The following is a 54519-nucleotide window of genomic DNA, read 5'->3' as shown; positions in this document are numbered from 1 at the left end:
GGAAGTACGGGCCGGCGATGATCAGGGCGTCCAGCAGGTAGGCGCCGACGCGGTGACCCCAGTGGGCCAGCGGCGGCATGCCGCCCATGCCCGGCATCCCCATCGGGGGCATGCCCTGCTGCGGGTACGCGCCGTAGGGCTGGACCGGCGGGGCCTGCGGGTAGCCGTAGCCGGGCTGCTGGCCCTGCTGGGGGACCTGGGGGTAGCCGGGCTGCTGCTGCGGCGGCTGGCCGGGCTGGGCTCCGTAACCGGGCTGCTGGGCGTACGGGTTGTTCGGGTCGCCGTAACTCATGGCGGATTTCCTCCGTTGAAAATGGGGACGACGCGGTACGAGCGGAGGAACTGCTACGTACTACCCCGTTTCGCCCCCCGGCGCTGCCCGCGGCACTGCGCAGCTCATCGTGGTATCCCCGTCGATCACTTGTCCAGTCGGGGATCGTGGAAGTTGTGCAAGTGCAACGACGATGTTGCTCCATGGACGGAATTGGAATCCGGGCGGGTCCATCCGGGAAGATGGGGTCATGACTGCCCAGATTCTCGATGGCAAGGCCACCGCAGCCGCGATCAAGTCCGATCTGACCGTCCGCGTGGCGGCCCTCAAGGAGCGGGGCATCACCCCCGGCCTCGGGACCCTGCTCGTCGGTGACGACCCGGGCAGCCGCTGGTACGTCAACGGCAAGCACCGCGACTGCGCGCAGGTCGGTATCGCCTCCATCCAGCGTGAGCTGCCGGACACCGCGACGCAGGAGGAGATCGAGGCGGTCGTACGGGAGCTCAACGAGAACCCCGAGTGCACCGGCTACATCGTCCAACTCCCGCTTCCCAAGGGCATCGACGCAAACCGTGTGCTCGAGCTCATGGACCCCGCCAAGGACGCGGACGGCCTGCACCCGATGAGTCTCGGCCGCCTGGTGCTCGGCATCGAGGGCCCGCTGCCGTGCACCCCCTACGGCATCGTCCAGCTCCTTCGCCACCACGACGTCGAGATCAAGGGCGCGAACGTGGTCGTGGTCGGCCGCGGCATCACCATCGGGCGGCCGATGCCGCTGGTGCTGACCCGCAAGTCGGAGAACGCGACGGTGACCCAGTGCCACACGGGCACGCGCGATCTGTCGGCCCACCTGAAGCAGGCGGACATCATCGTCGCTGCCGCCGGTGTCCCGCACCTGATCAAGCCGGAGGACGTCAAGCCCGGCGCGGCCGTCCTGGACGTCGGCGTCAGCCGTGACGAGCACGGCAAGATCGTGGGCGACGTGCACCCCGGTGTCACCGAGGTGGCCGGCTGGGTCGCCCCCAACCCCGGGGGCGTGGGCCCGATGACGCGGGCGCAACTGCTGGTCAACGTGGTCGAGGCCGCCGAGCGCGCTGCGTCGGCCAAGGCCGAGGGCTGACGGGGAAGGCGGCCCTGATGGGCGTACGCACGAACGACGTCCCCGGCGGGGACGGTTCCGCGGAGGCGGCGGACGCCGCGACCGGGGCCGACGGAGCCCTGTCGCCGGGCGAGCCCGGTGCCGCGGCGGAGGGCGCGACCGTCTCGGCCGGGTCGGCGGGCGCGGAGCCGGCGCCCGCCGAGGACGCCTCCGCGTCCGGCACGGCGGGCGGAACCGACGAGCCGGCGGCCGCCGCCGGTGACGAGACGGGCGGCGACGCCAGGAAGGCGTCGCGGCGGCCTCCCGCCGTCACCCTCGACACCGCCCGGCCCGAGGGCGGCGGACGTGCCGCGCCCAAGGACGCGCCCGCTCCCGCGCGCCAGTGGCCGCTGCTCACCGTGCTCGGGACGACCGCGATCGGTGTGCTCATCGTGGGTACGGACGCCTTCGCCGACGCCTTCCGGGTCGGCGCGCTCCTCATGGGAGTGGCGCTCCTCGCCGGAGCCGTCATGCGGCGCTTCCTGCCCTCCGTCGGCATGCTCGCCGTGCGCTCGCGCTTCACCGACATGATCACGTACGGCGTGCTCGGCACGGCGATCGTGCTGCTCGCGCTGGTGACCCAGCCGGAGCCCTGGCTCGACATCCCGTTCCTCGAGGACGCCGTCCACTTCACCGTGCGATAGACCCGCGGGATCGCTCGGGCTCGCCCCGACTCACCGGCGCGGACGCCGTGTTCGCGCAGGTGGCGCAGAATGCCGACAGCGCCCGTCCTCTCCCCCGAGGGAGGACGGGCGCCGTCGTGTTTCAAGAGTCATGGACGCGCCAATCGGCTTCAAGGGACGGCTGTTCCCTGTGGCACGGAGGTGACCATTCCGCCACGGTGTGATCGTTGCGCTACGGATGCGAGACTGGGGCCTGCATCCGGGGCGCGCGCCGGACTGCGGGGGGTACAACAAGCACGACGCGGGACAAGGGGGAAGTCAATGCCTCGCTGGAAGGAATTGCCCGAGGGCCTGAGCCCGGAGGTACGGGAGTTCACTGTTCAGCTGCGCGGGCTCGTCGACCGCAGCGCACTGAGCATCGCCGCGGTGTCGGACCGCACCGGCTACAGCAAGACGTCCTGGGAGCGTTATCTCAACGGGCGGCTCCTCGCTCCGAGGGGTGCGGCCGTCGCGCTCGCCGAGGTGACCGGCACCGACACCATCCATGTGACCACCATGTGGGAGCTCGCCGAACGCGCCTGGAGCCGTTCGGAGATGCGTCACGACATGACGATGGAAGCGATTCGCATATCCCAGGCCCGGGAGGCTCTCGGCGGCCAGGGCGGCGCCCAGGGCGGCATTCCCGCGGGCCCGGCCGGTCCGGTCGGCGCGACCGGACCACGCAGCGGCGGCCCGGTTCTGCGGCGCACCACGCACCCCGCCCCCGGCGCGTATCCCCCCTACTCCGGCAACGCCCCCGACCAGGGTCCACGGCCCGCCGCCCGCCCTGCCCCGCCTGCACCGCCCGCCAAGCGCGGCAAGGGCCTGGCCGTCGGCGCCGTGCTCGCCGCCGCGCTCCTCGTCGTCGCGGGCGCGGCGTACATGGCTCTCGCCGGCGGTGACGGCGAGAAGGGCGAGCAGGCCACGAAGTCGCCGTCCCCGACGCCGACGACCAGCGCCCCCGAACTGCCCGCCGGGGTGAAGTGCAGCGGCGCCGAATGCGCGGGCGAGGACCCCGAGATCATGGGCTGCGGCGGCGAGTACGCACAGACGGTCGCGACGACGACCGTCGGCACGGCCGTCGTCGAGGTCCGCTACAGCAAGACGTGCGGCGCCGCCTGGGGCCGCATCACCAAGGCGGCCGTCGGCGACACGGTGCAGATCACCGTGGCCGGCAAGGGCGCGCAGAACGGTCTGGTCAACGCCGACAAGGACGCGTACACCCCCATGACGGCAGCTGCCGACCCGGCGGACGCCAAGGCGTGCGCCACGCTCAAGGCCGGTTCGACGGGCTGCACATCGGCGCCGTAGCCGATGCGGGTGGCGTGGCCAGGTGAGCCGCGCCACAAGGGGGCGGGGATTGGTGGGGGCACGGGTCGGATAGCCTGACCGCTGGAAATCTCTTCACGTCAAGATTCAGGTCGGGGCGTGACGGGACGACCCGCACGAGGGGCAGCGCTGCCCCCACCGCCAGCTGTCTAACGGAGATCGCCATGACCCGCACTCCCGTCAACGTCACCGTGACCGGCGCGGCCGGCCAGATCGGCTACGCGCTGCTCTTCCGCATCGCCTCCGGCCACCTGCTCGGCGCGGATGTGCCGGTCAAGCTGCGCCTGCTCGAGATCCCGCAGGGCCTCAAGGCCGCCGAGGGCACGGCGATGGAGCTCGACGACTGCGCCTTCCCGCTGCTCAAGGGCATCGATATCACCGACGACCCGAACGTCGGCTTCGACGGCGCGAACGTCGCCCTCCTCGTCGGCGCCCGCCCCCGCACCAAGGGCATGGAGCGCGGCGACCTGCTCTCCGCCAACGGCGGCATCTTCAAGCCGCAGGGCAAGGCCATCAACGACAACGCCGCGGACGACATCAAGGTCCTCGTCGTCGGCAACCCGGCCAACACCAACGCGCTCATCGCGCAGGCCGCGGCTCCGGACGTACCGGCCGAGCGCTTCACCGCGATGACCCGCCTGGACCACAACCGCGCCATCTCGCAGCTGGCCGCGAAGACCGGCGCCGCCGTGTCCGACATCCAGCGCCTCACCATCTGGGGCAACCACTCGGCGACCCAGTACCCCGACATCTTCCACGCGTCGGTGGCCGGCAAGAACGCCGCCGAGGTCGTGGGCGACGAGAAGTGGCTGGCCGAGGAGTTCATCCCGACGGTCGCCAAGCGCGGCGCGGCGATCATCGAGGCCCGCGGCGCGTCCTCGGCCGCCTCGGCCGCGAACGCGGCGATCGACCACGTGCACACCTGGGTCAACGGCACCGCCGAGGGCGACTGGACCTCGATGGGCATCCCGTCGGACGGCTCCTACGGCGTCCCGGAGGGCCTGATCTCCTCCTTCCCGGTCACCACGAAGGACGGCAAGTACGAGATCGTCCAGGGCCTGGACATCAACGACTTCTCGCGTGCGCGCATCGACGCGTCCGTGCAGGAGCTCGTCGAGGAGCGCGAGGCGGTCCGCGAGCTCGGCCTCATCTGACGCGGCAGCACTGACGAAGCCGCCCCCGGTCCGCCGGGGGCGGCTTCGTCGTCACGGTCTGCGGAACGCCCGCAACCAGGTCCGCGCCGCGGCCCCGGCGCCGCGGTCGGCGTCGGGAGACTTGATCGCTTCGGTGTAGTGCAACCCCATGCCGAGCGCTCGCACGCCCGCGTTCCGGATCCGGTAGAACGCGTGGCCGACCGCCACTGCGCTCAGAACGGTCAGCAGTACACCGGCGTTCGCCGCGTCGGACGTGCCGGTGGCGACGGCGGTGCCGCCGGCCAGGACGGCCGTGAGGGCCCCGAAGGTGAACCCCAGCTGACGGAAGGTGCGTTGCTTCTGTTGCGTCAGCGCGGCGCTGCGCACGCGCAGGACGACGCGCTTTCCGCAGTCGGGGCAGTGGACGTCGGTCTGCTCGAAGCCTGCCGCAGGCAGCCGGACGCGCACCGTGGACTTCACTTCGGTCCTGCCGTTGTGCACGAGATACAGCTCAAGGTCCGAGGGAACAGGCTCCAAGAATGTTCCCCCTCCCGGCGTCCCGGCGTATGGACACACAGCAGTCCCCGGTGGTCTGCGCCGATTTCCGTACGCCTCGGTCGTCGCCGAGCGCAGGTCTCTCGTGCAGGCCGCCGGGGGCCTGGCCAGAGCCGTGGGAAGGGTCACGCGGGTCGGTGGACGTCTCCGCCGACGGGTGCGGCTCTCTCCGGTTGTCCGGTGTAAAGCCCAGTGTCCTCCCGATATGTCCGAAGTCAAGGGTCGGCCGGCACATTCCCGGCTCCGGACGGCGGCCGCGCCGCCCTCGGTCCGCACTGTCGGGCTTTCGCCGCGGTCAGGCGTTCGATGGCGCAAGATGATCCGCATGCATTCGACCCTCGCGGCTTCCGGCGGCGTGCAGTTGGCCACCGACACCGGGCAGAACGGCATGGTCGCCCTGGGGACCGTCCTCCTGGGGCTGCTCGCCCTGATCACGATCTGTGCGTATCTGTTCCCGGCGTTCGTCGCCCGCGGTGGCTTTCGCGCCCCGACGCTCGCCGGGACGCTCCGCGACGTCGCCGTGGTGTGCGTGACGATCGCGCTCGCGGTCTACCTGTTCGGGGTCATGTGCTATCTCCGGATGGAGAACGAGTGGTACACCTGCGGGCCGCAGCGCCTCGGGTACACCTCGGCCCAGGGAGGCCCCGACCTGCTGCTGATGGACGAGAGTCTCTTCCCCGTCCGCTCGGTCTGCCGCTGGTCGGACGGCTACACCTACGACTTCGTGCCGGGCTTCGTGAACCCGGTGGTCTTCGGGCTGCTGGTACTTGCGGTCGTCGCGGCGGGTGCAGCCCTCGGGATCGCAGGGGCTAAGCGCGACCTCGCCCGGCGGGGGTGACGTCCGCCGTCGCCTCGTCCAGCCGCTCCCGCAGCGCCCCCGCGAACTCCTCCGCCCGGGCCAGCTGCGTGCGCAGCTTGTCGACCTGGTCCGTCGCCGACCGCTCGTAGTCGCGGATCCGGTCGAGCAGCGCCGCCCGCTCCTCTGCGGGCAGGTCGCCGGCCGCGTCGAGGCGGTCCGTGGCGTCCAGCAGGTCCCGCATCCGGTCGAGCGTGAAGCCCAGCGGCTTCATCCGGCGGATGACCATCAGGCGGGCGACGTCCGTCTCCGTGTAGAGGCGGAAGCCACCCTGGGAGCGGGCCGAGGGGGTGACCAGGCCGGTCTCCTCGTAATGGCGGATCGTGCGCAGCGAAAGCCCGGTCCGTGCGGCGACCTCGCCGATCTGCATGTGCTGCTCACTGCGCATCCGCATGGCCTCCTGGCCGCCCGCCGAAACAACCCTACTCTTACGTCAGGGTAGAGTTTAGGGGCTGTGCCCGGGTCGACGACGCCCCCGGCGATGTCCCCGACGCCCGCCCGCCGGTGCGGTGTGCCCCCCGAACGCGACAGGTCCCCTTTGCCTTCCTCCGCATTGCCCCCGGCCGCGAAGCGGCGCGGCGGCCGGCCGTCGTGGCTGCCCCCGGTGTCTCCGAAGGTCCTCCGTACCGAGGTGCTGGCGGGTCTGGTCGTCGGACTCGCGCTGATCCCCGAGGCGATCTCGTTCTCGATCATCGCCGGGGTCGATCCGGCCGTCGGTCTGTTCGCCTCGTTCACGATGGCAGTGGTGATCTCGGTCGTCGGTGGTCGCCGGGCCATGATCTCCGCCGCGACCGGGGCTGTCGCCCTCGTCATCGCACCGCTCAACCGTGAACACGGCTTCGGCCATCTCGTTGCCGCCGTCATCCTCGCGGGTGTCTTCCAGATCGTGCTCGGTGCGCTCGGGGTCGCCCGGCTGATGCGGTTCATCCCGCGGTCGGTGATGGTCGGTTTCGTCAACTCCCTTGCCCTCCTGGTCTTCCTCGCACAGGTGCCTGAGCTGCGGGACGTGCCGTGGGCCGTGTATCCCCTGCTCGCCGGTGGCCTGGCGATGCTGGTGTTCTTCCCGAGGATCACGACCGTCGTCCCGGCGCCCCTCGTCTCCATCGCCGTGCTGACCGTGATCACGGTCGGGGCGTCGATCGCCGTGCCGACCGTGGGCGACAAGGGCGAGTTGCCGTCCTCGCTGCCCGTGCCGGGCCTGCCGGACGTGCCGTTCTCCCTGGACACCCTCACCACGATCGCGCCCTACGCCTTCGCCATGGCGCTCGTCGGTCTGATGGAGTCGCTGATGACGGCCAAGCTCGTCGACGACATCACCGACACCCGCTCCGACAAGACCCGCGAGTCCATCGGTCAGGGCATCGCCAACATCGTCACGGGCTTCTTCGGCGGCATGGGCGGCTGCGCGATGATCGGCCAGACGATGATCAACGTGAAGGTGTCCGGGGCCCGTACGCGTCTGTCGACGTTTTTCGCGGGCGCGTTCCTGATGGTGCTGTGCATCGTCTTCGGGCCGGTCGTCTCCGAGATCCCGATGGCGGCGCTGGTCGCCGTCATGGTCATGGTGTCGTTCGCGACCTTCGACTGGCACTCGGTCGCGCCCGCGACGCTGAAGCGCATGCCGGCAGGCGAGACGGCCGTCATGGTGGTCACGGTCGTGTGCGTGGTCGTCACGCACAACCTGGCGATCGGTGTCGTCGTCGGTACGGTGACCGCGACGGTCGTCTTCGCCAGGCGTGTCGCGCACCTCGCGGACGTCACGGCGGTCACCGACCCCGACGGCGGTGAGGTGGTGTACGCCGTGACCGGCGAGCTGTTCTTCGCCTCGTCGAACGACCTGGTCACCCGCTTCGACTACGCGGGCGATCCCGACAAGGTCGTCATCGACCTCTCGTCCACCCACATCTGGGACGCGTCGTCGGTCGCGGCGCTCGACGCCGTCGAGCAGCGCTACGCGCAGCGCGGCAAGACGGTCGAGATCCTCGGGCTGAACGAGCCCAGCGCCCGGATGCACAGGACGCTGAGCGGGGAACTCGCCGGTCACTGACCGGTGGACGCGTTCAGACCGACGCCGGCTCGCCCGTGTTGATGTGGACCGACGCGATGCGGTCGGCGTCGTCGAAGACGACGTCGACCGTGCCCCCGTTGGCGAGCCCCGCGCTCATCCGGTCCGCGGTCACGCGCTGCGGGAGATCGTGGTGGGCGAAGTACCCGGCGACGACGTCGCGGGCCGCGCCGCCCAGCAGGCCCGCGCCGGTGAGCAGGACGCGCGGGAGCGTGATCGCGTTCGGCTCGGCGCGTGGGACCTGCGGGTCGTCCGGGACCATGTAGGCACGGGCGGAGGGGTTCGCCTGGACACCGATGTACCCGTCGGCGCCGAGCACGCCCATCGCAGTGAACGCGAGGGTCTCGGCGGCTCGGCGCGGGTCCTCGTGGCCGGCGAGGTGGATCAGCTCCGTGGTGAGTTCGGGCAGGTCGTGCCTCCGTCCGTACTCGCGCAGCGTCTCGGCGGCGCGCGCAGCAGCCGAGCCTTCGAACCCGGGGTTCGCCCACGCCCACAGCCACGACCGCTCGTCCGTGTCGAACGTGCCCAGCAGGGATATCCGCAGCTCCCGACCCGACTGCCGGTACAGGCACTGCCCGAGGTCGGCGCTCCACTCGCCCACGGGCATGAACTCGTTGAAGACATCGAGCTGTTCGGCACCCCACGCGGAGTGCTGTGCGGTGAGCCGGAGGAACGGCTCGCTGAAGTTCGTGGTCATGCCGATGACCCTAGAAGACCGCCGCCGCAGCGCTCCACGCGCTAGCGTGGTGCGCGCTGATGATTCGTCACACGTTACGCGGGGGTGCTCGGTGCCGGACGAGGTGTGGGTGGGTCTGGCGGAGGCCGTGCGTGGTGTGCGCGCCGAACTGCAGGCGGCAATGGCGGCCGGGCAGGGCGAGCCGTTGCAGTTCGAAGTGGGCCCGGTGGAGCTGGAGTTCGCCGTCGACGTGCGCAAGGAGAAGGCGGGGGACGCGACGGCGAAGGTGTTCGTCCTGTCGCTCGGCGGGAAGACGAGCAGGGCCACGGCGGACTCCCACCGGTTGAAGATCACTCTGCAGCCGACCGATGCCCAGGGCAATCCGGCCAGGGTCAGCAGTCAGGTCGATGAGCTGCCCTCCGAGTAGCGGCCGTGGTGGGCGCATGGGTCGACCGTCGCCGTCTCGCCGAGGTGTGGGCGGCCCGTCCGGCGGGTGAGCGCGGAGCGTCGTTCGGCACGGGGACCCTGATCGCCGGGCGCCTGGTGCTGACCGCCTGGCACGTCCTCACCGATGAACGGGGCCGTCCGTACGAGCGGGTGCTGGTCCGGCTCGTCGGCGGAGCGCTGTGCGACGCGCAGGTCGTCTGGGCGGATGCGGCGGTGGACGCAGCCCTGATCGAGGTCCCGGACGCGGGGGAGCCGGACGGCCGGCTGATGCCGGAGGGCATGGCGCCGGTCCGGTTCGGCCGTCTCGTAGGCCAAGGAGTACGGGTCGCCTGCCAGGCGACCGGATTCCCCGACAGCCTCACGCCGACGGGCAGCGACCGCGAGATCGACCAGGTCGACGGGCACATCAATCCGACCGCCGGGTCGCGGACGGAGCAGTACCTGATCACGGTCGGGCACCGGCCCGACCACAGCAGGCCGGCACCCGGCGCGCGGCGTGCGGGCTGGCACGGCATCTCGGGGGCGGCCGTCACCTGCGGATCCCTCGTCACGGGTGTGGTCACGGAGGACACCCCCGGCTTCGATTCCCGTCGTCTGACCGCGACGCCGATCCATGTGCTGGCCCGGCGACCGGACTTCCGCCGCGTGATCGAGAACGCCGCGGGCCGGAGCCTGGTGCTCGAACCGGCCGAGATGCAGGACGTCTTCACCCCCTGGTACCCGGCCCTCGCACCCGCGTCCCCCGCATCCCTGCTGCGGCCGGAGTACGAGATCGTCTCGTTCCGTCCCCGCGCCGAACTCGGCACGCTGCTGGAGTGGTGTCGCAGCCGCCACCTGCTGTCCGGACTGCTGATGACCGGACCCGGCGGCCAGGGCAAGACCCGCCTCGCCCGTGAAGTGGCGTCGCGGCTGGGGGCCGAGGAGTGGGCGGTGGGGCATCTGGCGCAGGCGGAACAGCTGGCGGCCGAGCATCTCCGGGTGCTTGCGTCGGCCGCCCAGCCCCTGCTGCTGATCGTCGACTACGCCGAGACGCGTACCGCCTTCGCCACGGCACTGGTCAACCACCTGGCCAACCACCCCAGCGGCCATCCCGTCAGGGTGCTGATGATCGGGCGGACGGACGGCGACTGGTGGCAGCAGGTGCGCCGGGACGCCGCGCCGGGGGCGCTCGCCGCCCGGCCGCTGGAACTTCCGCTGCTCGAAGCGGCGGACGGCGCTTTGCTGACGGACGCCCGTGAGCAGGCACGGCAGCAGCTCGCCGCAGCCCTCGCGCGGATTCCCGGGTACGGCGTCACGGGCGGCCAGGACGGACCGGGCGGCAAGGACGGACCGGCCGGCCGCGGGCCCGCCGGGCCGGGCAGCGGAGAGGCACCGGCCCCTGGCGCCGGCCACGCGCTGACCCTGCACATGTCCGCGCTCGCCGATCTGCTCACCGGGGACGGCGCCGCGCAGGACAGCCCCGAGGACGTCATCCTCAGCCATGAGCACTCCTACTGGAGCCGTACCGCCCACCACCACGGGCTCGGTTCCGAGCAGCAGCGGCTGACAGCACTGACCACCGCTCTGCTCACGGGAGCGGATTCGCGGCCCCGGGCCGTGGACACGCTCGCCCTCGTCCCCGGGCTCCGCGACACGTCCGAGGACACCCGGCTGCGTCTCGCGACCTGGATCCACGACCTCTATCCACCCGACACCCCGCGTGCGTACTGGGGAAGCGTCCACCCGGACAGGCTGGCCGAGCACCATCTGGCACGCGAGCTCACCAAGCATCCCGAACTTCTCGACGCGGTCCTGCCGCACATCACCCACCAGCAGGCACTGCACGCACTGACGGTCCTCACCCGGGCCCTCGCGCTCCCGCTGAGCACCGACGCACTCGGTGAGCGGCTGCGGAGCCTGATCGGCGACCATCCCGCGACGCTCGCGCTGCCCGCGGTCACCATCGCCCCGCAGGCCCAGACACCTGGGCCGCTGCTCGACGCGTTGCAGCCGATCTGCTCTTCGACACAGCTGTCGGACGAGCTGCGCGACCGGTTGTACGCCGCGATTCCCGACCAGACGCAGCGGCTGGCCGACCACGCGCTGACGCTCGTCGGCCGCCAGGTCGATCAGCACGCGCAATCCGTCGCGTCCGCCGGGTGGTGGCGGACGCTGCGGCGCCGGCGGGACACCAGCGGCATCGAGAAGCTCGCCGGGGCGCTGGACAACCTGTCGATCCGGCTGGCCGAGCTGGGGCGGTGGGAGGAGGCGCAGACGGCGAGCACACGCGCGGTGGAACTCCGGGAGAAGCTGGCGGCGGCCCGTCCCGAGGAGTTCCTGCCGGACCTGGCGGTGTCGTTGAACAATCTGTCGGCGGATCTTGCCGGGGTGGGGCGGTGGGAGGAGGCGTTGGCGGCGAGTACGCGTGCGGTGGAGATCCGTGAGGAGCTGGCGGCGGCCCGCCCGGAGGTCTTTCTGCCCGATTTCGCGGTGTCGTTGAACAACTTGTCGGCGGATCTTGCCGGGGTGGGGCGGTGGGAGGAGGCGTTGGCGGCGAGTACGCGTGCGGTGGAGATCCGTGAGGAGCTGACAGCCGCCCGCCCGGAGGTCTTCCTGCCCTACCTCGCGGTGTCGCTCAACAACCACTCCAACCGGCTGGCGCAGCTGGGGCGGCAGAAAGAGGCACTGGAGGCGATCATGCGCGCGGTGGTGATCCGGGAACGACTGGCGCGGGCGAATCCGGACGCCTTTCTGCCCGACCTGGCGGTGTCACTGAGCAACTGCGCGGTCCGCCTGGACGAGTCCGGGAACCGCCCGGAAGCGTTGTCCTCGGTGAACATGGCCATCGGTCTTCTCGAAACGCTGGCGTCGGGGCGACCCGCGGTCTTCAACGAACTCCTGACCCAGTGCAGGGCGCAGCAGGCGGCGCTGAGCGGCCCTCCTGCCATCCCCGAGCAGCAGGAGAGCGTGGACGCAAGGTGGGTCGGCGGGCGACCGGCCGAGCGCTGAGAGCGCGCACGGCAGGCCGCAGGAATCACCTCAGCGCGGAGTCCGGCCATCCCGGCCGGGCTCCGCCCGCATCCAGTGGCCGTCGGTGGCCCAGCCGACGAAGCGTCGTGCCCCGCCCCCGTCCGCCGTGCCGTCCGCGGCGAACATCCCGCCCGCGGCGACCAGTCGCAGGCCGGCCAGGGCCGGAGCGAGCCGGGCTGCGACGTGGGCGGGGTGGCGCTTCGCCTCCCCGGACAGCCGCGCGAGCACCCCGGTCCGCTGCTCCTCCGTGCAGAGGGACAGGTGGAAGAGCATCTGCCGCCAGGCGTACGCGGCGTCCTTGATCGTGCCCAGCGGACGCGGGTTGCCCTGCAGGCGGGCGGTCAGCCGGCACACCGTGTCGAAGCAGCGGACGGCCAGGTCGTCCCAGCCGGGCTCCGGTGCGGTGCCCGCCCGGTGGACGAGCGTGGCGAGGTTGTGCGTCGTGAGGATCTGCGCCTGCTCGATGACTTTGCCGTTCGCCGCGACCGACGTGAACGGGTCGGTCCCGGCCCGCTCGATGCACAGCTGCGCGAAACCGGGAGACGTCCGGGCACCGTACGAGCGGCCCGCCGCCTCGCTCGCCTCGGTGATCGCCAGATTGCGGATCGCGGCGTAGTCGATCCCGTAGTACCGCTCGTACAGCGTGCCGCGCAGAAGCTCGGCGGCGATCCGCGCCGCCGCGAGGAACTTGGGGCCGAACGTGCCCATGAAGATGTCCGCTGCCAGCTCCTCGACCAGCGGCGCGCCCAGGTCGGCCTGACGGGCGAGCACGGCGAGTTCACGGACGAGGGGGTTCGGCAGGATCGTGCCCGGGAAGCCCTGCACGGCCAGCTCGCCGAGCTCCCGCAGAGCGGTGTGCGCGGGTTCCTCGGCCGCGGCGCCGTTTCCGCGGTGCGCGGACACCGCCCGCACCCACGGCAGTTCCTCGATCCGTACCTGCCGCTCGAGGTTGAGCAGAAGCAGGGAACGGCGGTTGCGGAACGCCCGGTAGTTCGCCGCCATCAGCGTGCGCAGCGACTCCTCCTCGTACGCCTGGGCCGTGGTGGCGGCGACCAGCTGCGGCACGAGCTCGGCCAGCACCTCGGCCGACGGAACCACACCGCGCTCCACGAGCGTGCCGATCGGCGCGCTCAGCGCGGCCTCGACGACGTGGCGGACCGACGGCGGGACAGCGGCCCCGGCAGGCAGCCCGGTGTCCTTGTGCTCCTGTTCGGTCACGGGCGCGACGAGCGGTGCGACATCGGCCGCGCCCACGTCCTGGGGCAGTCCGGACAGCCGGCGCACCACGAGCCGGGCCAGCGCATGGTGTGACGGGAGTGCGGCCTGCGCCGCCTGCTCCCGGCGCAGCGAGGTGTGGCGGCGGGAACCGGGCAGGCCGCGCTTGGCGGCCATGGACATGACGGCGTGCTTCAGCAGTCCGAGCCGCCGCGCGTCCAGCGGACGTCCGGCGACGGCCTCCTCCAGCGCCCCGCGCAGGATGGCCAGATTCTCCTTGGGGCGGCGGTGCTTGGTGCAAAGGGTGTGTTCCTCGGCCAGCAGCCGGTAGCGGCGCAGCAGTTCCGCGCCGCGCTCCTCCCAGCCGGGGCCGGCCGTCCCGACGTCACCCGGCCCCGCCGTCTCCAGCCAGTGCGCGAGCAGCTCGTCCGCGAACGGCTGCCAGACGGCCAGTGCTTCCCGCTGCGCCTCCACGGCGGTGTTGGGGCCGCGCCGGGCCAGGTTCGCGCCGGCGTCGGCGACGGTACGCCGGTGCACGGCGCGGACGTCCGGTGTGGGCGCCTGTGCCTGCCGGGGTGCGAACCGCAGCTGGTCCGCGAACGGCTCCAGCACCTCGACGAGTTCCACGGCGCTCGCGATCTCCCCGGCGCGCACCAGCCACGCCACCGTGAGCAGGGCGGCCTCCTCTGGCACGGACACCTCGTAGTGGCCGCCGTCCAGCAGGTCCCACAGGTGGGCGAGACCGGGCTCGGTCAGGAGGTGGACGAACAGTGCGCGCCGGTCCTCCGGCACACCGGCCCGGCGGGCGGCCGTGCTCTCGTACTGCTGCAGCGGCCCGCCCGCGGCGGCAGTACCGGTGGCGAAGCCGCCCCGCACCACTTCCGGGGTCGCCCAGGCGGGAAGCCCGGTCACGGGCGTACGCGAACCGATCCGCAGCCGCCCGTCGGCCATTCCGGCGATCACGGCATGCCAGCGGCGGCCCCGGTCCTCGGCCCGGAGGCGGGTCGCGGGGTCGTCGTGCGTCAGCGCGGTGGTGAAGGCCCTGACCAGCTGGGTCCGGGCGTAGGACGGCCCGGCGGTGAGTGGCTGCTGCTCAGCGTGCTCGTTCATAAGCCGACGTGGCGGGTCCTGCCCCCGCGTCCTCCGGGTCTGGAGCCCGGTGCTCTGGCTGCTGAGCTACACGTCGATGGGAGGTGACGCTAGACGGCGAACGGGGCGCGGTACAACGGGGTTTCGGGGCTCGAGCCGTGGCCCCGGGCCGGGCGGGCCATGTCCGGTGCGCTAACCTCCCTGCACAGCAAGCCTTCCGGCCCGGATCACGTATCCGAGCACCGGGAGGCTTTTTCGCGTTCCGAGCACCGTCCTCACCGCGAGAAGGATTCCCATGACCGACATCACCGTGCGCGGCGCCGATGCCGCCGAGCGTCCCGTACTGCTGCGTCTGTGGCAGCTGTTCCGACACGACCTGTCCGCGTTCCAGGGCGGGCAGCTCCCGAACCCTGACGGGACCTACGGCAGTGAGCGCCTGGAGGAGGCGTTCGGCAACCCCGACCGGGCGCTGTACCTGATCGTGAGCGGTGAGCGGCCCGTCGGGTTTGCCCTCGTGCGGGGGCTGGAAGGGCCGGTGAATGTACTGAGCGGGTTCTTCGTGGTGCGGGGCGCGCGCCGGGGCGGGGTCGGGATGCGGGCCGTGCTGGATGTCGTCGGCCGGCATCCGGGGCCCTGGGAGATCGCCTTCCAGGACGCGAACACGGCCGCGGTGCGGTTCTGGCGGCGGGTCGCCGGCCGGATCGCCGGTGAGGAATGGACCGAGGAGCGCCGGTCCGTGCCGGGCAAGCCCGATGTGTCGCCGGACACATGGATCTCCTTTTCTGCCGACAGGGAGGGGTGAGACCGACAACGAAACGTGAGGCAGAACACTTTCCGTGAACCGTTGCGCATGGTTCCTCGCTGGCGGGGCAGGGGGCCAGATCGCCGGGGTGGGTAACCGGTGCGGTACAAAACGGGAACGAAAGGCCAAACAGGAACGTGTCGGCAGCAGAACAGACCATCCACGTGGGCGGAGAGTGGCGCTCCGCCGTCTCCGGCGCCACGCGCGACATCATCGACCCCGTCGACGGGAGCGTCTTCGCCGTCGTGTCGGAGGGCGGCACCGCCGACACCGATGATGCCGTCGCCGCCGCGCGCGCCGCCTTCGACGACGGCACCTGGCCGCGCACACCCGCCGCCGAGCGGGCCGCCCTGCTGCGACGCGTCGCAGCCCTGCTGGAGCGGGACCGGGAGAAGATCGGCGCCCTGGAGAGCCGGGACGCGGGCAAGACCCTCGAAGAGGGGCGGGTCGACGTCGACTGCGTGCGCGACGCCTTCGCCTACTTCGCCGACCTCATCGTGAACGAGAGCGGCGGCCGGGTCGTCGACGCGGGATCGGACGAGATCCACAGCGTGGTCGTGCACGAGCCCGTCGGCGTCTGCGCGCTGATCACACCGTGGAACTACCCCCTGCTCCAGGCCAGCTGGAAGGTCGCTCCGGCGCTCGCCGCCGGCAACACCGTCGTGATCAAGCCGAGCGAGATCACCCCGCTCACCACCGTCGTGCTCATCGAACTCCTGATGGAGGCCGGGCTGCCGCCGGGCGCCGCGAACATCGTCACCGGCCCCGGCCACTCCGTCGGCTCCCGGCTCGCCGAGCACCCCGACGTGGACCTCGTCTCCTTCACCGGCGGCCTCGCCAGCGGCACCAAGGTCGCGAAGGCCGCCGCCGACACCGTCAAGAAGGTCGCCCTCGAACTCGGCGGCAAGAACCCGAACGTCGTGTTCGCCGACGCCTGCGCCACGCCCGAGGGCTTCGACACCGCGGTCGACCAGGCGCTCAACGCCGCGTTCATTCACAGCGGCCAGGTCTGCTCCGCCGGGTCCCGGCTCATCGTCGAGGAGTCGCTGCGCGAACGCTTCGTCGCCGAACTCGCCCGCAGGGCCGAGAAGATCCGCCTCGGCCGCGGCACCGACGACGGCGTCGAATGCGGCCCGCTCGTCTCCGAGCAGCAGCTTGCCAAGACCGAGGACTTCGTCGCCTCGGCACTCAAGGAGGGCGCGGTGCTCAGGGCCGGCGGCGAAAGGCCGGACGGGCCCGGCTATTTCTACCGGCCCACCGTCCTCGACAGGTGCAACCGCCGGATGCGCGTCGTGCGCGAGGAGATCTTCGGACCGGTCCTCACCGTGGAGACCTTCCGCACCGAGGACGAGGCCGTCGCCCTCGCCAACGACACCGAGTACGGACTCGCCGGCGCCGTGTGGACCTCCGACGCGGGCCGTGCCCGGCGCGTCGCCGGCCTGCTGCGCCACGGCACCGTCTGGATCAACGACTTCCACCCCTACCTGCCGCAGGCGGAATGGGGCGGCTTCGGCAAGTCGGGCACCGGCCGGGAGCTGGGCCCGACCGGTCTCGCGGAGTACCGCGAGGCCAAGCACATCTACCAGAACCTCGCTCCGCGCCCCGTGCGCTGGTTCGCGGGCTGAGCGGAGGACGACCACATGACCGACAACCGCGTCTACGACTACGTCGTCGTCGGCGGCGGCACCGCCGGATCGGTGATCGCCTCCCGTCTCACCGAGAACCCGGATGTCACCGTCGCCGTCATCGAGGGCGGTCCCAGTGACGTCGGCCGCGACGACGTGCTGACCCTGCGCCGCTGGATGGGCCTGCTCGGCGGAGAACTCGACTACGACTACCCGACCACCGAGCAGCCCCGTGGCAATTCGCACATCCGCCACAGCCGCGCCCGCGTGCTCGGCGGCTGCTCCTCCCACAACACCCTCATCGCCTTCAAACCGCTGCCGTCCGACTGGGACGAGTGGGCCGCGGCCGGCGCCGAGGGCTGGGACGCGGCCGCCATGGACCCGTACTTCGCGAAGCTGCGCAACAACATCGTCCCCGTCGACGAGGCCGACCGGAACGCCATCGCCCGCGACTTCGTCGACGCCGCGCGGACCGCACTCGAAGTCCCGCGCGTCGAGGGCTTCAACCGGAAGCCCTTCCATGAGGGAGTCGGCTTCTTCGACCTCGCGTACCACCCCGAGAACAACAAGCGGTCCTCCGCCTCGGTCGCGTATCTGCACCCGTTCCTGGACCGGCCGAACCTGCACATCGCCCTGGAGACCTGGGCGTTCGGTCTCGAGCTCGACGGCACGCGGGCGACCGGCGTGCGCGTACGGACCAAGGACGGCGAGGAGCACGTCGTACAGGCGCGGCGCGAAGTCCTGGTGTGCGCGGGCGCCGTGGACACCCCGCGGCTGCTGATGCACTCGGGCATCGGGCCGCGCGCCGACCTGGAGAAGCTCGGCATCCCCGTCGTGCACGACCTGCCGGGCGTCGGCGAGAACCTGCTCGACCACCCTGAGTCGGTCATCGTCTGGGAGACGCACGGGCCGATCCCGGAGAACTCCGCCATGGACTCCGACGCGGGACTCTTCGTCCGCCGGGACCCGGACAGCGCGGGGCCCGACCTGATGTTCCACTTCTACCAGATCCCGTTCACCGACAACCCGGAGCGCCTGGGCTACGAACGGCCCCCGCACGGCGTGTCGATGACACCGAACATCCCCAAGCCCAAGAGCCGCGGCCGGCTGTATCTGACCAGCGCGGACCCCGAGGTCAAACCGGCGCTCGACTTCCGCTACTTCACCGACGAGGACGACTACGACGGCCGCACGCTGGTCGACGGCATCCGGATCGCGCGGCGGATCGCGGCGCAGGAGCCGCTCGCCGGCTGGCTCAAGCGGGAGGTCTGCCCGGGGCCCGAGGTCACCTCGGACGAGGAACTCGGCGAGTACGCGCGCAAGGTTGCGCACACGGTCTACCACCCGGCCGGAACGTGCCGGATGGGTGCTGCCGACGACGCCCTGGCCGTCGTCGCACCCGACCTGAGGATCCGGGGCCTGGACGGCATCCGGATCGCCGACGCGTCCGTCTTCCCGACGATGACGGCCGTCAACCCGATGATCGGCGTGCTGATGGTCGGCGAGAAGTGCGCCCAACTGCTCGTAGAGGAAGCCGACACGAGAGGCGTGACCCGATGAAGTCCGAATCCCCTGCTGGATCCGCCTCCGAGGCGACACCCGCACCCGAGAGCGTGCCCCTGACGAAGGCCGCGGAGGCCGGCGAACAGCCGCCCGTCTTCTCCGTGCGCAACCTGTGGAAGGTTTTCGGCCCGAAGGCCGACCGCGTTCCCGTGAACCCCGAACTCGCCGCGCTCACCCCCACCGAGCTGCGCGACCGCACCGGCTGCACCGCCGCCGTGCGCGACGTCTCGTTCGATGTCCGCAAGGGTGAGGTCTTCGTCGTCATGGGCCTGTCCGGGTCCGGCAAGTCGACGCTCGTCCGCTGTCTCACCCGGCTGATCGAGCCGACGTCCGGAGCGATCGCCATCGACGGCGAGGAGGTGCTCTCCATGGACACCGCCCGCCTGCGCGAACTGCGCCGTCACCGCGCCTCCATGGTCTTCCAGCACTTCGGCCTGCTGCCGCACCGCTCGGTGCTCGACAACGTCGCCTACGGCCTGGAGATCCAGGGCATGGGGAAGGCCGCGCGCCGCTCCCGCGCCGCCGAGGTCGTCGCGAAGGTGGGCCTCGAGGGCCTCGAGCACCGCCGCCCCGGACAGCTCTCCGGCGGACAGCAGCAGCGGGTCGGACTGGCGCGAGCGCTGGCCGTCGACCCCGAAGTGCTGCTGTTCGACGAGCCGTTCAGCGCGCTCGACCCGCTGATCCGGCGCGACATGCAGGAGGAGGTCGTACGGCTGCACCGCGAGGAGGGCCGCACGATGCTCTTCATCACGCACGACCTGAGCGAGGCGCTCAAGCTCGGCGACCGCATCGCGCTGATGCGGGACGGCCGGATCGTGCAGCTGGGCACCCCCGAGGAGATCGTGGGCTCGCCCGCCGACGACTACGTACGGGACTTCGTCCGGGACGTGCCGCGCGAACAGGTCATGACCGTGCGGACGGCCATGCGCCCCGCGGAGGCGGCCGAGACGGAGGCCGGCCCCGCGCTCGCCCCCCACGCGACCGTCTTCGAGGCGATCGAGGCCGTCGCCCGTACCGGCCAGACGGCGCGCGTCGTCGAGGACGGCCGCTGCATCGGCGTCGTCGACCACGCGAGCCTGCTCGGTGTCGTCGCCGGTGTGACCGCCGCCGAGGGGGTGGCGGCGTGATACCGCATCCGTGTCCTCACCTCGCCCCGGACGGGCGGTGGTCGCGATGACCGCCACCGTCACGGCGCCCGCCCCGAAGAAGGCGGACCAGACGGACGGGACACCCGCCCGGCGGTCCCTCCCCGACCTGCTGCGCCACCCCGTCAAGGGCAAGCTGCTCGGGCTCGCCCTGCTCGCGGCCGTGCTCGTGCCGACGTCGATCGGCCTGTGGGGCAGCGGCAGCTGGCCCGCCGCCCTGAGCGTCGACATCTCCGCACCGCTCGACGACGCCAACCAGTGGGTGATCGACAACCGCGACACCCACCCCCTCTTCCTCTACTTCCTGCTCCATCTGGCCAACACCGCCACCGACGCGGTGAGCGGCGTGTACAACCTGTTGGACTCCATGGGCTGGACCGGTGTGCTCGCCGCCGGCGTGCTGTTCGCCTGGCGTGCCGCCGGGCTCGGACGATCCGGCGTCAAGGTCGCGGCGACCGCCTTCGGCGCGTTCGCGGTGTGCGGGCTGCTGGGCATGTGGGACGCCACGATGCTCACCCTCGCGCTCATGGTGGTGGCGGTCGCCCTCGCGGCGCTGATCGGTGTGCTCATCGGCCTGCTCGCCGGGCTGTCCGACCGCGTCGACCGTGCGCTGCGGCCACTGCTCGACACCATGCAGGTGCTGCCGGCCTTCGCGTATCTGCTGCCGTTCGTGCTCGTCTTCGGCACCGGCACGCCGGCCGCGTTGTTCTGCACCGTCATCTACGCGGCCCCGCCCATGGCCCGTCTGACCGCGCTCGGTCTGCGCGGCGCGGACCCGTCCGTGCTGGAGGCGTCGGCGTCGCTCGGCGCAAGCCCCTGGCAGCGGCTGCGCACCGCCCGGCTGCCGCTGGCCCGCCGGCAGATGCTCCTCGGCCTCAACCAGACGATCATGATGGCGCTGTCGATGGTCGTCATCGCGGCGCTCGTCGGCGCCGGCGGTCTCGGCGAAGAGGTCTACTCGGCGCTGTCCACGGTGGACGTGGGCAAGGCGCTCGCCGCCGGTGTTCCGATCGTGCTGATCGCCGTCTGGCTCGATCGTACGACCGCGGCGGCAGGCGACCGGATCGGCCGCAGCACGCCGGGCGGCGGACCGCTGCACGGCCGTTCCGGCTGGGCACTGGTGGTCGTGGGAGTCGTCGCGGCCGTGCTCGCCCGGTTCGCGGTCGGCAAGGCATGGCCGGAAGCCTGGACGTTCGCCATCTCGACGCCCGTCAACAAGGCCCAGGGCTGGATCACCGACAACCTCGCCTCGGGCATCCCCGTGCTCGGCGGCACCGAGGTCTGGTCCGAGCAGTTCACCCTCTGGGTCCTCAACCCGCTGCGGGACGGCCTGCTGTGGCTGCCGTGGTGGGCGGTGCTGCTGCTCGTCGCCGCCGTGGCCTGGCTCGTCGGCACCTGGGCGACCGCGCTGACCGCGACGCTCGCGATGGCGGCGATCGGCGTGCTCGGGGTGTGGACCAAGTCCCTGGACACGCTCTCCCAGGTGCTCGCGGCGCTCGTCGTCACCCTCGTGGTGGGCGTGCTCGCCGGCATCCTGTGCGCCCGCGCCGGACGGCTCGAACGCTGGCTGCGGCCCGTACTCGACGCCATGCAGACGATGCCGCAGTTCGTCTACCTCATCCCGGTCGTCGCACTCTTCGGCGTCACCCGCGCCTCGGCGATCATCGCCGCCGTCGTGTACGCGCTGCCCGCCGTCGTCCGCATCACCACCCAGGGGCTGCGCGAGGTCGACCCCGCCGCGCTGGAGGCCGCACGCTCCCTGGGCGCGTCGACCAGGCAGCAGCTCCTCCAGGTCCAGCTGCCGCTCGCCCGCCCGGCGCTCCAGCTGGCCGTCAACCAGGGCGTCGTCCTGGTCCTGGCCGTGGTCGTCGTCGGCGGTCTCGTCGGCGGAGGCGCGCTCGGCTACGACGTCGTCAAGGGCCTGTCTCGCGGCGAGATGGGCATCGGCATGACCGCCGGCCTGGCGATCGTCTGCCTGGGCCTTGTACTCGACCGGGTGACCCAGCCCGCCCGCAGGCGCGGCTGAGCGGCCGTGCGCCACCGCAACCGGACCGGGGCCACCGGCCCCGCCACCACACTCCCTTCCGTCCCCGTCACACACAGCAGGAGCACCGCCATGCGAAACCGGACCAGAATCCTCCGCGCCACTGCCGCCGCCACCGCAGCCCTGGGTGTGCTCTCGCTCAGCGCGTGCAGCGCTGCCGACACCGGCAAGAGCCAGCAGGCCGGCGGGGAGAAGACCGTGCGGCTGACCGTCCCCTCGTGGGTCGGCGCCCAGGCCAACACCGCCGTCGCCGCCTACCTCCTGAAGAACGAGCTCGGCTACGAGGTCAAGCAGCAGCAGATGGGCGAAGTGCTCGCCTGGGACGCACTGTCCAAGGGCGACATCGACGCGATCATGGAGGACTGGGGGCACCCCAAGGAGGAGAAGCAGTACGTCGAGCAGAAGAAGACCGTCGTCAAGGGCGGTGACCTCGGCGTCGAGGGCCACATCGGCTGGTTCGTGCCGAAGTACTTCGCCGACGCGCACCCCGACGTGACGGACTGGAAGAACCTCAACAAGTACGCCAAGGACTTCAAGACCGCGGAGAGCGGTGACAAGGGCGAGATCCTCGAAGGCTCGCCCGACTACGTCACCAACGACGACGCGATCATCAAGAACCTCAAGCTGGACCTGAAGACCAACTACTCGGGCTCCGAGGCGGCGCAGATCACGGCGATCAAGAAGTACGCGAAGGAGAAGAAGCCCTTCCTCACGTACTGGTGGACGCCGCAGTGGCTCAACGCGCAGGTCGACATGGTCGAGGTCAAGCTGCCGGAGTACAAGGAGGGCTGCGACGCCGACCCGAAGAAGGTCGCCTGCGCCTACCCGAACACGCCGCTGCAGAAGTTCCTGAACGCCGACTTCGCCAAGAACGGCGGGGAGGCGGCCGAGTTCCTCAAGAACTTCACCTGGACGACCGAGCAGCAGAACGAGGTCGCGCTGATGATCGCGGGCGAGAAGATGTCGCCCGAGGCCGCGGCCGAGAAGTGGGTCAAGGCGAACGAGTCGACGTGGAAGGCGTGGCTTCCGAAGAAGTGACGCCCCCGCTGCAGTGACGCCGACGCCTCCGGGGCCCGGCCCGGCCAGACGGCCGGGCCGGGCCCCGGAGGGGCGTTGTGGTGCGGGTCCGGCCCTCAAGCCCGCGCCCTGCCCCGTCCGTGGCGCAGGGGCGCCCCGGCGGGGCGTTGCCGTGCCGGGAGGAGCCGGATCGCCCCCGAGGCCCGGCTATGCGGTGCGGCGTGCCGTCTCGGCGGACTCCGCCGACCTCGCCAGGTCCACCGCCGCCTTCAGGCTCAGGCCGGGCGCCGCGTCCCGCAGCGCCTTGATCGCCGGGATGGAGTCCGCCGGCCCCTGCACACCGGCCGCGTCGAGGCGCTGCCGCACCCAGCGGGCACGCACGTCGTCGTGCGTCGACGCCGCCTCGTCGGCCACGATCGCCAGCGCACGCTCCAGGCCCGCGCGTTCCTCCGGCCCGGCGCTGCCCAGCGCCGCGCGGAGGGCGTCCTCGATGGCGTCGGCGTCGCGCAGTACGACGACCGTCAATTCCTGCTTCGTGAGTCCGAACATGTCATGATCATCGTTTTGAAGAGGGCGCTGTTTCAACGGAGTTGAGCGACTTCAGAGGTTGCGGCCGCGCAATTCGCGGGCGAAGCCCGCCACGGCCGCCTGGGTGCGCCGCTGCAGACCCGGGCCGAAGGTGATGCGCGTGGCGCCCAGCCGGCCGAGCTCGGCGAGCGGCGGGTCGACCGCCGCGGCCCCGACGTTGATCGGGGCGTCCGTCGCGGCCCGCAGCAGCGGCAGTTGCTCGGGTGGTGCGCCGATCGGGTAGACGCAGTCCGCCCCCGCTCCGACGTACAGCCCGATACGGGCGACGGCCGCCTCCACCGGATCGTCCGCCCCGCGCAGGAACGTGTCGACGCGGGCGTTGACGAACAGCGCGTCACCCGCCTCCGCCCGTACCTCGGCCAGCCAGTCCGCGTGGCGGCGCGGGTCTTTGAGAGTCCCCGTCGCGGAGTCGGTGTCCTCCAAATTGCAACCGACCGCGCCCGCATCCAGGAGACGCCCCACCAGCTCCTTGGGCGGCAGACCGTAGCCGCCCTCCACATCCGCCGTGACCGGTACGTCGACCGCCCGCACGATCCGGGCGACGGCCGCGAACATCTCCTCCGCGGGAGTCGCCCCGTCCTCGTACCCGAGCGAGGCGGCGACCCCGGCGCTCGGCGTGGCGAGCGCCGGGAAGCCCGCGTCCGCGAACGCACGGGCGCTGGCCGCGTCCCACGGACCGGGCAGCACCAGCGGATCCTCGGTGTCCCTGCCGTGGTGCAGGGCGCGGAACGTCTCCACCTGAGCTGTCATCGAGTGATCCTCCGTCAGTGCTTCAGCGAGCCGGGCGTGTAGTGACCGGGGACGAGCCGACCGGTCACACCGAAGCGGTTCCACGCGTTGATCACGGTGATCGCCGCGATGAGATGGGCGAGTTCGGTCTCGTCGAAGTGCCGGGCCGCCTTCTCGTAGACCTCGTCCGGGACGAAGCCGTCGGTCAGCACGGTCACCGCCTCGGTGAGCTCGATCGCCGCGATCTCCTTCTCCGTGTAGAAGTGCTGCGACTCCTCCCAGGCGCTGAGCTGCACGATCCGCTCCACGGACTCGCCGGCCGCCAGCGCGTCCTTGCTGTGCATGTCGAGGCAGAAGGCACAGTGGTTGATCTGCGAGGCGCGGATCTTGACCAGCTCCAGCAGGGCGGGATCGAGGTTCTGCCGGGCAGCGCCGTCCAGCTTGACCATGGCCTTGTAGACGTCGGGGGCGAGCTCCGCGACGCTGATACGGGGCTTGTGTTCGGCTGCGTAGGTGTCGTTCGTCGTCATGGGTACGACCGTACGGGCCATGTGGCACAGCAGTATGGTCCATTTCCATGACGGATTCCTGGGCCACTTTCGGTGCCGACCTCCATCTGGAACTGCGCGGCTCCCGCCTCCGTACAGGCCTGATGGACGCGTTGCGGGAGGCCGCGCGCACGGGCAGGCTGGCGCCCGGCACCCGGCTGCCGTCGTCCCGCTCCCTCGCCGCCGACCTGGGCATCGCCCGCAACACCGTCGCCGACGCCTACGCGGAGCTGGTCGCCGAGGGCTGGCTGACCGCCCGGCAGGGTTCGGGCACCCGTGTCGCCCAGCGCTCCGCACCGCGGAAACCCTCCGCCGGGCCCGGCCGGGTGCGTGCGCGGCCCGTGCGCGGCCGGCCCACGTACAACCTGATGCCCGGCAGCCCCGACCTCGCGTCCTTCCCGCGTACGGAATGGCTCAAGGCCGCCAGAAGGGCATTGACGGCCGCGCCCCACGAGGCGTTCGGCTACGGCGACCCGCGCGGGCGCGTCGAATTGCGGACCGTGCTGGCGGACTATCTCGCCCGCGCCCGAGGGCTCCACGTCTCGCCCGAACGCATCGTCGTCTGCTCCGGCTTCGTGCACGGACTGGCCCTGATGGGCAAGGTCCTGAAACGGCGCCGGGTGCGGGACGTGGCCGTCGAGTCGTACGGGCTCGACATCCACTGGAACCAGTTGACCGATGCGGGCCTCGGGACGCCCGCGTTGGCCTTCGACCGCATCGGCACCCGCACCGAGGGGTTGGGCGGGATGCGGGGTACGGGGGCCGTGCTGATGACGCCCGCGCACCAGTTCCCTCTGGGTGTCGCGCTGCATCCCGACCGGCGGGCGGCGGCCGTCGACTGGGCGCGCCGCACGGGGAGTCTGATCCTGGAGGACGACTACGACGGGGAGTTCCGCTACGACCGCCAGCCCATCGGCGCACTCCAGGGGCTCGACCCGGAGCGTGTCGTGTACCTGGGCACCGCGAGCAAGTCACTGGCGCCCGGACTGCGGCTCGGCTGGATCGTGCTCCCGGAGAACCTGATCGGCGAGGTGCTGGAGGCGAAGGGCCGGGAGGAGTGGATGTCGAGCGCGACGGACCAGCTGACGCTGGCGGAGTTCATCGCGTCGGGCGCATACGACCGGCATGTACGCGGAATGCGGCTGCGCTACCGGCGGCGCCGCGACCAGCTCGTACGGACACTGGCGGAGCGCGCGCCGTCGATCCGGGTGAGCGGGATCGCGGCCGGGCTGCACGCGGTGCTCGAACTGCCGCCGGGCACCGAGGGGTCGGCGCTGCGCTCGGCGGCCTGGCACGGACTGGCGGTCGAGGGCGTGACCCGCTTCCGCCACCCGGACGCCGAACCGGGCGGCCCCGAGGGGCTCGTGGTGGGATACGCGACGCCGCCGGACAGCGCGTGGGCGGGTGCGCTGGACGCGCTGTGCAGATCGCTGGAGTAGGGGAGCGGGAAGCCCACGGGGCGCGGCCGGCGGTCAGGCGGTGCCGTCCGAGGCGGCCTCCGGCGGGGCCGGCGGCTCGCCGAAGCGCGCCAGCGCCAGCGCGCCCGCCACCGCCACCACGAAACCCGTCACCGCGAGCCAGGCCAGGCCCTCGCGGGTGCTGTCGCCCAGGAAGGCGACGCCGATCAGCGCCGGACCCACCGTCTCGCCGATGACCATGCCGGCCGTGGCCGTGGTCACCGAACCACGTTGCAGGGCCGAGGTGAGCAGCAGGAACGCCGCCCCGCCCCCGACCAGGAGCGCGTACAGGGCTGGGTTCGCGAGCACCCCCGGCAGGGCAACCGAGTCGATCAGCCGGACCGACACCTCGACCACACCGAAACCGATGCCCGAGCCGAGCCCCAGCACCAGCGCGCGCGAACGGCCCGGCAGTCGGCCCGCGACCGCGCCGACCAGCAGGACGCCCACGCCCACGCCGAGCATCGACCAGCGCAGCGCGTCGGAACCGGCCCGGTCGCCCTCCGGGCCCGAGGCCAGCCCCAGCATCGCCAGACCCGCGCAGACCACAGCGACCGCCGTCCACTCGGTGCGGCTCAGCCGGATGTGCATCAGCCGGGCCGCGACGACGGCGGTGACCGCGAGGCTCGCGGCGAGCGCGGCGCCCACCGCGTAGATCGGCAGCGACCGGAGGGCGACGATCTGGAGCACGAAGCCCAGCCCGTCGAGCGAGAGGCCCACGAGGTAGCGCCACTGGCGCAGCGCCCGCAGCAGCAGCGCCGCATCGACGCCGGAGCCGGTGCCCGGTTCGGCGTTGCGGGCGGCGATCGCCTGCAGGACGGAGGCCGTGCCGTAGCAGACGGCGGAAGCGAGCGCGCAGAGCATCCCAAAGAGCACAAAAGGACTCTATGCGCGCGCGGTTGGCGGACCGGGTTACCCGTGCGGCGAGCGGCCCTCTAGTCTGTGCGGCGGCCCGGCTCGTCTCCGTGGCCGAATTTCGCACAAGAGTTTCGTACGGGAGGCCGCTCATGGCGCGACGCAGGTTGAGGTCGGGCACCGTGGTGCTCGGCGGCATGGGAGTTCTTGCCGCGACGCTGACGTCCTGCGGTTCGGAGCCGGACGAGCGGTGCATCGACCCGGTGACCTACGAGGTGCTGCCGGACTACGAGTGCGACGACGACGGGAGCGGCAGTCACAGCTCCACCGGCCGGTACTACTACGGCGGCAGCGTCAGCGGCGGCCGGGTCGAGGGCGGCAGCTTCGACCGCGCCGCCGTGGACACCGGCGGCTTCGGCAAGTCCGGCTCCAGCGGCGGCTGACACCGCCCGCGCACGGACGCACGAACGGAACTCATGAAGCGCCACACCATCGACCCCCGCCCCGGCTGGCAGCAGATCGTCGAGGAGCAGGGCTGCATCTACCCCCTCACCCGCTATCCCGACGACTCCCTTCGCCCCTACTGGGACGAGAGCGCGTACTACGAGTTCTCCCTCCCCGAGGTCGAGGCACTGGAGGAGGTCGTCGAGGAACTGCACGCCATGTCGCTCGCCGCGGCCGCGCACATCGTCGAGCAGGACCGCTTCGCCGACCTCGGCATCACCGACCGGCGTCTCGCCCGGCGGATCGCCGAATCCTGGCGACGACGGGACGAACTCCCCTCCGTCTACGGGCGCTTCGACCTGCGCTACGACGGCACCGGCCCGGCCAAGATGCTGGAGTACAACGCCGACACCCCCACCTCACTGGTGGAAGCGGCCGGCCCGCAGTGGTTCTGGATGGAGGACCGCTTCCCCGGCGCCGACCAGTGGAACTCCCTCCACGAACGCCTCGTCGCCGCCTGGAAACGCCAGGCCCCGCTGCTCCCGCCCGGTCCGCTGCACTTCGTCCACTCCGACGGCGACGAGCTCGGCGAGGACCTGATGACCGTCGCGTATCTGCGCGAGACGGCGCAGCAGGCCGGCATCGCCACCGAGGCGCTGTCCGTCGAACGCATCGGCTGGGACCGCATCAGCGGCCGCTTCGTCGACGACCGGCTGCGCTTCATCCGCAGCTGCTTCAAGCTCTACCCGTGGGAGTGGCTGACCACGGACCGCTTCGGCCCCCATGTGCTCGACACCCTCGACAACGGCGGTGGCACCGGCACCACCTGCTGGATCGAACCCGCCTGGAAGATGCTGCTCTCCAACAAGGCGCTGCTGGCGATCCTGTGGGAACTCCACCCGGGCCACCCGAATCTGCTCCCCGCCTATCTCGACGGCCCCCGCGAACTCACCGACGGCCCCGGCTACGTGGCCAAGCCGCTGCTCGGCCGCGAGGGCGCGGGCGTCACCGTCCACGAGGCCGGGCAGGCCCCCGTGGTGCGCGACGAGCCCTGCTGCTACCAGGAACTGGCCCCACTGCCCGATTTCGACGGGAACCATGTGGTGCTCGGCGCGTGGGTGGTGGAGGACGAGGCCGCCGGGCTCGGCATCCGGGAGTCGGCGGGGCTGGTCACGGACGAGTACGCCCGCTTCCTGCCCCACGTCATCCTCTGACGTCCCCGGCCGCCGAGCCGGGACGACGGCTTACGGGCGGGGACGGGCTCAGCCCGCGAGCACGGCCCTGAGCTGGTCCAGCCCCCAGTCCAGGTCCTCCTTGCTGATCACCAGCGGCGGTGCGATCCGGATCGTCGATCCGTGGGTGTCCTTGACCAGAACGCCCCGGTCCATGAGCTTCTCGGAGATCTCCCGGCCCGTGCCGAGCGCCGGTGCGATGTCCACACCCGCCCACAGGCCCCGCCCCCGCACCTCGTCCACCGCGCCGCCGACCAGCAGGCCCAGCTCGTGGTGCAGGTGCTCGCCCAGTTCGGCTGCCCGCTGCTGGAACTCGCCGCCGCGCAGCATCGCGATCACCTCCAGCGCCACCGCGCACGCCAGCGGATTGCCGCCGAACGTCGAGCCGTGCTCACCCGGCCGGAACACCCCCAGCACCTCGGCGGACGACACCACCGCCGAGACGGGCACGACACCGCCGCCGAGCGCCTTGCCCAGCACATACATGTCGGGCACGACCCCCTCGTGCTCGCACGCGAAGGTCTTCCCCGTCCGGCCCAGCCCCGACTGGATCTCGTCCGCGATGAACAGCACGTTGCGCTCCCGGGTGAGCCTGCGGACCCCTGCCAGATAGCCCGCCGGCGGGACCAGCACCCCGGCCTCGCCCTGGATCGGCTCCAGCAGCACCGCCACCGTGTTCGCGGACATGGCCGCCTCGAGCGCGGTCAGATCGCCGTACGGAACGATCTCGAAGCCCGGTGTGTAGGGGCCGTAGTCCGTACGGGCCTCCGGGTCCGTGGAGAAGCTGATCAGCGTCGTCGTCCGGCCGTGGAAGTTGTTCGCAGCGACGACGATCTTCGCCTGGCCCTGCGGGACGCCCTTGATCCGGTAGCCCCACTTCCGGGCGGTCTTCACCGCCGTTTCCACCGCCTCCGCGCCGGTGTTCATCGGCAGCACCGTCTCCATGCCGCACAGGTCGGCCAGCTGGGCGCAGAAGTCCCCGAACCGGTCGTGGTGGAACGCCCGGGACGTGAGCGTGACCCGATCCAGCTGCGCCTTGGCCGCGTCGATCAAACGGCGGTTGCCGTGGCCGAAGTTCAGCGCCGAGTAGCCGGCGAGCAGATCGAGGAACCGGCGGCCCTCGACATCGGTCATCCAGGCGCCGTCGGCCGTGGCGACGACAACCGGGAGAGGGTGGTAGTTGTGCGCGCTGTGCGCCTCCGCGGAGGCGAGGGCAGATGACGTGGTCGACACGGGTTCTCCGATCGTCGGAAGACGGACCATCCGGCGTGGGGCGGGGTGGTGCCCCGTTTCTATCGTCGCTCGCAGTGTGGACGAGGAACCCCGGGCAGTCGGCGTGCCCGCTAATCTGGGCGGTACGTGCGGCGACTGGCGTACGGGGAAGTGACCCCGGGGAAGCCGTACGGGGGAAATTACGCGTGGTGTCGGCCGCCTGGGCACCCCGGGACCACGACCGATCACCACGGACCGTCCCGGAGGACACCATGGCGCTCCCCCTTTCCCACCCCGCCCTTTCGGCCGCCGACCCCGAATTGGCCGCCCTCGTCGGCGCCGAGGAGCAGCTCCAGGCCGACACGCTGCGGCTGATTCCCAGCGAGAACTACGTCTCCCAGGCGGTGCTGGAAGCCTCCGGCACAGTGCTGCAGAACAAGTACAGCGAGGGCTACGCGGGCCGCCGCTACTACGAGGGCCAGCAGAACATCGACCAGGTCGAACGCCTCGCCGTCGCCCGCGCCAAGTCCCTCTTCGGCGTCGACCACGCCAACGTCCAGCCCTACTCCGGCTCCCCGGCCAACCTCGCCGTCTATCTCGCCTTCGCCGAGCCGGGCGACACGGTGATGGGCATGGCGCTGCCGATGGGCGGCCACCTCACCCACGGCTGGGGCGTCTCGGCCACGGGCAAGTGGTTCCGTGGCGTCCAGTACGGCGTACGCCAAGACACCGGCCTGATCGACTTCGACGAGGTGCGCGAACTCGCCCTCAAGGAACGCCCCAAGGTCATCTTCTGCGGCGGCACCGCGCTGCCGCGCACCATCGACTTCGCCGCCTTCGCCGAGATCGCCCGCGAGGCAGGCGCGGTGCTCGTCGCCGATGTCGCCCACATCGCCGGCCTCATCGCCGGCGGAGCCCACCCCTCTCCCGTGCCTCACGTCGACGTCGTGTCCACCACCACCCACAAGACCCTGCGCGGGCCGCGCGGCGCGATGCTGATGTCCCGCGAGGAGCACGCCAAGGCCCTCGACAAGGCGGTCTTCCCGGGCCTCCAGGGCGGCCCGCACAACCAGACCACGGCGGCGATCGCCGTCGCCCTCCATGAGGCCGCCCAGCCCTCCTTCCGCGACTACGCCCGGTCGGTCGTCGCCAACGCCCAGGCCCTCGCGGCCGAACTGCTCGCCCGCGGCTTCGACCTGGTCTCCGGCGGGACGGACAACCATCTGATCCTGATCGACCTCACCTCCAAGGAAGTCCCCGGCAAGATCGCGGCCAAGGCCCTCGACCGGGCCGGGATCGTCGTCAACTACAACACCGTCCCCTACGACCCGCGGAAGCCCTTCGACCCCTCGGGCATCCGCATCGGCACCCCCTCCCTCACCTCGCGCGGCCTGACCACGGAGCACATGGCCGCCGTCGCCGAGTGGATCGACCGCGGGGTCGCGGCAGCGGCCAAGGGTGACGAGGCGACGCTGGCGACGATCCGCGCGGAGGTCGCGGACCTCATGTCCATGCACCCGGCCCCGGGCCTTTCTGCCTGACGCCCGGCGCCGTGGGCGGTTCCTTCAGCCGTCCAGCAGTTGTCCCCGCGGGCCCGGTTCGCGCGGTCCGCGGGGGAAGGCCAGGCGTGCGGTCAGGGGGCGCAGGCCCCAGCCGAGGGCGGTGCCCGCCGCCAGGGCCGGGAGCGCCCACCACCATCCGGCAGCCGTGTCCGCCGCGGCCTTCGGCTCCGGTGCCGCGGGGGCGGAGGCTGCGGCCGCCGCGGACGGTGCCTCCGCCTGCCAGGGCGGCGGGTAGCCCGCGCCACCGCTGCCGCCGCCCGCGGACTTCTTGCCCATCAGGCCCAGCCCGCGCAGGAGGTCCGTCAGCTCCGCGGGCTGCCGTGCCGTGTGCCAGACGCCCTGCTGCGTCTGTGTGTCCTTCGACGTGTGTATCCACACCACGCCGTCACTCGCGCCCGGATAGACCCGGTCCACCCGCCATGGCTGCACATCGTGGATCATCCACGTCACGGTGATCAGTCGCGTCCCGAGCGCCATGTCCTGTGGCGGGGGCTTCTCCCCCCGGCCCGTCGGCCCCTGCCCCAGCAGGGACGTCAGCCTCCCGTACTCCTCGTCCGAGTAGTAGAGCGAGGCCGTCTGCTCGCTCTCCGGAGAGGTGAGCAGAGCGCTCGTCGGCCCGCCCGCCCGTGCCGCCGGTGCCAGGATCCAGGTCAGCGCGAGCACGGCTGCCAGAGCCGCTAATCGTCGTAGCAGTCGCATGTCGTCCCCCAGCCGACGCGTACGGACCGTCCGCACCGCGTCACCTCTGGTACACCGCCCACCCGCCGCAGGTTCCCCCTCGGGCCGGCATTTCTCCGCGAGATTTCGCCGCGAAGTTTCTCCGCGCGGCTTCTCCGCGCGGTCTCTCCGCGCAGTCTCCTCAGCCCGTCGACTCGGCGATCTTCTTTGCGCGCTGCACGTCCGCCACGCCCTCCAGACGCAGCGTCGTGCCCTCGTCCGGGGTCATCCACAGCAGCGTCGGGCCGGCCGTGCGCTCGGAGCGCATCCAGGTCTCGCCCCTGGCGTCGGTCATCCCGAACCGCAGCGCATGCGGCTCCTCGAACCACAGCCCCGTCCCCGCCGAGCCCTCGCCGCCCAGCGTCAGCCACTGGGGCATGAGCCGGGACGTCTTGGCGATGCCGAGGTCCAGCTTCGCCGGGAACTCGTCCAGCCGGACCGTCCCGCCCGCCTCCCGCCAGCACAGGCTCAGCACCGTCCGCCCCGCCGGCCCTTCCGTCACCTGGACCCCGTCCGGCACACCGAGCGCGTCCGGCACCCGTGCCGCGAAGCCCGCCCGCCGTGCGGCGTCCGCGAGCGCCGAGCTCCCGGCAGGGCCTTCGCACCACGGCACAGGGGCTCCCGGCCGGTGCGGCGCTGCCGGGTCGTAGCGCACCTCGACCCCGCCGAAGCCGAACCAGTCCGCCACCGCCGCCCGCACCGGCGGCGTCAGCACCAGGACCACCAGCACCCCGGACAGGCCCACCGACACCGCACGCCACCGCCGGCGCAGCCGGCGCACGGCCCTGCGCACCCGCCCCGGAGAAGGGGCCGGGAGCGGCGCAGGCGCGCCCGCCGATTCGGCGAGGAGCCGGGCCAGCACCCGCTCGGCCATCGTCTCGCCGTCGACGTCGGGCACCCGCAGCCCGCGCCCCAGCAGCCGCAGCTCCTGCGCCATGCCGTCCTCGGGCGCGGCACCCTCGGCAGGCTCCTCGCCACGCTCGTCGTCAGCCATGCTCCCCACCTCCTTCCACGCCCTCCGTCACTCCCAGGAGCCGGCCCATCTTGGCCAGGGCCCTGTTCAGCCGGGACTTGACCGTGCCGCGCGGGCAGCCGATCGCCTCGGCCGTCTCCGCCTCGTCCATCTCCAGCAGATAGCGGTACGTGACGACCTGTCGCTGCTCCTCGCTCAGCCCCTCCAGCGCGGCCAGCAGCAGCCCACGCCGCTCCCCGGCCAGGGCGGCCACCGCCGGGTCCGCCGAATCCGGTATCCGCGGCTCGCCGCGGAGCAGCAGCGCCTCCCGCCCCGCCACCGCCCGGGCCCGCACCGCGCTGCGCACTGTGTTCCTCGTCTCATTGGCGACGATCCGGAGCAGCCACGGCCGGAATCTCTCGCCGTCCCGGAACCGGCCCAGCGCCTGATACGCCTTGAGGAACGCGGTCTGCACCACGTCCTCCGCGTCCGCGCCGGCCCCGAACGCCACCGCAGCCCGCAGTGCCACCGCCGTGTGGGCACGGACCAGCTCCGCGTACGCCTCCGGCTCCCCGGCGCGCACACGGGCGATCACCGTGCCCTCGTCGACGGTGATGCGGCCCCCCTCCGGACCCCGCTCCAGGGTCCCCTCCCGCGTCGTCACGCCTTTGATACACCGGCGGCCGGGGATCGGTTCCACACCTGAGAGAATGAGGAGCATGGCATCTGATCCTCGTGTGCTCTCCGGAATCCAGCCCACCGCAGGCTCGTTCCACCTCGGCAACTATCTCGGCGCGGTCCGCCAGTGGGTGGCCCTGCAGGAGACCCACGACGCGTTCTACATGGTGGTGGACCTGCACGCGATCACGATTCCGCAGGACCCTGCGGAGCTGCGTGCCAACACCCGGCTCGCCGCCGCCCAGTTGCTGGCCGCCGGTCTGGACCCGGAGCGCTGCACGCTGTTCGTGCAGAGCCATGTGCCCGAGCACGCCCAGCTCGCCTGGATCATGAACTGCCTCACGGGCTTCGGCGAGGCGTCCCGGATGACGCAGTTCAAGGACAAGTCGGCGAAGCAGGGCTCCGACCGCGCGTCGGTCGGACTGTTCACGTACCCGATCCTGCAGGTCGCGGACATCCTGCTGTACCAGGCAAACGAAGTTCCCGTCGGCGAGGACCAGCGCCAGCACATCGAGCTGACCCGCGACCTGGCCGAGCGTTTCAACGGCCGCTTCGGCGAGACGTTCACGATCCCCAAGCCGCACATCCTCAAGGAGACGGCGAAGATCTACGACCTCCAGGACCCGTCGATCAAGATGAGCAAGTCGGCGTCCACGCCGAAGGGCCTGATCAACCTGCTCGACGAGCCGAAGGCCACCGCCAAGAAGGTCAGGAGCGCCGTCACCGACACCGACACGGTGATCCGCTACGACACGGTGGAGAAGCCGGGCGTCAGCAACCTGCTCACCGTCTACTCCACCCTCACGGGTACGGCGATCGCCGATCTGGAGCGGCAGTACGAGGGCAAGGGTTACGGTGCGCTCAAGACCGACCTCGCGGAGGTGATGGTCGAATTCGTCACACCGTTCCGCACCCGTACGCAGGAATATCTGGACGACACCGAGACGCTGGACTCGATCCTGGCCAAGGGCGCGGAAAAGGCCCGTGCCGTGGCCGCGGAGACGCTGGCAGACGCCTACGAAAAGGTCGGATTCATCCCCGCCAAGCACTGACGCCGGACACCGAGGGCACAGAGTCGAAGGACCTGTGTCCAAGGACTCTGGCCGAACCGCCGGTACAGCCGCCACACTGGCGACTGCACACCCTGCACCGCGGTGCAGCGAGAGAGCTGTCCACCGGGACCGCTTGCACACGGCCGCACCCGCTGCCGTGACGGAGACTGAGGAGAACGACGTGGGGACCGTAACGCTCGGCGTTTCGATCGCGGTCCCGGAGCCCTACGGCAGCCTGCTCCAGGAGCGGCGCGCGGGCTTCGGGGATCCCGCCGCGCACGGCATTCCGACCCACGTCACCCTGCTGCCGCCCACCGAGGTCGACTCCGCCGCTCTCCCCGCGGTGGAGGCGCACCTCGCGGCCGTCGCCGCGGCCGGGCGGCCGTTCCGGATGCGTCTGTCCGGCACCGGCACCTTCCGCCCGCTGTCGCCCGTCGTCTTCGTCCAGGTCGTCGAGGGCGGCTCCGCGTGCACTTGGCTGCAGAAGCGGGTGCGGGACGCCTCCGGGCCTCTCGTGCGCGAACTGCAGTTCCCGTACCACCCGCACGTCACCGTCGCCCACGGCATCTCCGAGGAGGCGATGGACCGGGCGTACGAGGAGCTGTCGGACTACGCAGCGCAGTGGACGTGCGCCTCCTTCGCGCTGTACGAGCAGGGCGCGGACGGGGTGTGGCGCAAGCTCAGCACGTTCGCGTTCGGCGGCGGCATCCCGGGCGTTCCCGCGCAGGGTTCGCCCGTCGACGAGCACGCCACGACGCTCTGACACCTTCGTTCGGGCACCCTCTCCGGCGGGTCGTGGGCGCAGGCGGCGCGTGGCCGGGTAGGCGTAGTCCATGGACTGGCTGATCAAGCTCCCCGTCGTCGGCCCGCTCGTCGCCCGGCTGATGCGCACGCATGCCTGGCGCAGTTACGAGACCCTCGAGCGGGTGCACTGGTCGCGCCTGGCGGCCGCCATCACCTTCCTCAGCTTCCTCGCGCTCTTCCCGCTGATCACGGTGGCCGCCGCGATCGCCGCCGCGCTGCTCGACCAGGAAGCCGTGGACAAGCTGAAGGACAAGCTCTCCGACCAGGTGCCCGGCATCTCGGACCAGCTCGACATCGACAGTCTGGTCGCCAACGCGGGCACGGTGGGTGCGGTCGCCGGTGCGCTGCTGCTGGTCACCGGCATCAGCTGGGTCGGTTCGATGCGGGACTGTCTGCGGGCGGTGTGGGAGCTCGACGACGAGGACGAGGGCAACCCGCTGATCCGCAAGGCCAAGGACGCGGGCGTGCTGGCCGGGCTCGGCTGTATCGGCATCGCCTCGTTCGCCGCGTCCGCGCTGGGCTCCACCGCGGTCGGCTGGAGTGCCGACCGGCTGGGCCTGGACAGGGACGGGGCCGCCGGTGTGCTGCTGCAGACCGCGGGACTCGCGATCGCGGTGCTCGCCGACTTCCTGATCCTGTTGTACGTGCTGACGCTGCTGCCGGGCGTCCAGCCGCCGCGCCGTCGGCTGATCGTCGCGGCGCTGATCGGCGCGGTCGGTTTCGAACTGCTCAAGCTGCTGCTCGGCGGCTATATGAGCGGCGTCGCGACCCGCAGCATGTACGGGGCGTTCGGCGTGCCGATCGCCCTCATGCTGTGGATCAACTTCACGGCCAAACTGCTGCTGTACTGCGCCGCCTGGACGGCGACGCAGAGCAGCGGAGAGGAGCCCGTCAGGAACGCGGAAGACGCCGCATCCGGTCCGGCAGCGGCCAGCGGCGCTTGACGAGGTACGCACCCGCGGCCAGCAGCGCGAGCACGCCGCCCGTGATCCCCAGCGCGATGCCGATGCCGCCCGGGCCGTGATGCGCGGCGGCGACGGGCTTCGCGGGCGCCCCCTTGCCGTTCTTGGCCGGCTCGGGGCGGGGCGACTGCTGCGCGGCCGACTTCGGTGCGACGAGTTCGCCGACCGGGGTGACCTTCCCGGAAGCGGCGAAGCCCCAGTCGAGAAGCCGGGCGGCCTCCTTGTAGACGGCCTGGCTCTCCTCCGACTCGGGGTTCATGACCGTCACGAGGAGCACCTTGCCGTCGCGTTCGGCGACGCCGGTGAACGTGGATCCGGCATGGGTGGTGTTGCCGTTCTTCACACCCGCGATGCCCTTGTAGGGGGTGACGCCGTTCTCCCCGGTGAGCAGGCGGTTGGTGTTCTGGATGGCGAACGTTTCGCGCTTGCCCTCCTTCTGCTCGCCGGGGAAGTCGGCGCTCACGGTCGAGCAGTACTCGCGGAAGTCCTTCTTCTGCATACCGCTGCGGGCGATGAGGGTGAGGTCGTACGCGGACGACACCTGGCCCGGCTCGTCGTAACCGTCGGGGGAGACGACCTCCGTGTCCAGGGCCTGTAGCTCGTCGGCGTGCGCCTGCATGTCCTCGACGGTCCGGTCGATACCGCCGTTCATGTGCGACAGCACATGAACGGCATCGTTGCCGGAGCGGAGGAACACACCGAGCCACAGGTCGTGGACCGTGTACGTCTGGTCCTCCTTGACCCCGACGAGGCTGCTGCCCGCGCCGACTCCCGCGAGCTCCTCGTCGGTCACCTCGTGCTCGGTGTCCTTCGCCATCCGGGGCAGGAGTGTGTCCGCGAACAGCATCTTCATCGTCGAGGCCGGCGGCAGCCGCCAGTGCGCGTTGTGGGCGGCGAGCACGTCGCCGCTCTCCGCGTCCGCGACGATCCACGACCGGCCGCTGACCTCCTTCGGCAGCACCGGGGCGCCCGCGCCGAGGCTGACCTGTGTGCCGGGCTTGCCCAGTTGGGCGCCGCCGACCGTCGACATGATGGCCGGGGGCTTCGGCTGCTTCTTCCCCGGCTTGTCGTCGTGCGTGGCCCCGAACGCGGGTGCGGCGGTCAGGGCAGGCAGCAGCGCAGCGGCGAGGACCGCGGGCACGGCCCTTCGCACGGCGGGTTTCAAAGCAGACACGGACGAGAACGTACAGGGAGTTGCTGAAAATATGGAGATCGCACCGGTGACCCGCCGCAAGGGCCCCCGTGACAGCCCACCCCGGAGAACCCGGACGGGGGACACCGGCGATACTTGAGTCATGAAGCTCAGCCGCCCCGTGTCCTGGTTCCTGCTCGCGTTCGGGGTGTGGAGCTGGTTCATCTGGATCACTTTCGTCAAAAACCTGTGGCAGGACGGCAGCGGGCTCGCCTTCGACGACGCGGGCGACCCGACAGGGTACTTCTGGGTCCATCTGCTGCTCGCCATTACGTCCTTTGTTCTGGGGACGGTCATCGGAGCCATCGGGTTGCGCGGGCTGCGCGCATTGCGCCGCGAGCGCATGTAAGGGGTGAGGGAACCGTCCATGGTGGCTGTCGTCGTGCTCGTGATCATTCTGGTCGTTGCCCTGCTCGCCGGGGTGCATTGGTACGTGTGGCGCAGGCTTGTCCGCGACACAACCGTGCCCGGCGGAACCGCCCGCCGCCTCGGTACCGCGGCCGTCTGGGTGTTGCCGTTGCTGTCCTTCGGTGCGCTGGCGTCGGGCCGCGCAGGCGCGCCGTTCTGGCTGGAACGGATTCTTGCGTGGCCGGGCTACCTGTGGCTCGCGGTCCTGCTCTACCTGGTGCTCGCCCTGGTGGTGGGCGAGGCGGTACGCCCCCTGCTGCGCAGGGCACTGGAGCGCCGGGCCGCGACCGCACCCGACTCCCGGGCCGTGGGCCCGGCCCCGTCGGCGCCCGCCGCCGACGTGCCGAGCGCGGCCGGAGGCGGAACCGTCACGGCCGCCGGCCTGCTGGGGACCGGCGCGGCCGTGCACGAGGCGGCGACCACCGGCGTCGCGACCGCGGTCGACGCCGCTCCCGTGGGGCAGCCGGCCGGCCCCGGTGCGGTATCCGGAACATCCGGCGGCGGGGACGGCGACGCCGGCACGGACGGGGCCTCCCTCGCCACCGGCGGCCCGCCCGCGGGCCCCTCGCGGCGGTTGTTCGTGTCACGCATCGTCGGCGGCACCGCTGCCGCCGCCGCCCTCGGGACCGTCGGGTACGGCACGTACGGGGTTCTGCGCGGGCCGCGCGTCAAGCGCGTCACCGTTCCGCTCGCCAAGCTGCCCCGCGCCGCGCACGGCTACCGCATCGCCGTTGTCAGTGACATCCACCTCGGGCCCATCCTGGGCCGCGCCCACACCCGGCGGATCGTCGACACGATCAACGCGACGCAGCCCGACCTCGTCGCCGTCGTCGGCGATCTCGTCGACGGCAGCGTCGCCGATCTCGGCGCCGCCGCCGAGCCGCTCGCGCAGCTCCGCTCCCGCCACGGGGCGTTCTTCGTGACCGGCAACCACGAGTACTTCTCCGGGGCGGAAGAGTGGGTGGACCACGTCCGCGAGCTGGGGCTGCGGCCGTTGCGCAACGAACGCACCGAGATCGCGGGCGGGTTCGACCTCGCCGGGGTGGACGACGTCGCCGGTGAGAACGAGGGCCACGGGCCCGACTTCGTGAAGGCGCTCGGTGACCGCGACCGGTCCCGTGCCGCCGTGCTGCTCGCACACCAGCCGGTCGTCATCCACGACGCTGTGGACCAGGGCGTGGATCTTCAGCTGTCCGGGCACACCCACGGCGGCCAGCTCTGGCCGGGCAACTACCTTGCGGAACTGGCCAATCCCACCGTGGCCGGGCTCGAACGCTACGGCGACACCCAGCTGTACGTGACCCGCGGGGCCGGTGCGTGGGGGCCGCCGGTGCGGGTCGGGGCGTCGTCCGACATCACCGTCGTGCAGCTCGTGTCCCGCCAGGCATAGGCCGGTCGAGCGTGCCCCCGGGCCGCGTGACGTCGTCGCGTCCCTCGACCCGGTGGGTGCGTCAGGCGCTGTCGCCCTTGCCGCCGGTCTTGCGGGCGGCGACGCTCTGCGCCATCCCGGGCAGGAAGTCCGTGAACAGCTCGTGCACTTCGCGCACCAGCGGCCGCAGCACCCGGAAGCGGCTCAGAGCCACACCGCGGCTGGTCAGCCGGGCGCCGCGCTCGGCGAGCCTCCTGCTGCGCTCGCTGCCCTCGGAGCGGTCGAAAACCCAGTACAGGACGAGCCCCATCTGCGAGAGCCACATCAACTCCGGCAGTATGTCCCGCAGTTCCTCCGCGACCTTCGCCTTGGATCCCGTAAGCACCTCGCGGTGGACGTCGATGGCCGCCTCGCGGGCATGCTCCGACTCGGGGGAGAAGGGGCTGAGCGGGCTCTCGGGGTCGGCCGCGTTCTTGAAGAACTGGGCGGCGAACTCGTGGTACGGCGCCGCGATGTCCAGCCAGGCCGTCAGTACCCCGGCCAACCGCGCCTCGAGATCGGTCTCCTTGTCCAGCACGGGCCGGACCGCCGCCCTGTGCTCGGCGGCGATCCGGTCGTAGAAGCCCTGGACGAGATGTTCCTTGGAGCCGAAGTAGTAGTACGCGTTCCCTACCGAGACCCCGGCCTCCTTGGCGATGGCCCGCATCGTCGTCTTGTCGTAGCCGCGCTCCTGGAAGAGCCGGAGCGCGGTCTCCAGGATCAGCGTGCGGGTCTGCTCGCTCTTGGGGGCCTTCGTGTCGGCGGGGGCGTTCTCTTCAGTCACGGTGACCGAGCCTAACGGGGAGCCGCGCACTGCTCGTCGCAGGGCGCGGTGCCCGTCCCTCCGGCGACCGCCTCCCGGTACTTGGCCGCCGCGAGCATCGTGACGCGGATGAACGGTGCGCCCGCCGGAGTCGCCAGCCAGTGGGCCCTGGGCCGGTACTCGGTCAGCGCCCACAGGCAGACGATCCAGGCCGCCTGTCCTGTGTAGAGCTGGCCCCGGTCGCCGACCACCGTGATCTCCCGCAGCGTCCGGGTGTGGTCGAGTTCCGGGTACCGCCGGCGGGCCTCGGCGGACCCGGCGGGCACCATCCGCAGCGGTACGAGCTGTGGCTGCCGCACGAGCCAGCTGCGCAGATGGACGCAGAGGGAGCAGTTCGCGTCGTACAGGACGGTCAGTGCCCGGACCGGGGTGCGCATCGCCGTCACGCCCCGGCGGGGCCGGCGGAGGGCGCGGTCCAGGGACCGGCCGGCGTCTGCTTCGTCCAGCCCTGCGGTCCCACGGGCGGGGTCTGCTCGCGCTCCATGACCCCGCGCCGGCGGATCTTGTTGAGGACGTAGACGTTGCCGAGGTGCATCACACCGAGGACCAGCAGGACGACACCGATCTTCACCGACAGCGCCTCGAAGAGCCCGCGGGCGTCGGTGACGGCGTCGGCGGCCTTCAGGTAGAGGGCGACGAACCCGAGGTTGACCAGGTAGAAGCCGACGACCAGCAGGTGGTTGACGGCATCGGCGAGCTTTTCGTTCCCCTGCAGCACATCGGCGAGGAAGATCCGGCCGTTGCGGCTGAGCGTGCGGGCCACCCAGACCGTGAGTGCCACGCTGATCAGCAGGTAGACGATGTACGCGACAACGGTGAGGTCCATGCCCCACTCCTCTCTTGAACATGTTCAAAAGCTGTTGTCATGGACTGTAGACCTCTCTTTGAACATGTTCAAGTCATGGGTGGGAGCTGCCGCGCCTGGTGTGCGGAAAAGGGACGGTGCGGCAGGCGGGCAGGACGTAACCTCGGCCGGATGACGCTCTCCCGTGACGTGGCCGGTGAAGGTCCCGCAGTTGTCCTGCTCCACTCCTCCGTGTGCGACCGCAGGATGTGGGACGCCCAGTTCCATGCGCTGGCCGACGCCGGACACCGCGTCGTGCGCTGCGACTTCAGGGGGTACGGCGACACACCCGTCGCCGAGCGCTCCTACTCGGATGCCGAGGACGTCCTCGGTCTGATGGACGCGCTCGGCATCGACCGTGCGGCCCTGATCGGGTCCTCGTTCGGCGGCCGGGTCGCGCTGCTTGCCGCCGCGCGCAGCCCGGAGCGGGTGTCCGCCTTGGCGCTGCTGTGCGCCGCACCGCTGCCCGGGCAGGAGCAGAGCCCCGAACTGGGCGTCTTCGACGAGGAGGAGAACGCGCTGTTCGAGGCGGACGACCTGGCGGCTGCGGCCGCGCTGAACGTCGCCACCTGGCTCGGCCCGGATGCAGACGAGACGGCCAGGGAAACCGTGTACAGGATGCAGCTGCATGCCTTCGAGGTGCAGACGGCGGCGGAGAAGGCCGTGGAGAACGAGGGCGCCACGTACGTGTCCGGGCAGAAGTGCACCGAACTGCCGGACTTCGCGAAGGTCGAGGCGCCCTGCCTCGCCGTCTCCGGCGCCCATGACCTGCCGGACTTCCGTCAGGCGGCCGCCCGCATCACGGCTCTGCTGCCGAACGCCCGCCATCTGGAACTGCCCTGGGCCGGTCATCTCCCGGGCCTGGAGCGGCCTGCCGAGACCACCGCCCTGCTGGCCGGGTTCCTGGCCGGCCAGGAACTCCCCGTCGCCTGAAGCCGCCGCCCGACCGGACCTGCTCGACCGGATGTGCCTGACCGGGCGTGTCCGGTCAGGCACATCCGATCAGGCGTGCCCGATCAGACGCGGCGGATCCGTGGGGCGCCTGTCACGCCGAGGATCAACGAGTACAGCGAAGTCGTCGCCGTGACGAACAGGCGGTTGTTCTTCTGCCCGCCGAAGGCGATGTTGGAAACGGCCTCGGGGACGAGGATGCGGCCGATGAGGGTGCCGTCGGGGTCGTAGCAGTGGATGCCGCCGTACATCGCCGCGACCCACAGCCGACCGCCGTCGTCGAAGCGGATGTTGTCGAAACGGGCGTCGCCGCCCGGCGCCTCGGCGAACACCTTTCCGTCGCTCAGCGTGCCGTCGTCGCGGACGTCGAAGACGCGGATGTGGCCCGCGGTCGTGTCCGAGACGTACAGCTGCGACTCGTCGGGGGAGAACACGAGGCCGTTGGGGCCGCCGAAGCCGTCGGCGGCCATCCGTACGGCGCCGGTCGCGGGGTCGATCCGGTAGACGTGACAACCGCCGATCTCCGGCTCGGCGCGGTGACCCTCGTAGTCGCTGGTGATGCCGAACGTGGGATCCGAGAACCAGATCGAGCCGTCGGAGTGCACGACCGCGTCGTTCGGGCTGTTGAAGCGGCGTCCCTCGAAACGGTCGGCGAGGACGGTGACGGTGCCGTCCGGCTCGGTGCGGGTGACGCGGCGGTTGCCCTGCTCGCACGAGATCAGCCGGCCCTCGCGGTCGAGGGTGTTGCCGTTGCTGTGGCCGGCGGGGGAGCGGAAGAGCCCGACGGCGCCGGTCTGTTCGTCCCAGCGCAGCATGCGGTCGTTGGGGATGTCGCTCCAGATCAGCTGGCGCCAGGCAGGGAGATAGACCGGCCCCTCCGCCCAGCGGCAGCCACGGTGCAGCTGCTCCAGTTGTTCGTCGCCGTTGGCGCAGCGTCCGGTGCGGAAGCGATCGTCCAGGATCTCGTATATCGAGGAACGGGTAATGGTGGACATCGTGTAGCCCTCCAGCGTCAATGCCGAACTGTATTCGGTCACTTATGACTACAGCAGGATGGGGTATGGTCGCAAGCGTGGATGACATCGACCGGGAGCTCGTCGCCCAGCTCCAGCAGGACGCCACGCAGGCCTACGCCGTGCTCGGCAAGGCCGTCGGCCTGTCGGCCGGCGCCGCGCACGAGCGGGTACGCAAACTGCGTGAGCGGGGCGTCATCAGGCGGACGACCGTGGACGTCGACCCTGCCGCCCTCGGCCGCGGAGTGCTCGCCTTCGTCATGGTCGACTCCTCGGCCTGGATGGGGGATTCGGCACAGGCGTTCGCCGCGATCCCCGAGATCCAGGAGGCCCATGTCATCGCGGGCAGTGCCTCGGTCCTCGTGAAGGTGCGCACGGCCACCACCGAGCAACTGCAGGACGTGCTGCGGCGGCTGTACGCGATCGAGGGCGTCAGCGGCACGCAGGCGACCGTCTCGCTGGAGACGTTCTTCGAAAGGCCCGTCTCTCCGCTGGACACTCCCCGCCCGGCCTGAATGTCAGTGCCCGGCCATACTGTTCGGGCATGGCACAGGTGACCATCGTCGACGAGACGACATCGGGGGCACGCCGGGACGCCCTCGGACTCGAGATAGCGGAAGACCGCATCGCGCTGCGCGACCTGATCCGCCGCCGGGCGGCCGAGGAGGCCGCCGCGGCCGGTCAGGACGACGGCCCGGCCTGCGACCGCGCCGTCGAGGCGTTCGGCCGCGGCCGCTTCCTCGTGCTGGTCGGTGACCGTCAGATCACGGACCTGGACGACCGGCTCGACATTTCGGCGGACACCGAGGTCACCTTCCTCGCGCTCGTTCCACTCGTGGGTGGCTGACGATGAGCCGTGCACAGCAGGCGCGCCGGTGCCGCATGGAGGAGCTGGGCACCGCCTACTCACAGCACACGTACGGTGAGTTGATCACCCTCATCCGCGAGGAGCAGGCCGCCGGTGGGCAGTTGCCCGGCCCGTTCGTCGCCCTCGTCCGGCGCACGATGCTGGACACCTACGCGTACTCGACGGAGCTGTCCGCGCTGATCGCCGGCATCGAGGACCCCCTGCTCAACCCCGGCGAGGCATGGGCGGACCAGGCGCTCGCCGACGCCGAGCGGTTCGGGGACGACGGGCGGGCGTTGCTGCGGCAGCTGCGTGCGGCGACATCGGCCAAGCCCACCGCGAAGTGGGAGCGCGCCGCGGCAGGACTGATCGACCGGATCGGGCCCGGCAAGGTCCACGACGCCGTCCTGGGCTGGCTGAGTCTCGTCGGCCGGCCACGCACCCTCCCGCTGCACGTGCCGCCCGGCTGGAGCGACCACAACAGCCTGAACGACCCGTTCAACGCCGACGCGCTGCGCGGTGCGGCCTGGCTCGCCGCCCTGCTGCCCGCCTCACCCGACGTCGCCCGCGCACTCGGTGCACTCGTCGGGACCTCGCTGCGCAAGGTCCCCGGCACGGGACCGCGCTCCCCGAAGATCGCCAACGCCGCTGTCGTCGCGCTCGCCCGTGCCGAGGGCGACGCGGCGCTCGCCGAACTCGCCCGGCTGTCCGCCCAGGTCACCTACAAGGGCACGCTCAAGCAGCTCGGCGCCGCGTTGGACGCCCGGGCCGAGGCCGCGGGGATCACACGCGAGGACATCGAGGAACTGGCCGTCCCCGCCTACGGCCTGACCACTGTGGGCCGCAGCGAGCAGCAACTGGGCGACACCACCGCGGTGCTGGAGGTGCACAGCGGCAGGACTGTCCTGTCCTGGCGCACGGCCGCCGGCCGGACGGTCAAGTCCGTCCCGGCCGCTGTCCGGCGTGACTTCCCGGACGAGGTCAAGGGTCTGCGTGCCGCGGCCAAGGACATCGACAGGATGCTCACGGCACAGTCGGAGCGGCTCGACCGGCAGTTCCTGGCCCGTCGCGACTGGGACTTTTGGACCTGGCGCGAGCGGTACCTCGACCACCCGCTCGTCGGCACACTCGCCCGGCGCCTCATCTGGCTCGTCGGCGGCAGCACACCGGTCGCCTTCGACGGCACCGATCTGCGCACCCTCCAGGGCGACCCGGTGTGCGCCTCGAAGACCGCGCGCATCGAGCTGTGGCATCCCGTCGGCCGCCCCGCCGCCGAGATCGCCGCGTGGCGCGAGTGGCTCGAGTCGAAGCAGGTCACGCAGCCGTTCAAGCAGGCGCATCGCGAGGTGTATCCGCTCACCGACGCGGAGCGCACCACCGCGACGTACTCCAACCGCTTCGCCGGACACGTCCTGCGTCAGCACCAGTTCAACGCGCTTGCCGCGGTACGGGGCTGGACGGCCAGGCTGCGCCTGTGCGTCGACGACAGCTACCCGCCCGCCTTCCGGGAGCTGCCGCAGTGGGGCATGCGGGCGGAGTACTGGATCGAGGGGATCGGCGGCCCGGAGGACGGCGACCTCACCGACTCCGGCGCATACACGCGGATCTCCACCGACCAGGTCCGCTTCCACCGGCTGGATGCCCCGCCCAACTGGGCGCATGCAGGCGGCGGCGAGTACCGCACCGACCGCAGCCGCTTCCGCGGGGCGTTGCCGTCCGGCCCGGTCCCGCTCGCGGAGATCCCGGAGCTGGTGCTGTCCGAAGTCCTGCGCGATGTCGACCTGTTCGTCGGCGTGGCATCCGTCGGCAACGACCCCACCTGGCAGGACGGCGGCCCGGGCGGCCGGCACCGCGACTACTGGACGTCGTACGGCTTCGGTGAGCTGTCCGGGACGGCCACGACCCGCCGGGATCTGCTGACCCGCCTGGTGCCCCGGCTTGAGATCTCCGACCGGTGCGAAGTGGACGGCAGATTCCTCCGCGTCCGGGGCGACCGCCACACGTACCGCATCCATCTCGGCTCGGGAAACATCCTCGTCGATCCGCACGAGCGGTATCTGTGTATCGTCCCCCGGGCCGGCGGCACGTCCGTCGACGCCGGCTGTCTGCCCTTTGAGGGCGACCGGATGCTCGGTGTGATCCTCAGCAAGGCGATGCTGCTCGCCCGCGACACGGAGATCACCGACCCGACGATCGTGAGTCAGCTGTGACGACGCCGACGAGCCACCTGTCGCCGTGGGAGGAGGGGGACCGGATCGACTTCGTCGGGCGGCTCGCCGCGGACGGCGAAGTCGAGGAGCTGGTCGCCCACTTGCTCTACGCCAACGGCTTCGAGGGACACGGAGCAGTGTCCCGGCTGCGCGCCATGCCCGAGGCACGGCGCGCGTCGTTCGCGGACGCCCTTGTCGAGGCCATGGACGTCCCCGGCTGCCTTCCGCACCTGCGCGAGCAGTGCCTGGTGCTGCTCGCGACGATCTCGCGCGGCTTCGTGCGCGAGACGTGGTGCGACGAGTGGACCGCCATGCTGGAGCACAGGGCGCAGCAGTGGTACGCCGCCGGCATGAGCGACGAACTGCCCACCGTGGCCGAGGCCGTACTGGACGCCGGGCGCGTCCTGTCGCCCGAAGTCGTCGGCCTGCTGCGCCGATCGGCAGCCGCGGCCAACGACTGGGCTGCCATGGTGCTCGAACGGATACCGCTGCCCCTGCTCAACCCGGGCGAGCCGTGGGCCGACCGGATTCTCGCCGAGCTGCCCGCGCTCGGCGGCCCGTGGCCCGCCCTGGTCGCCCATCTGCGCAGCGCACCCGCTGCCCCCACCAAGCGCTGGGACGCCTCGGCGAGAGCGATTCTGGAGGGCACCGACCCCGAAACCGTCCGCCGCACCGTCACCCCGTGGGCGGCGCTGGCCGCCCATGGGGGCCGGGCGCCGGACGGCGGCTACGACCCTTGCGACGTGGACGCGATACGCGGTCTGGCGCTGCTGCTGTCCCTGCTGCCGCCGCACCCGGAGACCGTCCGTGTCCTCGGTGGCCTGGTCGAAGGGCCGCCGGTCCGCACGGGCGTCACCGGGACGGCGATACGGGCCCTGGCCCGCCTGGACGGCGGCGCCGGGCGCGCGGAGCTGCTCGGGCTCGCCGACCGCGTCGGCGACAGGGCGACCCAGAAGCAGATCCGCCGCGCGCTGGAGCTGTGACGACCGTGGCTACATGCTGCTCAGCGAGCGCGCGTAGTTGATCTGCCCCATCACCATCTGGAAGGTCTGAGGGCTCTGGGCCGCGATCATCGTCGAGTGGTGCTTGCCGCCGCTGGTGACCGTGACCTGGATGAAGCCGGTCGTCGTCTTCTCCTTCATCAGAAGGAAGAACAGGCCCAGCAGGCAGAAGAGGAAGAAGACGATCGCGAGGACGACCGCGTGCGTCGGGATCTTCTCCTCGGTGCGGGACATGTCCGTCGCGTTCCACACAGCGCCGCGCAGCGGCAGCGTGCCCGCGGGTGTCACGATCGAGTCGCCCATGACGGTGATGTCACCGATCGACACCAGCGGCTGGCCGCCGGCCGGCGCGGGCACCGCCGGCACACCTGCGGGCACCGGCACTCCGGCGGGCTGAGTCTGTGCGTAGGCAGGCGTCGCATCGTGCGGATAGCCGTAGCCCGGGGCTGCGTTGGGGTAGCCGTACGCCGGAGTCCCCGGCGGCTGCGTGGGCCCCCACTGGTACTCGGGCTCGCCGTCCCGGTACGGATTCGGCTCGGTCATCTCTCGTCCCCGCTTTCCACGTTCGCCATGCCAGACGTTCCACGATCCTGCCAGGTATCCCGCGCGGGGGTGAACCCCGTACGGGAAAGGGCCCCGCATCCGTGACCGGACGCGGGGCCCTCACCGTGCCTCGCCGGACGGACCGGCTCGGCGCGGAGCTGTGCTGCGTGTCAGAAGCGGCGCGTGATCAGCGCACGCTTCACTTCCTGGATCGCCTTGGTGACCTCGATGCCGCGCGGGCAGGCGTCCGTGCAGTTGAACGTGGTGCGGCAACGCCACACGCCGTCCTTGTCGTTGAGGATCTCCAGCCGCTGCTCCCCGGCCTCGTCACGCGAGTCGAAGATGAAGCGGTGCGCATTGACGATCGCCGCCGGGCCGAAGTACTGGCCGTCGTTCCAGAACACCGGGCACGACGACGTGCACGCGGCGCACAGGATGCACTTGGTGGTGTCGTCGAAACGCTCGCGGTCCTCGGCGGACTGCAGACGCTCACGCGTCGGCTCGTTGCCCTTGGTGACGAGGAACGGCATCACGTCGCGGTACGCCTGGAAGAACGGCTCCATGTCCACGACCAGGTCCTTGAGGACCGTGAGGCCCTTTATGGCCTCGACCGTGATGGGCTTCTCCGGGTTGATGTCCTTGATCAGCGTCTTGCAGGCGAGCCTGTTCTTGCCGTTGATCCGCATCGCGTCGGAGCCGCAGATGCCGTGCGCGCACGACCGGCGGAACGTGAGGGTGCCGTCGACGTCCCACTTGATCTTGTGGAGACCGTCGAGCACACGCTCCTTCGGGTCGATGTCGATCTGGAAGTCCTCCCAGACCGCCGCGTCCGACACCTCGGGGTTGAAGCGGCGGATCCGGAAGGTGACCGTGATCAGGTGGGAGGCCGCGGCCTCCTTCTCGACCTTGTCCATTACGGGGGTAGCCATCAGTACTTACGCTCCATCGGCTGGTAGCGGGTCTGGACGACCGGCTTGTAGTCGAGACGGATCGACTCGGTGCCGTCGTCGCCGACCTCGCGGTACGCCATGGTGTGGCGCATGAAGTTGACGTCGTCGCGGTTCGGGAAGTCCTCGCGGTAGTGACCGCCGCGGGACTCCTTGCGCGCCAGCGCGGAGACGGCCATGACCTCGGCCAGGTCGAGCAGGTTGCCCAGCTCGATGGCCTCCAGCAGATCCGTGTTGAACCGCTTGCCCTTGTCCTGGACGGACACGTTCCGGTACCGCTCGCGCAGCTCGGCGATCTTCTCGACCGCGGTCTTGATCGTCTGCTCGGTGCGGAACACCATCACGTTGGCGTCCATCGTCTCCTGCAGCTCCAGGCGCAGCGTGGCGACCCGCTCCTTGCCCGTGGAGTTGCGCAGCCGCTCGACCTGCTCCTCGACGAGGGAGGCCGGGTTCTCGGGAAGCTCGACGTAGTCGTTCTTCGCGGAGTACTCGGCGGCGGCGATGCCCGACCGCTTGCCGAAGACGTTGATGTCCAGCAGCGAGTTGGTGCCGAGGCGGTTGGCGCCGTGCACCGACACGCAGGCGACCTCACCGGCGGCGTACAGACCGGGGACGACGGTGGTGTTGTCGCGCAGGACCTCACCCTCGACGTTGGTCGGGATGCCGCCCATGGCGTAGTGCGCGGTCGGCTGGATCGGGATCGGGTCCGTGTAGGGCTCGATACCGAGGTACGTGCGCGCGAACTCGGTGATGTCCGGGAGCTTGGCGTCCAGCTGCTCCGGCGGCAGGTGCGTGAGGTCCAGGAAGACGTGGTCGCCGGCGGGACCGCAGCCGCGGCCCTCGCGGATCTCCGTGTAGATGGAGCGCGAGACGACGTCACGGGACGCGAGGTCCTTCATGACCGGCGCGTACTTCTCCATGAAGCGCTCGCCGTCCTTGTTGCGGAGGATGCCGCCCTCACCACGGGCGCCCTCCGTCAGCAGGATGCCCATGCGCCAGATGCCCGTCGGGTGGAACTGGAAGAACTCCATGTCCTCCAGCGGCAGACCGCGGCGGTAGCAGGCGGCCTGGCCGTCACCGGTCAGGGTGTGCGCGTTGGACGTCACCTTGAAGAACTTGCCCGTGCCGCCCGAGGCGTAGATGACCGCCTTGGCCTGGAAGACGTGGATCTCGCCGGTGGCCAGCTCGTAGGCGACCACACCGGCGGACTTCTTGACGCCGTCCTCCTCGACGATGAGCTGGTCCAGGACGTAGAACTCGTTGAAGAACTCCACGCCCTCCTTGACGCAGTTCTGGTACAGCGTCTGGAGGATCATGTGGCCGGTGCGGTCCGCGGCGTAGCAGGACCGGCGGACCGGGGCCTCGCCGTGGTTGCGGGAGTGACCGCCGAAGCGGCGCTGGTCGATGGTGCCGTTCGGGGTCCGGTTGAACGGCAGACCCATCTTCTCCAGGTCGAGGACGGCGTCGATGGCCTCCTTCGCCAGGATCTCGGCGGCGTCCTGGTCGACCAGGTAGTCACCGCCCTTGACCGTGTCGAAGGTGTGCCACTCCCAGTTGTCCTCCTCCACGTTGGCCAGCGCGGCGGCCATGCCGCCCTGCGCGGCGCCCGTGTGGGACCGGGTGGGGTAGAGCTTCGTGAGCACGGCGGTGCGGCTGCGCTTCGTCGCCTCGATGGCGGCGCGCATGCCGGCGCCGCCGGCGCCGACGATGACGGTGTCGTACTTGTGGATCTTCATGAGTGGATTACCTCAGCCCCGTGCCTAGCGGATGTTCGGGTCGAAGGTGAAGATCACCAGCGTGCCCAGAAGGATGGTGAACACCGTGGCGGTGTACAGCAGGCCCTTGAGCCACAGGCGCGTGTTCGGGCGTTCCGCGTAGTCGTTGATGACCGTGCGGAGGCCGTTGGCGCCGTGCAGCATGGCAAGCCACAGCATCAGCAGATCCCAGGTCTGCCAGAACGGGGACGCCCAGCGGCCCGCCACGAAGGCGAAGCCGATCTTGGAGACGCCGCCGTCGAGCACCAGCTGGATCAGCAGGTGGCCGATGACCAGCACGACGAGGACCACGCCCGAAAGGCGCATGAAGAGCCATGCGGCCATCTCGAAATTGCCGCGGGTCGACTTCGGGGTCTTCTTGGTGCGCTTGCGCGGGGCCTCGATGTACGGGGCCGGGTTGTCGGTGTCGTAGACGCGTGCGCCCTCGACCTCGCCGATCGCGGAAGTTGCCTCAGTGGACATGTCTGGCCTCAGCTCCCGAACAGTTCACGAGCGGCGTGGCCGAGCACCGGGTACAGCGCTCCTGCCATCAGCACGATCCAGATGCCCATCACGGTCCAGAGCATTTGCTTCTGGTAGCGCGGGCCCTTGGACCAGAAGTCCACTGCGATGACGCGCAGGCCGTTGAGCGCGTGGAAGAGAATCGCGGCGACGAGGCCGTATTCGAGAAGCGCGACGATCGGCGTCTTGTAGGTGGCGACGACCGCGTCATACGTCTCGGGCGAGACGCGGACGAGCGCGGTGTCCAGCACGTGTACGAACAGGAAGAAGAAGATGAGGACGCCGGTGACTCGATGAGCCACCCAGGACCACATTCCTTCCCGGCCGCGGTACAGCGTTCCAGCCGGCACGGAAGAACCCTCCGGGAGCGGGGATTGGGGCCTGCCGGCTTGGGGTTGTCGGTCTGGCCCGGCCGGGTACGGTCCACCGGCCCTGGCCATCGTAGCGACGACTTGTCGGTTCGTTCGCCCGGGGTGCACTGGTGTGATCAAACAGGCAATCAAACAGCCACGGACGGGCTATCGAATGACCCCTGTGGCGCCGGATTCCGGATGGTTGGCCACTACATGTGCCACGCGGGAGCGGGCGAGGGCGCGGAGTTCGTCGGCCGAAATCGCCCGCTCTTCGTCAGGTTCGTGGGAGAGGCGGCCGCGAATACCGGCGAGCAGTTGATCGAGATGCTCGTCAGGTCCGTACCTGTCGAGGCAGATCACGAATGCGTGTCCGAATCGGCTCTCGTATGCGGCGTGTGCGGCGCCGAGTGCGGTGTGCGCCGCTTGAGGGGCGCCGGGGTGGAGGCCGGCGGACGACTCACGCGCAAGGGCCTCGTGCACATCGGCGGGGCTGAGGTCGTATCCGGCCTCGTCGCAGGCCGCGAGCAGGGACTCGAGGTCGTGGAAGGGGCGGTGGTCGACGATCCGCCGCGCCCAGCGATGGCTGCCGCAGCAGTTCAGCAGGATCGTCTCGGCGGTCTCGGTGGGCGCGTCGTTGAAGCGGGCAAGGCCGGGCGGCGTGCGGCGCTGGGCCGGTATGGCCGCAGGGGCGGGCGCGCCCTGGGTGTGGTGGAGTGTCGGCGGTCGCTCCGGGGCGCCGGCGTGGGAATCGCTGGACAGCGGGGGACTCTCCTCGGAAGGCCAGCGGGACGGCTGGGAAGAGGGGGAAGGGAGTGCCACAACGTTATCGATGCGTGTCCGGAGCTGTCCGACGGATGCGCGAATTTCACCCGGACGGGAGAGTTTGGACTCATGCGATGGACGCGGAGGATGGACCCTTAAGGGGAACTTCGACAGGCTTTGACCACCTTTGAGAGGTTGCGAATGATGTGGCGCTCCCGAAAGACACAGGTCACCGGGGCGATGGCCGCCGCGGCCGCTGTCTTCTCCCTCACCCTGACCGGCTGCTCCGACGACGGGCCGAGCGGCCCGGACAGCGCTGCCGCCCCAGACCAGGCGGCACCCACCACGTCGGCGGCCTCGCCCACCCCGTCACCCACGCGCAGCTACCCCCTGTCGAAGGCACCCGCCACCATCCCGTCGGTACGCGATCACCAGGCCGCCCGCGGCCCCGGCTGGAGCCATACCGCCGGCGGAGCCGTCGTGGTCGCCAAGGGCAGCGAGGAGCTCACCGACGACGGCCGGATGATCGCGGAGGAACTGAAACTCGGCTACCGGGGGACGAACGCCGCCCGCGCCGGCGACGTGGAGCTCGCCCTGTCGGGCGACGGCGCCGCCGAGTCCTACACCCTGACCGCACGCGACGGCCGGGTGCGGATAACCGGCCCGGACGAGGCCGGGGTCTTCTACGGCACGCGCACCCTGAAGCAGGCCGTCCGCTCCGGCGGGTCGATGCCGGAGGGTGTCGTACGCGACCGGCCCGACCGCCCCCAGCGCGGACTCAACCTCGACATCGCCCGCAAGAACTTCACCGCCGACTGGATCGAGGACCAGCTGCGGGAGATGGCCGACCTGAAACTGAACCAACTGGGCCTGCACTTCTCCGACGACCAGGCGTTCCGTATCCAGTCGGACTCGCATCCCGAGATCGTCTCCCAGCCCCATCTCACCAAGGACGAGGTCCGCGGCATCCTGGCGCTCGCCGACCGGCTGCACATCACGGTCTTCGGCGAGATCGACTCCCCGGGCCACCTGGGCGCCGTGATGCGCGCACACCCCGACCTCCAGCTGCGCGACGTCCAGGGAGTGCCGCGGCAGGGCGCCATCGACATCTCCAAGCCCGAATCCGCGCAGATCGTCGACGACCTGCTGCGCGAGTACACACAGCTCTTCGGCGGGAAGTGGTTCCACGTCGGCGCCGACGAGTACCAGGCGCTGACAGTGCGCAACCCGTCCGCCTCCTACCCGCAGCTCGCCCAGGCAGCTCGCCAGAAGTACGGGGCCGACGCGGGGATCCAGGACCTGGCGGAGGGCTGGCTGAACGACCGGGCGGCGGTCGTGCGCGACGCGAAGAAGACGCCCAAGGCATGGAACGACGGCTTCTTCGCCGGCGGCGTGGTCAACGCCGACATGGACATCGAGGTCGAGTACTGGACGGGCAAGGAGATCGGGGCCCGCCCGCCGGTCGAGTATCTGGCGGAGGGTCGCAGGGTGGTGAACCTCAACGACGAGTACCTCTACTACGTGCTCGGCGAACCCAATCAGTTCACGTACCCGACGGGCCGCCGTATCTACGAGGAGTGGACACCGCTGGTGCTGCGCGGCAGTGAGGCGGTGCCGCAGAGGTATTCGGCGCAGATCCTCGGCGGCCGGTTCGCGGTGTGGTGCGACCTCGCGGACTCCCAGACCCAGGAGCAGGTGGCGGCGGGCATCGAGCGCCCGCTGCAGGCGACGGCCCAGAAGCTCTGGGACCCGAGGAAGCCGCAGCTGAGCTGGCAGCAGTTCGAGGTGCTGGGGCAGAAGCTGGGCTGATCAGCGGCTGCGTGGCGCCGGTCTGCCGGCCGCCGCCCGATCCCTCGCGCCTCTCGGAGCCGACGGTAACGTTCTGGCCACGGAGTGACGTAATCGAGCCACCGGACGCAGAACAGACAGGTACAAGGCAAGTACCTCGTCCGCGACGGAAGGCGTCCGTATGACCTCCAAGAGCCTGACGGAACTCATCGCCCAGGCCGATGAGCGTGGCCTCGCCGCGAGCGGGCTCGCCTGTCTCGACCGCTGCCTGTCCCTGCTCACCGCGGACGACGACACCCTGCGCCCGCTCTGGGCGGGCCTCGCAGGCGGCGAGGAGGAGTGGTCCGGGCAGCTCGCGGCCGCGAGGCAGGCCATGGAGGACAAGTCGCCCGACGACGAGGACGCCGCGCTGGTACGCGCGATGCTCGGCGCCGCGCCCTCGGACTGGGACGCCACGTCCCTGCGCGAGTGGGCCGACGGCTGCTCCGTCTCGGCGCTCGAGGTGCACCGCCGTTTCGACATGGGCGACTGCGAGGCGGAGACCCTCGAGCGCTGCCGCCGGGGCGACCAGGAGGGCGCCGGTCCGCTGGTCGCGGGGGAGTTGCGGCGCCAGGCGCAGATACTGGAGATCCTCGCCGAGCCTCCGGGCGGCAACGGCCTGCGCCACGCGCTCGAGGTGTCGACCGAGGGCCGCCGCGTCCTGCGCGCCGCGGTCTCGCG

54 protein-coding genes, 1 tRNA gene and 1 riboswitch (2 of these 56 running past the window's edge) are annotated in these 54519 nt (G+C 71.1%); of the genes, 30 read left to right on the top strand and 25 right to left on the bottom strand.

The annotated features are described in order from the left end of the window. Positions 1-292 carry the 5' portion of an RDD family protein gene (locus tag AC067Z_RS26835; protein WP_478792169.1) on the bottom strand. Its footprint begins 350 nt before the window's first position, so the window shows 292 of its 642 coding nt (coding positions 1-292); the start codon lies at positions 290-292; its stop codon lies beyond the left edge, outside the window. A gap of 229 nt (positions 293-521) precedes the next feature. Here AC067Z_RS26835 and AC067Z_RS26830 point away from each other — a divergent pair, with 229 nt between their 5' ends. From AC067Z_RS26830 to AC067Z_RS26815, 4 genes are all read left to right on the top strand, one after another. Next, positions 522-1391, top strand: coding sequence for a bifunctional methylenetetrahydrofolate dehydrogenase/methenyltetrahydrofolate cyclohydrolase (locus AC067Z_RS26830; RefSeq protein WP_478792168.1), 870 nt, complete (start codon positions 522-524; stop codon positions 1389-1391). Between the two features lie 17 nt (positions 1392-1408). Further along, positions 1409-2053 (top strand): DUF3017 domain-containing protein, encoded by a 645-nt coding sequence (locus AC067Z_RS26825; RefSeq protein ID WP_478792167.1) that lies wholly within the window; start codon positions 1409-1411, stop codon positions 2051-2053. 300 nt (positions 2054-2353) lie between these two features. Next, positions 2354-3382 carry a helix-turn-helix domain-containing protein gene (locus tag AC067Z_RS26820; RefSeq protein ID WP_478792166.1) on the top strand — a complete coding sequence of 343 codons (1029 nt, stop codon included), beginning with the start codon at positions 2354-2356 and terminating at the stop codon, positions 3380-3382. A gap of 182 nt (positions 3383-3564) precedes the next feature. Continuing rightward, positions 3565-4554 carry a malate dehydrogenase gene (locus tag AC067Z_RS26815; RefSeq protein WP_478792165.1) on the top strand — a complete coding sequence of 330 codons (990 nt, stop codon included), beginning with the start codon at positions 3565-3567 and terminating at the stop codon, positions 4552-4554. 51 nt (positions 4555-4605) lie between these two features. Here the strand turns inward: AC067Z_RS26815 and AC067Z_RS26810 are convergent, their stop codons facing one another. Further along, positions 4606-5070: a hypothetical protein gene (locus AC067Z_RS26810; protein WP_478792164.1), complete on the bottom strand. Its 465-nt coding sequence runs from the start codon at positions 5068-5070 to the stop codon at positions 4606-4608. 343 nt (positions 5071-5413) lie between these two features. Here AC067Z_RS26810 and AC067Z_RS26805 point away from each other — a divergent pair, with 343 nt between their 5' ends. Continuing rightward, positions 5414-5926 (top strand): hypothetical protein, encoded by a 513-nt coding sequence (locus AC067Z_RS26805; RefSeq protein ID WP_478792163.1) that lies wholly within the window; start codon positions 5414-5416, stop codon positions 5924-5926. On the opposite strand, the gene AC067Z_RS26800 is transcribed toward AC067Z_RS26805, so the two are convergent. Then, complete coding sequence (locus AC067Z_RS26800; RefSeq protein ID WP_478792162.1) at positions 5898-6332, bottom strand: MerR family transcriptional regulator; 435 nt, start codon at positions 6330-6332, stop codon at positions 5898-5900. The genes AC067Z_RS26805 and AC067Z_RS26800 overlap by 29 nt on opposite strands. Positions 6333-6497: 165 nt before the next feature. On the opposite strand from AC067Z_RS26800, the gene AC067Z_RS26795 reads away from it, so the two are divergent. After that, on the top strand, positions 6498-7991 hold the full coding sequence (locus AC067Z_RS26795; protein WP_478792190.1) for a SulP family inorganic anion transporter: 1494 nt from the start codon (positions 6498-6500) through the stop codon (positions 7989-7991). A gap of 13 nt (positions 7992-8004) precedes the next feature. On the opposite strand, the gene AC067Z_RS26790 is transcribed toward AC067Z_RS26795, so the two are convergent. Next, the gene (locus AC067Z_RS26790; protein ID WP_478792161.1) at positions 8005-8706 is read right to left on the bottom strand and encodes a DUF6882 domain-containing protein; all 702 of its coding nucleotides are present in this window, start codon (positions 8704-8706) and stop codon (positions 8005-8007) included. A 91-nt stretch (positions 8707-8797) separates the two neighbouring features. Between AC067Z_RS26790 and AC067Z_RS26785 the strand changes: the two genes are divergently transcribed. Further along, positions 8798-9112, top strand: coding sequence for a trypco2 family protein (locus AC067Z_RS26785; RefSeq protein ID WP_478792160.1), 315 nt, complete (start codon positions 8798-8800; stop codon positions 9110-9112). A 5-nt stretch (positions 9113-9117) separates the two neighbouring features. Further along, positions 9118-12120, top strand: a complete 3003-nt coding sequence (locus tag AC067Z_RS26780) for a tetratricopeptide repeat protein (RefSeq protein WP_478792159.1) — start codon at positions 9118-9120, stop codon at positions 12118-12120. Between the two features lie 30 nt (positions 12121-12150). Here the strand turns inward: AC067Z_RS26780 and AC067Z_RS26775 are convergent, their stop codons facing one another. Further along, complete coding sequence (locus tag AC067Z_RS26775; protein ID WP_478792158.1) at positions 12151-14466, bottom strand: hypothetical protein; 2316 nt, start codon at positions 14464-14466, stop codon at positions 12151-12153. A gap of 3 nt (positions 14467-14469) precedes the next feature. Continuing rightward, positions 14470-14542: transfer RNA gene (locus tag AC067Z_RS26770), tRNA-Trp, on the bottom strand. A 198-nt stretch (positions 14543-14740) separates the two neighbouring features. Here AC067Z_RS26770 and AC067Z_RS26765 point away from each other — a divergent pair. The 6 genes from AC067Z_RS26765 (at position 14741) to AC067Z_RS26740 (ending at position 22662) form a co-directional block, all read left to right on the top strand. Continuing rightward, positions 14741-15247, top strand: a complete 507-nt coding sequence (locus AC067Z_RS26765) for a GNAT family N-acetyltransferase (RefSeq protein WP_478792157.1) — start codon at positions 14741-14743, stop codon at positions 15245-15247. Between the two features lie 137 nt (positions 15248-15384). Further along, the gene (locus tag AC067Z_RS26760) at positions 15385-16872 is read left to right on the top strand and encodes an aldehyde dehydrogenase family protein (protein WP_478792156.1); all 1488 of its coding nucleotides are present in this window, start codon (positions 15385-15387) and stop codon (positions 16870-16872) included. A gap of 15 nt (positions 16873-16887) precedes the next feature. Beyond that, the gene (locus AC067Z_RS26755) at positions 16888-18432 is read left to right on the top strand and encodes a GMC family oxidoreductase (RefSeq protein WP_478792155.1); all 1545 of its coding nucleotides are present in this window, start codon (positions 16888-16890) and stop codon (positions 18430-18432) included. Next, a complete protein-coding gene (locus tag AC067Z_RS26750) occupies positions 18429-19562 on the top strand; it encodes a quaternary amine ABC transporter ATP-binding protein (protein WP_478792154.1) in 1134 nt (377 codons plus the stop codon). Before AC067Z_RS26755 ends, AC067Z_RS26750 begins: the two co-directional genes overlap by 4 nt. Positions 19563-19608: 46 nt before the next feature. After that, positions 19609-21606 carry an ABC transporter permease subunit gene (locus AC067Z_RS26745; protein WP_478792153.1) on the top strand — a complete coding sequence of 666 codons (1998 nt, stop codon included), beginning with the start codon at positions 19609-19611 and terminating at the stop codon, positions 21604-21606. Positions 21607-21696: 90 nt separating this feature from the next. Next, a complete protein-coding gene (locus tag AC067Z_RS26740) occupies positions 21697-22662 on the top strand; it encodes an ABC transporter substrate-binding protein (RefSeq protein ID WP_478792152.1) in 966 nt (321 codons plus the stop codon). 186 nt (positions 22663-22848) lie between these two features. On the opposite strand, the gene AC067Z_RS26735 is transcribed toward AC067Z_RS26740, so the two are convergent. Genes AC067Z_RS26735 through AC067Z_RS26725 form a run of 3 tightly spaced genes read right to left on the bottom strand, consistent with a single transcriptional unit; the run spans position 22849 to position 24488 of the window. Next, complete coding sequence (locus AC067Z_RS26735) at positions 22849-23190, bottom strand: hypothetical protein (RefSeq protein ID WP_478792151.1); 342 nt, start codon at positions 23188-23190, stop codon at positions 22849-22851. A 51-nt stretch (positions 23191-23241) separates the two neighbouring features. Beyond that, positions 23242-23979 carry an isocitrate lyase/PEP mutase family protein gene (locus AC067Z_RS26730; protein WP_478792150.1) on the bottom strand — a complete coding sequence of 246 codons (738 nt, stop codon included), beginning with the start codon at positions 23977-23979 and terminating at the stop codon, positions 23242-23244. Between the two features lie 14 nt (positions 23980-23993). Continuing rightward, entirely contained in the window at positions 23994-24488 is a 495-nt protein-coding gene (locus AC067Z_RS26725) for a carboxymuconolactone decarboxylase family protein (RefSeq protein ID WP_478792149.1), read from the bottom strand. Between the two features lie 47 nt (positions 24489-24535). Between AC067Z_RS26725 and pdxR the strand changes: the two genes are divergently transcribed. Next, positions 24536-25945, top strand: coding sequence for a MocR-like pyridoxine biosynthesis transcription factor PdxR (gene pdxR, locus AC067Z_RS26720; protein ID WP_478792148.1), 1410 nt, complete (start codon positions 24536-24538; stop codon positions 25943-25945). Positions 25946-25978: 33 nt separating this feature from the next. Here the strand turns inward: pdxR and AC067Z_RS26715 are convergent, their stop codons facing one another. Then, the gene (locus tag AC067Z_RS26715; protein ID WP_478792189.1) at positions 25979-26827 is read right to left on the bottom strand and encodes a DMT family transporter; all 849 of its coding nucleotides are present in this window, start codon (positions 26825-26827) and stop codon (positions 25979-25981) included. 143 nt (positions 26828-26970) lie between these two features. Here AC067Z_RS26715 and AC067Z_RS26710 point away from each other — a divergent pair, with 143 nt between their 5' ends. Both AC067Z_RS26710 and AC067Z_RS26705 read left to right on the top strand, forming a co-directional pair. Next, on the top strand, positions 26971-27261 hold the full coding sequence (locus AC067Z_RS26710) for a hypothetical protein (RefSeq protein WP_478792147.1): 291 nt from the start codon (positions 26971-26973) through the stop codon (positions 27259-27261). Between the two features lie 33 nt (positions 27262-27294). Beyond that, entirely contained in the window at positions 27295-28476 is a 1182-nt protein-coding gene (locus AC067Z_RS26705) for a glutathionylspermidine synthase family protein (protein WP_478792146.1), read from the top strand. A 48-nt stretch (positions 28477-28524) separates the two neighbouring features. Here AC067Z_RS26705 and rocD read toward each other — a convergent pair whose 3' ends face one another. Beyond that, positions 28525-29727: an ornithine--oxo-acid transaminase gene (gene rocD, locus AC067Z_RS26700; protein ID WP_478792145.1), complete on the bottom strand. Its 1203-nt coding sequence runs from the start codon at positions 29725-29727 to the stop codon at positions 28525-28527. A gap of 121 nt (positions 29728-29848) precedes the next feature. After that, a riboswitch (ZMP/ZTP riboswitch) is annotated at positions 29849-29939 on the top strand. Between the two features lie 39 nt (positions 29940-29978). Here rocD and AC067Z_RS26695 point away from each other — a divergent pair. Further along, the gene (locus tag AC067Z_RS26695) at positions 29979-31247 is read left to right on the top strand and encodes a serine hydroxymethyltransferase (RefSeq protein WP_478792144.1); all 1269 of its coding nucleotides are present in this window, start codon (positions 29979-29981) and stop codon (positions 31245-31247) included. Between the two features lie 24 nt (positions 31248-31271). On the opposite strand, the gene AC067Z_RS26690 is transcribed toward AC067Z_RS26695, so the two are convergent. The 3 genes from AC067Z_RS26690 to AC067Z_RS26680 form a co-directional block, all read right to left on the bottom strand. Beyond that, a complete protein-coding gene (locus AC067Z_RS26690; RefSeq protein ID WP_478792143.1) occupies positions 31272-32003 on the bottom strand; it encodes a hypothetical protein in 732 nt (243 codons plus the stop codon). A 124-nt stretch (positions 32004-32127) separates the two neighbouring features. Continuing rightward, entirely contained in the window at positions 32128-32979 is an 852-nt protein-coding gene (locus tag AC067Z_RS26685; protein ID WP_478792142.1) for a hypothetical protein, read from the bottom strand. Then, positions 32972-33658, bottom strand: coding sequence for an RNA polymerase sigma factor (locus AC067Z_RS26680; RefSeq protein WP_478792141.1), 687 nt, complete (start codon positions 33656-33658; stop codon positions 32972-32974). Before AC067Z_RS26680 ends, AC067Z_RS26685 begins: the two co-directional genes overlap by 8 nt. Here AC067Z_RS26680 and trpS point away from each other — a divergent pair. The 3 genes from trpS (at position 33657) to AC067Z_RS26665 (ending at position 36415) form a co-directional block, all read left to right on the top strand. Further along, positions 33657-34667 carry a tryptophan--tRNA ligase gene (gene trpS / locus AC067Z_RS26675; protein ID WP_478792140.1) on the top strand — a complete coding sequence of 337 codons (1011 nt, stop codon included), beginning with the start codon at positions 33657-33659 and terminating at the stop codon, positions 34665-34667. The genes AC067Z_RS26680 and trpS overlap by 2 nt on opposite strands. Positions 34668-34848: 181 nt before the next feature. Next, complete coding sequence (locus AC067Z_RS26670; protein ID WP_478792139.1) at positions 34849-35430, top strand: 2'-5' RNA ligase family protein; 582 nt, start codon at positions 34849-34851, stop codon at positions 35428-35430. Between the two features lie 70 nt (positions 35431-35500). Continuing rightward, complete coding sequence (locus AC067Z_RS26665) at positions 35501-36415, top strand: YihY/virulence factor BrkB family protein (protein WP_478792138.1); 915 nt, start codon at positions 35501-35503, stop codon at positions 36413-36415. Here AC067Z_RS26665 and AC067Z_RS26660 read toward each other — a convergent pair. Next, positions 36363-37607 (bottom strand): D-alanyl-D-alanine carboxypeptidase family protein, encoded by a 1245-nt coding sequence (locus AC067Z_RS26660; protein WP_478792137.1) that lies wholly within the window; start codon positions 37605-37607, stop codon positions 36363-36365. The two genes, AC067Z_RS26665 and AC067Z_RS26660, sit on opposite strands and share 53 nt — an antisense overlap. A gap of 121 nt (positions 37608-37728) precedes the next feature. On the opposite strand from AC067Z_RS26660, the gene AC067Z_RS26655 reads away from it, so the two are divergent. Together AC067Z_RS26655 and AC067Z_RS26650 are read left to right on the top strand one after the other, a co-directional pair. After that, positions 37729-37974: an SCO4848 family membrane protein gene (locus AC067Z_RS26655; RefSeq protein WP_478792136.1), complete on the top strand. Its 246-nt coding sequence runs from the start codon at positions 37729-37731 to the stop codon at positions 37972-37974. Between the two features lie 18 nt (positions 37975-37992). Continuing rightward, positions 37993-39423: a metallophosphoesterase gene (locus AC067Z_RS26650; protein WP_478792135.1), complete on the top strand. Its 1431-nt coding sequence runs from the start codon at positions 37993-37995 to the stop codon at positions 39421-39423. A 61-nt stretch (positions 39424-39484) separates the two neighbouring features. Here AC067Z_RS26650 and AC067Z_RS26645 read toward each other — a convergent pair whose 3' ends face one another. The 3 genes from AC067Z_RS26645 to AC067Z_RS26635 are packed head-to-tail and all read right to left on the bottom strand — an operon-like array spanning position 39485 to position 41090. Next, entirely contained in the window at positions 39485-40225 is a 741-nt protein-coding gene (locus tag AC067Z_RS26645; RefSeq protein ID WP_478792134.1) for a TetR/AcrR family transcriptional regulator, read from the bottom strand. An 11-nt stretch (positions 40226-40236) separates the two neighbouring features. Next, positions 40237-40641 carry a thiol-disulfide oxidoreductase DCC family protein gene (locus tag AC067Z_RS26640; RefSeq protein WP_478792133.1) on the bottom strand — a complete coding sequence of 135 codons (405 nt, stop codon included), beginning with the start codon at positions 40639-40641 and terminating at the stop codon, positions 40237-40239. A gap of 5 nt (positions 40642-40646) precedes the next feature. Continuing rightward, positions 40647-41090: a hypothetical protein gene (locus AC067Z_RS26635; RefSeq protein WP_478792132.1), complete on the bottom strand. Its 444-nt coding sequence runs from the start codon at positions 41088-41090 to the stop codon at positions 40647-40649. Between the two features lie 150 nt (positions 41091-41240). Between AC067Z_RS26635 and AC067Z_RS26630 the strand changes: the two genes are divergently transcribed. Further along, positions 41241-42041: an alpha/beta fold hydrolase gene (locus AC067Z_RS26630; protein ID WP_478792131.1), complete on the top strand. Its 801-nt coding sequence runs from the start codon at positions 41241-41243 to the stop codon at positions 42039-42041. An 83-nt stretch (positions 42042-42124) separates the two neighbouring features. On the opposite strand, the gene AC067Z_RS26625 is transcribed toward AC067Z_RS26630, so the two are convergent. Then, positions 42125-43054 (bottom strand): SMP-30/gluconolactonase/LRE family protein, encoded by a 930-nt coding sequence (locus AC067Z_RS26625; RefSeq protein WP_478792188.1) that lies wholly within the window; start codon positions 43052-43054, stop codon positions 42125-42127. A gap of 77 nt (positions 43055-43131) precedes the next feature. Between AC067Z_RS26625 and AC067Z_RS26620 the strand changes: the two genes are divergently transcribed. Genes AC067Z_RS26620 through AC067Z_RS26605 form a run of 4 tightly spaced genes read left to right on the top strand, consistent with a single transcriptional unit; the run spans position 43132 to position 47112 of the window. Next, positions 43132-43587, top strand: coding sequence for an Lrp/AsnC family transcriptional regulator (locus AC067Z_RS26620; RefSeq protein WP_478792130.1), 456 nt, complete (start codon positions 43132-43134; stop codon positions 43585-43587). Between the two features lie 29 nt (positions 43588-43616). Further along, complete coding sequence (locus AC067Z_RS26615) at positions 43617-43919, top strand: hypothetical protein (protein WP_478792129.1); 303 nt, start codon at positions 43617-43619, stop codon at positions 43917-43919. 2 nt (positions 43920-43921) lie between these two features. Next, entirely contained in the window at positions 43922-46129 is a 2208-nt protein-coding gene (locus AC067Z_RS26610; RefSeq protein ID WP_478792128.1) for a DUF4132 domain-containing protein, read from the top strand. Then, positions 46126-47112, top strand: coding sequence for a hypothetical protein (locus AC067Z_RS26605; protein WP_478792127.1), 987 nt, complete (start codon positions 46126-46128; stop codon positions 47110-47112). The genes AC067Z_RS26610 and AC067Z_RS26605 overlap by 4 nt, the downstream gene beginning before the upstream one ends. Before the next feature lie 9 nt (positions 47113-47121). On the opposite strand, the gene AC067Z_RS26600 is transcribed toward AC067Z_RS26605, so the two are convergent. The 6 genes from AC067Z_RS26600 to AC067Z_RS26575 all read right to left on the bottom strand — a co-directional run bounded on the left by AC067Z_RS26600 (position 47122) and on the right by AC067Z_RS26575 (position 52068). After that, complete coding sequence (locus AC067Z_RS26600; RefSeq protein ID WP_478792126.1) at positions 47122-47673, bottom strand: hypothetical protein; 552 nt, start codon at positions 47671-47673, stop codon at positions 47122-47124. Between the two features lie 170 nt (positions 47674-47843). Then, positions 47844-48602: a succinate dehydrogenase iron-sulfur subunit gene (locus AC067Z_RS26595; protein ID WP_478792125.1), complete on the bottom strand. Its 759-nt coding sequence runs from the start codon at positions 48600-48602 to the stop codon at positions 47844-47846. Next, positions 48602-50356: a succinate dehydrogenase flavoprotein subunit gene (sdhA, locus tag AC067Z_RS26590; protein WP_478792124.1), complete on the bottom strand. Its 1755-nt coding sequence runs from the start codon at positions 50354-50356 to the stop codon at positions 48602-48604. The genes AC067Z_RS26595 and sdhA overlap by 1 nt, the downstream gene beginning before the upstream one ends. 24 nt (positions 50357-50380) lie before the next feature. Then, positions 50381-50857, bottom strand: a complete 477-nt coding sequence (locus AC067Z_RS26585) for a succinate dehydrogenase hydrophobic membrane anchor subunit (RefSeq protein ID WP_478792123.1) — start codon at positions 50855-50857, stop codon at positions 50381-50383. Positions 50858-50865: 8 nt separating this feature from the next. Then, a complete protein-coding gene (sdhC, locus tag AC067Z_RS26580; RefSeq protein WP_478792122.1) occupies positions 50866-51246 on the bottom strand; it encodes a succinate dehydrogenase, cytochrome b556 subunit in 381 nt (126 codons plus the stop codon). A gap of 168 nt (positions 51247-51414) precedes the next feature. Continuing rightward, positions 51415-52068: a 2-oxo-4-hydroxy-4-carboxy-5-ureidoimidazoline decarboxylase gene (locus AC067Z_RS26575; protein WP_478792121.1), complete on the bottom strand. Its 654-nt coding sequence runs from the start codon at positions 52066-52068 to the stop codon at positions 51415-51417. A 147-nt stretch (positions 52069-52215) separates the two neighbouring features. On the opposite strand from AC067Z_RS26575, the gene AC067Z_RS26570 reads away from it, so the two are divergent. Together AC067Z_RS26570 and AC067Z_RS26565 are read left to right on the top strand one after the other, a co-directional pair. Further along, on the top strand, positions 52216-53820 hold the full coding sequence (locus AC067Z_RS26570; protein WP_478792120.1) for a beta-N-acetylhexosaminidase: 1605 nt from the start codon (positions 52216-52218) through the stop codon (positions 53818-53820). Between the two features lie 160 nt (positions 53821-53980). Beyond that, positions 53981-54519, top strand: the 5' portion of a protein-coding gene (locus AC067Z_RS26565; RefSeq protein ID WP_478792119.1) for a hypothetical protein. Its footprint extends 22 nt past the window's final position; only the first 539 of its 561 coding nucleotides appear in the window; the start codon lies at positions 53981-53983; its stop codon lies off the right edge, out of view.

The organism is Streptomyces sp. NPDC043812 (assembly GCF_056436245.1).
This window is presented reverse-complemented; position numbering and strand designations above follow the sequence as displayed.

What these genes read in the sequence shown, in the direction of transcription:
- AC067Z_RS26655 (WP_478792136.1), top strand. Translation starts at nt 37,729, where the DNA reads ATGAAGCTCAGCCGCCCCGTGTCCTGGTTCCTGCTCGCGTTCGGGGTG.
- trpS (WP_478792140.1), top strand. Translation starts at nt 33,657, where the DNA reads ATGGCATCTGATCCTCGTGTGCTCTCCGGAATCCAGCCCACCGCAGGC.
- AC067Z_RS26775 (WP_478792158.1), bottom strand. Translation starts at nt 14,466, where the DNA reads ATGAACGAGCACGCTGAGCAGCAGCCACTCACCGCCGGGCCGTCCTAC.
- AC067Z_RS26815 (WP_478792165.1), top strand. Translation starts at nt 3,565, where the DNA reads ATGACCCGCACTCCCGTCAACGTCACCGTGACCGGCGCGGCCGGCCAG.
- AC067Z_RS26755 (WP_478792155.1), top strand. Translation starts at nt 16,888, where the DNA reads ATGACCGACAACCGCGTCTACGACTACGTCGTCGTCGGCGGCGGCACC.
- AC067Z_RS26650 (WP_478792135.1), top strand. Translation starts at nt 37,993, where the DNA reads ATGGTGGCTGTCGTCGTGCTCGTGATCATTCTGGTCGTTGCCCTGCTC.
- AC067Z_RS26805 (WP_478792163.1), top strand. Translation starts at nt 5,414, where the DNA reads ATGCATTCGACCCTCGCGGCTTCCGGCGGCGTGCAGTTGGCCACCGAC.
- AC067Z_RS26765 (WP_478792157.1), top strand. Translation starts at nt 14,741, where the DNA reads ATGACCGACATCACCGTGCGCGGCGCCGATGCCGCCGAGCGTCCCGTA.
- AC067Z_RS26585 (WP_478792123.1), bottom strand. Translation starts at nt 50,857, where the DNA reads ATGTCCACTGAGGCAACTTCCGCGATCGGCGAGGTCGAGGGCGCACGC.
- AC067Z_RS26640 (WP_478792133.1), bottom strand. Translation starts at nt 40,641, where the DNA reads ATGCGCACCCCGGTCCGGGCACTGACCGTCCTGTACGACGCGAACTGC.
- AC067Z_RS26710 (WP_478792147.1), top strand. Translation starts at nt 26,971, where the DNA reads ATGGCGCGACGCAGGTTGAGGTCGGGCACCGTGGTGCTCGGCGGCATG.
- AC067Z_RS26820 (WP_478792166.1), top strand. Translation starts at nt 2,354, where the DNA reads ATGCCTCGCTGGAAGGAATTGCCCGAGGGCCTGAGCCCGGAGGTACGG.
- AC067Z_RS26730 (WP_478792150.1), bottom strand. Translation starts at nt 23,979, where the DNA reads ATGACAGCTCAGGTGGAGACGTTCCGCGCCCTGCACCACGGCAGGGAC.
- AC067Z_RS26725 (WP_478792149.1), bottom strand. Translation starts at nt 24,488, where the DNA reads ATGACGACGAACGACACCTACGCAGCCGAACACAAGCCCCGTATCAGC.
- AC067Z_RS26825 (WP_478792167.1), top strand. Translation starts at nt 1,409, where the DNA reads ATGGGCGTACGCACGAACGACGTCCCCGGCGGGGACGGTTCCGCGGAG.
- AC067Z_RS26745 (WP_478792153.1), top strand. Translation starts at nt 19,609, where the DNA reads ATGACCGCCACCGTCACGGCGCCCGCCCCGAAGAAGGCGGACCAGACG.
- AC067Z_RS26685 (WP_478792142.1), bottom strand. Translation starts at nt 32,979, where the DNA reads ATGGCTGACGACGAGCGTGGCGAGGAGCCTGCCGAGGGTGCCGCGCCC.
- AC067Z_RS26790 (WP_478792161.1), bottom strand. Translation starts at nt 8,706, where the DNA reads ATGACCACGAACTTCAGCGAGCCGTTCCTCCGGCTCACCGCACAGCAC.
- AC067Z_RS26680 (WP_478792141.1), bottom strand. Translation starts at nt 33,658, where the DNA reads ATGCTCCTCATTCTCTCAGGTGTGGAACCGATCCCCGGCCGCCGGTGT.
- AC067Z_RS26735 (WP_478792151.1), bottom strand. Translation starts at nt 23,190, where the DNA reads ATGTTCGGACTCACGAAGCAGGAATTGACGGTCGTCGTACTGCGCGAC.
- AC067Z_RS26635 (WP_478792132.1), bottom strand. Translation starts at nt 41,090, where the DNA reads ATGGACCTCACCGTTGTCGCGTACATCGTCTACCTGCTGATCAGCGTG.
- AC067Z_RS26715 (WP_478792189.1), bottom strand. Translation starts at nt 26,827, where the DNA reads ATGCTCTGCGCGCTCGCTTCCGCCGTCTGCTACGGCACGGCCTCCGTC.
- AC067Z_RS26615 (WP_478792129.1), top strand. Translation starts at nt 43,617, where the DNA reads ATGGCACAGGTGACCATCGTCGACGAGACGACATCGGGGGCACGCCGG.
- AC067Z_RS26695 (WP_478792144.1), top strand. Translation starts at nt 29,979, where the DNA reads ATGGCGCTCCCCCTTTCCCACCCCGCCCTTTCGGCCGCCGACCCCGAA.
- AC067Z_RS26705 (WP_478792146.1), top strand. Translation starts at nt 27,295, where the DNA reads ATGAAGCGCCACACCATCGACCCCCGCCCCGGCTGGCAGCAGATCGTC.
- AC067Z_RS26570 (WP_478792120.1), top strand. Translation starts at nt 52,216, where the DNA reads ATGTGGCGCTCCCGAAAGACACAGGTCACCGGGGCGATGGCCGCCGCG.
- AC067Z_RS26800 (WP_478792162.1), bottom strand. Translation starts at nt 6,332, where the DNA reads ATGCGCAGTGAGCAGCACATGCAGATCGGCGAGGTCGCCGCACGGACC.
- AC067Z_RS26740 (WP_478792152.1), top strand. Translation starts at nt 21,697, where the DNA reads ATGCGAAACCGGACCAGAATCCTCCGCGCCACTGCCGCCGCCACCGCA.
- AC067Z_RS26665 (WP_478792138.1), top strand. Translation starts at nt 35,501, where the DNA reads ATGGACTGGCTGATCAAGCTCCCCGTCGTCGGCCCGCTCGTCGCCCGG.
- AC067Z_RS26830 (WP_478792168.1), top strand. Translation starts at nt 522, where the DNA reads ATGACTGCCCAGATTCTCGATGGCAAGGCCACCGCAGCCGCGATCAAG.
- AC067Z_RS26750 (WP_478792154.1), top strand. Translation starts at nt 18,429, where the DNA reads ATGAAGTCCGAATCCCCTGCTGGATCCGCCTCCGAGGCGACACCCGCA.
- AC067Z_RS26625 (WP_478792188.1), bottom strand. Translation starts at nt 43,054, where the DNA reads ATGTCCACCATTACCCGTTCCTCGATATACGAGATCCTGGACGATCGC.
- AC067Z_RS26630 (WP_478792131.1), top strand. Translation starts at nt 41,241, where the DNA reads ATGACGCTCTCCCGTGACGTGGCCGGTGAAGGTCCCGCAGTTGTCCTG.
- AC067Z_RS26600 (WP_478792126.1), bottom strand. Translation starts at nt 47,673, where the DNA reads ATGACCGAGCCGAATCCGTACCGGGACGGCGAGCCCGAGTACCAGTGG.
- sdhA (WP_478792124.1), bottom strand. Translation starts at nt 50,356, where the DNA reads ATGAAGATCCACAAGTACGACACCGTCATCGTCGGCGCCGGCGGCGCC.
- AC067Z_RS26595 (WP_478792125.1), bottom strand. Translation starts at nt 48,602, where the DNA reads ATGGCTACCCCCGTAATGGACAAGGTCGAGAAGGAGGCCGCGGCCTCC.
- AC067Z_RS26610 (WP_478792128.1), top strand. Translation starts at nt 43,922, where the DNA reads ATGAGCCGTGCACAGCAGGCGCGCCGGTGCCGCATGGAGGAGCTGGGC.
- pdxR (WP_478792148.1), top strand. Translation starts at nt 24,536, where the DNA reads ATGACGGATTCCTGGGCCACTTTCGGTGCCGACCTCCATCTGGAACTG.